Below are 56649 nucleotides of genomic sequence, written 5' to 3' on the forward strand. Positions count from 1 at the left end.
GGCGATCGCCCTGGACGCGCCGCTGGAGGCGGAGGAGCACTTCGCGGCAGGGCGCCGGCTGCGGCTCGTGCACCGGACCCGGCACAGCGCCCTGCGGGTGGCCGCCGCCGCCGACCACGCGGTCAGCGGGCCCGACCGGACCACCATGACCAGCGAGAGCAGCGACGACGTCGCCCGCCTCACGGTGACCTCCGTACTGGAGCCGGGCCAGACACTGCGCCTTGAGAAGATCGTCTCCTACGGCTGGTCGGGCAACCGTTCCCTGCCCGCTCTGAGCGACCAGGTCGACGCGGCGCTCGCCGCCGCCCGGCACGGCGGCTGGCAGCAGCTCGTCGACGAACAACGCGCCTTTCTCGACGACTTCTGGGTCCGCGCCGACGTCGAGGTGGGCGGCGACGAAGCGATCCAGCAGGCGGTCCGCTTCGCGCTCTTCCACGTCCTCCAGGCCGGTGCCCGCGCCGAACAGCGCGCCATCCCCGCCAAGGGCCTGACCGGCTCCGGATACGACGGCCATGCCTTCTGGGACACCGAGACCTTCGTCCTGCCGCTGCTCACCTACACCTCGCCCGGTGCCGTGGCCGAGGCGCTGCGCTGGCGCCAGAACACCCTGCCGGCCGCACGGGACCGGGCGGCCCAACTCGGCCTGCGGGGAGCCGCGTTCCCCTGGCGGACCATAGCCGGGTCGGAGGGCTCGGCGTACTGGCCGGCCGGCACCGCCGCGTTCCACGTGAACGCCGACATCGCCGACGCCGTCATCCGCTACACCGCCGCCACCGGCGACACGCGCTTCGAACGCGACACCGGCGTCGAACTGCTGACCGAGACGGCACGGCTGTGGCGCTCCCTGGGACACCACGACCACCAGGGAAGGTTCCACATCGACGGGGTGACGGGACCCGACGAGTACAGCGCCGTCGCCGACGACAACACCTACACCAACCTGATGGCCCGCGCGAACCTCCTGGCCGCCGCGGACGCCGTCGAGCGGCATCCCCGGCGGGCGGGAGAACTCGGCGTCGACGAGGAGGAGAGCGCGGCCTGGCGCGACGCCGCCGACGCCATGCACATCCCTTACAACCACGAACTCGGCGTCCACGAGCAGAACGCCGGGTTCACCCGCTATCAGCGCTGGGACTTCACCACCACCCGCGCCGACCAGTACCCGCTGATGCTGCACTTCCCCTACTTCGACATCTACCGCAAACAGGTCGTCAAGCAGGCCGACCTGGTGCTCGCCATGTACAAGTGCAGCCCCTTCTTCGACGACGAGCACAAGGCCCGCAACTTCGCCTACTACGAGCCCCTGACCGTCCGGGACTCCTCGCTGTCGGCCTGCTGCCAGGCCGTGATCGCCGCCGAGACCGGTCATCCGGGCCTCGCCTACGACTACCTGGTCGAGGCCGCGCTGATGGATCTGGAGGACCTGGAGCACAACACCCGCGACGGCCTGCACATCGCCTCGCTCGCCGGGACCTGGATGGCCCTGGTCGCGGGCTTCGGCGGGCTGCGGCACCACGGAGGGAACCTGGAGTTCGCGCCCCGGCTGCCGGAACGGTTCAGCCGGCTCGCCTTCTCCCTGGAGGTCCTCGGCCGTCGGCTGCGTGTGGAGATCGAGCAGGACGTCGCCACGTACACGCTCGCGAACGGCGGTCCTCTGGAGATCCGCCACTACCGCGAACCCTTCACCGTCGACGCCGACAAGCCGCACAGCCTGCCCATTCCGGCGCCGAGGCTGCGCCCCGCCCCGGACCAGCCGCCGCACCGGCGGCCGAACACTCAAGGGTGAGGCACTGCATCGGGGCTGTCGGTGCGTCAGTCGCGGGTGACGGCGGGCGCGATGTCCTCGTGCCGCTCCTCGGGAGCCCAGCCGGGAGCCCAGCCGGGAGACAAGGCGGAAGCGGAGTCCGGTGCGGCACCGGGATCGGCGGCCCGTGCGGGGGCCTTGGTCGCGGGCTTGCCGCAGAACGCGGACTCCAGGGTGCGGTACATGGTGTTGAGCACGGTGGTGTTGTTCGAGGTGTTGGCCAGCGCGGTGAGACTGCGCTTGCCGTCCTTCGTGGTGAAGGCGTACGTGTAGTAGCCCTGCACGGTGCCGGTGTGCCCGTACACGGAGATCCCGCACGACAGGTCGCGGCGGCGCAGGCCGAGGCCGTAGGACGTGTTGCTGTTGACCCGCGTCCACTTCGTCATCTGGGTGAGCTGCGCGGTGGACATGAGCTTGCCGCGCAGCAGGGCGGAGAAGAAGGCGTCCAGGTCGTGCGCGGTGGAGATGATGGCGCCCGCGCTCTGTGCCCAGGACGCGGTCTGCTTCGTGGAGTCCACCAGGGCCGCTCCCGCCGTGTCGGGCCTGAGATAGCCGTTGGCGTGGCGGCCCGGGATCGCGGTGCCTGGATGGACGTAGAAGGTGTTCGTGAGGCTCAGCGGGGTGAAGATGCGCTTCTGGTACTCGGTGCCGACGCCGTGCCCGGTCAGCTTCTCGATCAGCATGCCGGCCACGACGAAGTTGGTGTTCGAGTACGAATAGGCGGCCCCCGGCGCGTTGGTGCGCGGCTTCTTCAGCGACAGCTTCACCAGGTCGCGGTAGCTGAACACCTTGTTGCGGACGGCTTCGAAGCCTGGGACCGTCCGGGCGAACATGTCGTTGGTGTAGTCGTAGAGACCACTGCGATGGCTCAGTACGTGCCGCACGGTGATCCTGCCGTCGGGGAGCAGGCCCGGCAGGTAGCTGTTGACCGACTTGTCGAGCTTCAGCTTGCCCTCGTCGACCAGTTGGAGCAGCACCACGGCGGAGAAGGTCTTGGTGACGCTGCCGACGCGGAACCGGTCGTCAGTGCTGATGGTCCGTCCGGTGGCCCGGTCGTCGACCCCCTCGACCAACCGGTGCACCGTGCCGTTGTCGTCGATTCTCGCCATCGCGCCGGGTGCTCCCTGGCTGCGCGCCGTGCGCAGGATCGCGCGCAGGCCCGCGTCGTCGGGCGCGGCGGCGGCCGCCGCCACCCGTTCGGTGCCCGCTCGGTGCGTGTCCGCGTCCGTCGCCGCCTGCGCCGGGGCCGCCAGCAGGGACACCACGACCGCGCCGAGCGCCGTGCCCGTACCCACCGTTGCTGAGACCATCTGATTTCTCCCGAGTGCCGTCTGCCGGTTCGACGTGCCGGCTCGAACCACGCCGCGGATGCGGGCGTCGGCACCATCTGTACGCGCTGGAGGCGCGCGCGGGTTGCATTGCACGGGGATGCAGCGGAAACGGTGAAGCGGAATCGGTGAATTGGCGGAAAGGCGTCCTCCCGGGCGGCGCCCTGCCGGTACTTGGCCCGCGAGCGGTGAGTGACGGTGCGCAGGGGCCGGCAGCGGTCGCGGCGCTGACGAGGGGTCAGCCGCCGAAGAGCTGGGTCCAGTACGTGCCCGCCCGGCTGCCGCCGGCGAGGCCGATGCCTATGTGGGTGAAGTCGCGCTTGAGGATGTTGGCGCGATGGCCGGGACTGTCCATCCAGCCGCGGACCACCTCGGCGGGGGAGCGTTGCCCGCAGGCGATGTTCTCGCCGATGGAGCGGTGGGTGCAGCCCGCCGCCGCGGCCCGGTCCCAGGGCCGGCCGCCGCCGGGTGAGGTGTGCGCGTAGAAGTCGCGGGCCACCATGTCGGCGCTGTGGGCCTGGGCCGCGGTGGTGAGCCTCGGGTCGGCGGAGAGGGGCGGCAGACCGGCCGAGGTCCGCTCGGTGTTGGTGAGCGCGATGACCTCGCGCGCCGTCCGGTCCAGGCCCTCGGGACTGAACGGCCGCGCCCACACGGCCGTCCAGTACAGGTCGCCCGAGCGGGCGTCGGGAACGTACGCCAGTCCTGCCTGGTCGAACGCGGGATCGCACAGGGTGCGCCTGGACTCCTCGGAGGTGAGGCAGTACTCGACGAACTCGTGCGGGGTGCGCGGACCGGAGACCAGGTGCTCGCCGATCGTCAGGTACGGGTAACCGGCCGCGATGACGCGCTGGTAGACGGAGGTGCCGTCAGGGCTCTCCGAACTGAGCAGGCCGCGGGCCGCCATGACGCCGGCGTGGCTCCGTGCGGCGGCGGTCAGCCTGGCGTCGAGGCGCACTGGCGGGGAACCGGCGGCGGCGCGTGCGGAGTTCACCGGTCCCAGGAATCCGTCGGGGTCGGGGCCGCCGTCCGGCGTCCCCATGGGTCCGCCTCTCACCCGTCCGCCTCTCGCGGTCACGAGGTGTCCGGCGCCCGGCGCGGAGGTCTGCCCGGCCGCTGGTGCGGAGACCGGCCGGGCTCGGGGCGCGGAGGTCTGTCCGGCGCCGGGTGCGGTGATCCGCCCGGCCCCCGGCTCCGCGCCTCGCCCCGTCAGGGGCCGGCCACCCGGTGTCGCTCCCCGCGCCGCGCTCGCCGCCGCATTCGACGGCGTGGAGTCCTCGGTGACATCGACCCCGAAATCCCGTGCGACGCCCGCGAGTCCGTCCGCGTACCCCTGCCCGAGGGCACGGAGTTTCCAGGCCGTGCCGCGCCGGTACAGCTCGGCGAGGAGCAGCACCGTCTCGCGCTCCGGCCGGGGCGGGCTGAACCGGGCCAGGGCACGGCCGTCCGCTGCCGTGACCTGCAGCGTGGGGGACTGAAGCCGGCTCAGCGGAGTCGCGGGGTCGGCGGGGCTGACGACGACGGTGACGCGGGCCGCTCCGGGCCTCAGCCGCGCCGGATCGATGGTGAGCCGGTCGCCGTCGAGCCGGGCGCCGGGCGCGGCCGGCTGGTTGTAGAACACGAAGTCGCCGTCGCCGCGCACCCTGCCGCCGTCGTCGGTGATCAGCGCGGACACGTCGAAGGGGCCCGGCACCCTGAGGGTCAGGACCCCGTCCGGCAGGGGCGTGTTGCCCCCGGGAACCAGCTCGCTCATGCCGTCGCCCGTCGATGTGGTGATCCGTGCCCGCCGCGCCACGGGGCGCGGGCCGTCGACCGCTCAACGGGCCACGCGCGCCCTAGGGTTCCCGCGACCTGCGCGGGACCGGCCGCGGGCCGGGCACGGCGTCGAGGTCGCCGGGGGTGGCGGGCGGCCGGAGCGATGACAAGGGGGGTGCCGCGGCGCGCAGCGAGCGCAGCGCGAGCAGCATGACGCCGATGTCGTCGAGGTAGACCGGGTCGGGGAGCAGGTCGGTCGGCAGCACCAGATAGACGACGGCGCCCCAGAAGATCCAGCGGGGTCCGGTCGGCAGTCCGGCCCGCCGCAGGTCACGGCGGGTGCGTACGAGGCGGAACAGGAGGAACAGCGCCCCCGCGAGCGCGGCGGCCGCGAGGACCGCGGCGACGACGAGGACCAGGGTCCATGAGGTCGAATCCATGTGTCCGTCCAGAGATCTCGTCGGGGGTGTGCTTCCCTTCCGTGTGCCCGCTCGCGCCCAGGCTACCGCCCCGGGTACGGCCGTCCGTGCTCGCTTCCGGGACAGCGGGGGCGTACGGGCTAGTCTTCGCCGGGTGTGTCGCGGCGGCAGATGACGAAGTCGTCGAAGACGTGGCGGCCGGGTCTCGGGCCGATGGACTCGACGGCCCGGCGGATGTCCAGGAGCTGGTCCGTGGTCATCTGCAGCGGAGGCTCGTCGGGCTGATAGGTGGTGCGCACGGGGTAGTCCCGCCCCGGTTCCCGGGTCATCTCGATGTGGCAGCCGAGCACGTGGGTGACGGGGCGCCGCCCGCAGAAGTCGATCAGACGGTCGACGGTGCGTGTGAAGGCCGGCCAGTCCTCGACGTACAGGCGCCCCGGATAGACCGTGTCGCCCGTGAGCAGGAGTCCGGTCCAGGGGTCGAAGAACGTCACCGAGGCCTCGTGGTGCCCCGGCGTGGCGAGACACTCCAGCACCCGGCCGCCGAGATCGACGCGGGCGACGGCGTCGGGATCGTCCCGGAACCCGAAGAAGTCCCAGGCGCTGCCGAGCGCCGCGTCCACGACCTCGGTGCCGGGGCGGCCGGTGAACTGACCGTCCCCGGCGATGTGGTCGCCGTGCGGGTGGGTGTGCAGCACCAGCAGCCCGTAGTCGTCGTCGCGGGGATGCCCGGCCAGCCAGGACTTCATCACCCCGTCGACGACGCGACGCAGCGGGAAGTGGTCGGCCGAGGCCGTGGCGCCCGTGTCGATCAGCAAGGCCCGCGCCGTCCCGAAGAGCAGGAACATGAAGGGCGCTTCGTAGTCGATCGCCATGTTCTGGCGAAGGATCACCGTGTGCTCGTCGTAGGCGTGGACCTGGATGTCCGGATCCGTGTTGTGCTTGGCCGAGGGCGAGCCGTGGATCCACCGCACGTCGAGAGGTGCGGCAGAAGCGGAATCGTCACTTCCACGGGCGCCGTCGGTCTGCTGCCCAGCAGTGTCCACGTTGTCTCCTCGGGCTCGGTCCTGCCGGGCCGGCAGGGCCCGGGACCTCAGTTTCGCGGGTGGGCGTGGTCCACCAGTGCCTGGGACACCGTACGGATGCTCCGGGCGATGTGCTGGAGCTGCATGAGCTCGGCGGCGTACAGCTTGATGGTGTGCTCGATGACCCCCTCCGCCAGGCCGAGGCCGGGCAGCTCGGAGCGCGCGGTCTGCAGTGCCGTGCGGGCGACCCGTATCTCCTGCTGCACCTGGAGGTGCGCGTGGCGGGCGAGCAGCACGGGGTGCTTGTGCAGGACGGGGTAGCTCGCGTAGCGGCTCGGCACCAGCTCGCGCAGCCATTTCACCGCCGATCGCTCCCAGTCGAAGCTGCCGGGGGTCTTGACCTGGCACGGCCAGTCCGAGGTGATCGGTGAATACGTCAGGGCCATGTTCATCGCTTCCGGGTTACGTCGGCGGGGGACTCTGGGGCGGCCCCGGCATAGGGGATGACCGGGGCCGCCACCACGGGTCTCGCAGGCGAGACCCGCTCGAACACCCGGACCCCGATGCGGGTAGGAGCGGACGGCTCCGGGCGCTCATGGGTCGTGACCCGGAGGCCTCCGGGTCACGATCCGAAAGAAGTATTTATATATGCCGCCGGATGCGCAAGGGCATGAAAACATTCATGCGTGCTTTGATGTGAATGATCCCGTGATGCCGTGGTGACAGCCGGTACGGGAGAGGGGGCGGCGGGGGTGTCGCGAGGGGGCATGCGCGGTGAGGCGGCTCGTGCCGTGACGCGGCCCGCGCGGTGAGGCGGGTTCGTGCGGCAGGGCGGCCCGCGCGGTCGCGCGACCCGTCCCCGGCGTGGTGCCCGGGTCAGTCCCGCAGGAAGAACTGGTGCTGCTCGGCGACCGCCTCGTACTCCTCCAGGCGCGCCTGCGTGCGCTCCGGATCCGCGTCGGTCATGGCCTGGAGCAGCGCCGCCGAGAGCACCACGGGCGCCGCGTAGGAGTCGAAGACGAGGCGGGAGCCCGTGCCGGTGGCGAAGGTGACGTCGGCCTCGTCGGCCAGCGGGCCGAGCCCCAGGTCGGTGATCAGTGCCACCTGGAGGCCCGCGCTGTGCGCGACCCGAAGGGCGGTGAGCGTCTCCTGGGCGTGCCTGGGCATGCCGAAGGCCAGGACCCAGGTGCCGCCCGCCGCGCGTGACTGGAGCAGGGCGTCGTACGCGACCGAGCCGCCGCGCGTCACCACCCGCACGTCCGGGTGGATACGGCGGGCTGCGTACGCGAAGTACTCGGCCAGCGAGACGGAGATCCGCAGGCCGAGAACCGTCAGCGGCGCCGACTTCGACAGGGCCCGGCCGACGCGGATGATCTGGTCGGGATCGGCGAAGTCCCGCCGCAGGTTCTCCAGGTTCTCGATCTCGGCGTCCACCGCGGCCTGGAGTTCGTTGCTGGTGACCTCGGCCGGGGTCCCCGGAGTGCTGCCGAGGGTGCTGAGCGCGATGGCCTGGAGGTTCTCCCGCAGCGCGGGGTAACCGCTGAACCCCACCGCCGCCGCGAAGCGGGTCACGGAGGGCTGGCTCACGCCGACCCGCTCGGCGAGGTCGGTGATCGACAGGAACGCCGCCTCGGTGATGTGCTCGATCAGGTACTGGGCGATGCGCCGCTGGCCCGGCGAGAGCCGGGGGCCGTCGAACAGTTCCCTGAGCTGGGACGTGGGTGCGGCGCCCGCCTCGGGAGCCGTCTTTCCCGAGGTGATCGCGGATGCCTGGGCGCGTGCCTGCTGCGGCGATGGCACCTGTGCGCCTCCTTCATGTCCCACGAGAACTCAACATAGCTCACCGACCTTTCTGACCTGGGCCGGTATTGGCGCAAGCAATGTGTGCGTTCCTCGTTTCGCGCGGGATCGCGGGGTACCCGCAGGGGCATCACGACGTGCTCGTGCGCGGGCGCGCGTGCCTGTTTCGCCGACGCGAGGGAGAGGGTTTTCATGAGCGTGCAACAACTGCCCGCGTCAACGGTCCACGTGATGCTCGGCGACTGTTCCGCGGCCGATGCCAAGAGTGTGCTCGCCGTCCTGTCCGGCCACTTCACCGCGGACCGGGAGAGCGCGGACGAGCCCCACGAGTCCGCGAGCGGCCGACCGACGGTGTGGACCGCGCTGTTCGACACGGCCGGTGATCTCCGAGGCGGTGCCGGGCCTGTCGTGGAGCTTTCGGGGCAGCCGACAGTGGAGGCACAGGGTGGTCCCCTCGCGACGCTGCGTCTGCGGGAGGCACTCGGTGCCGCATTCACCGTGCACGAGCTGGGCACGGAGGCCGGTGACCAGGAGGTTCAGATGAAGCTGCGGCTGGATTCGAGTACGGCGCACGAGACGCGGTCCGTGTGAACGCCGGGACGGCCGCGCGCGGCGCGGAGACAGCCGGTCGCCGCGCGGCGACCGGCTCCGCGCGGGCAGGGGCGGCCCGCGCGGGACTGACGGCGCGAGGGGTGATCTACGCCCTGGTCGGCGTGCTGGCCCTGCGCATCGCCTTCGGCGAGGGCGGCGGGCGCCAGGCGGACCGGGGCGGCGCCCTGGAGGAGATCGCCTCGAAGCCGTTCGGGGCGGCCCTGCTGTGGGTCCTCGGCGCCGGGCTCGTCGGTATGGCGCTGTGGCGGCTGTCCGAGGCGGTGTTCGGTGCCGCCGGACAGGACGGCGGCGCGGCCGGCAAGCGCCTGATGTCGGCCGGGCGCTGCGTGTTCTACGGGTTCGTCGCCTACTCCGTGCTGGCCTTCGCCGCCGGTTCGCGCGGCAGCGGTGCGGGCGACCGGCAGTCCCGCGATGTCACGGCCAAGGCGCTCGGCATGCCGGGTGGCCAGTGGATCGTAGGCGTCGCCGGCGCGGGGCTGGTCGTCGCGGGCGTCTGGATCGCCGTCCGGGCCGTGCTGCGCAAGTACCACAAGCACCTGAAACTCGGCGAGATGTCGCGTCGGGTCCGCAGGGCGGTCGACACGGCGGGCGTGGGCGGCGGGGCCGCGCGTGGCGTGGTGTTCGCCGCGGCGGGGGCCTTCGCGATCCGGGCCGCCGTGGACTACCGGCCCGACCAGGCCAAGGGGATGGACGGCACGCTGCGGTCCTTCGCCGGAACCCCGGTCGGCCCGTGGCTGCTGGCCTGCGTCGCCGCCGGGCTGGTCCTGTTCGGGCTGTTCTCGTTCGCGATGGCGCGGTGGCGGAGGGTGTGACGCCCCGAGGGGCCCGGCCTTCTCGCGGCCCTGCTCGCGGGCACTGTCGCCCGGCATCGGGAAACGACGACTTGACGGCACCGGTCCGGCCCGGTCGTTCCGCGCCTGACCTACGACGCACGGGTGCCCCCGACGCACGCTCGCGACGGGGGCACCCATGCGTGCAGGGACCGGTCAGGGCTGCGCGCTGAGTGCGAAGCTCTGCGCGGCCGAACCGTCACAGCCGCGCTGGGTGAGCTGCACGCTGTTCACCGCGGAACCCGCGGCGCTCAGGCACTTGCCGCTGTGCCGGGCGATGAAGTGATAGCGCCCGGTACCCTCCTTGACCGGCTGCCACTGCTGGTTCTGGCCGCTCGACCAACTCCACAGCTGCAACGGCGCGTTGTCGGCCGTCGAGCGGTCGGTGACGTCGACGACCTGCTGCGGATCCGGACGGAGCGTGATCCGCGTGTAGCCGCTGTCCGTCGAGCGGAACTGGAACTGCTGCGCCTGCGTGCCGTTGCACGCGTACTGCTGGATCGCGGTCCCGTTCGCGGTGCCGGCCGAACGGGCGTCCACACAGGTGCCGTTGCCGGAGTTGGCCAGTGAATACCAGGTGGTCTCGGAGATCGGATCCGCCGGTGGCGGCGATGTGTCCGCCCCGCCGAGCCACTTGAGCCCGTCCAGCAGGAACCGGTTCTGCGTCGCGCTGGCGAACGTCGACGACAGCGTGGTGTTCGTCGCGTAGTCCATCGCGTTGTGGCCGAAGTTCGCGTACAGCATCCGGTACTTCGAGTTGGTCCACAGAATCGGGTAGTAGCCGCTGTACCAGGACTGGTTGGGGTCCGTGCCGAGCGGAAAACTGCTGGGGTCGATCGAGGCGAGAATCCTGATGTCCGGGTTCTGCCGCAGGTCGTTGGACCAGCTGTACCACTCGCTGACCGACGAGGTGAAGGTCGCCGGCAGGTTCACGGTGGCGGGATGCGTCCGGTCCTCCACCTTCAGGACGGCCGTGGTCGGCCCCCAGGTGTTGGACTTGAAGTCGCCGCTGCCGAGGAACTGGTTGTGATACCACGGCCAGCTCTGCGCGTCGGTGGTGAAGGCGGAGACATGGAAGCCCAGCCAGCCGCCGCCCCCGCGCATGTACTGCTCGAAACCGGCGCGTTGGGCCGCGGTCTGCGGCAGGTCGTCGAGGAACAGGACGACCTGGTACGCGTTCACGCCTCCGTTGCTGAGGAGGTCCCAGTTGTTGCTGGCCGTGTAGGTGAAGCCGTTCGCCGCGGCCTGCTTCGGGAACCAGTCGTTGGCCTCGTGGACGAAGCTGATGTGGGCGGCGTCCCAGGTGCCGTTGTAGAGGGCGAGCACCTTGAACGGGGCCGCCGTGGTCGCCGCGGTGGTGGCGTGCGCGGCGGGTGGAGCCGCGAGGCCGAGCAGTGTCGCCAGCAGGACGAGGACCCTCAGGACTCCGCGCGCCGGACCGGATTCGCTGATGCGCATCCGACTCTCCTTCCCGTACGTGTCAGGGATCAGGGGTAGCTGACGAGGTCGGCGACATTGGTCGAGGAGTTCGACGGACCGCCCCGGTCGTTGACGACGTGCCGGATGGTGCCCGTGCCGCCCAGCGAGACGGTCACCATGTCTTTGAAGCGCACGTTCGCGTTGTTGGGCGCCTCGATGGCGTGCTCGGCGGCGACCGCGGAGTTGACGTTGAAGTAGCAGTAGCTGCCGAAGCCGTACACCTGATGGCTCGTCACGGAGGCGGCGACCTTGTAGGCGGCGTAGCCCTGCGTCGAACCGTTCATCCACGCCGCCTGGTTGGGCGGGTCGTACGGCATCTCGTTCTGGTAGAAGTACGTGCGGCCGCCGTTGCCGTTCCAGATCGTCTGGTACTTCTGGTAGTGCTCGACGAACAGCCCGTACATGGTCACGTCGTCGCCGTTCACGACGAGCCCGGTGTCGGCCGTGTTGCTGGTCCAGCCGACCCCGCTGCCGTGGTCCGCGCGCCACAGCCACAGGTGGTCGCCGATGACGTCGTCGCTGTTGACGGTCAGGCTGGTGGTGGCCTTACCGACGCCCGCGCCGCCGATACGGAAGAACACGTCGTGCAGGGAGCTCGGGTCCGCGCTGTGGTCGGCGGAGGAGCCGCTCGGCCCCATCTCCAGCAGCTGCGCGGAGTTGGTGGTGCCCGCGTCGATCAGCAGCCCGGCGAGCTGGACGCCGTTCACGTCGGCGACCGTCATCGCGGTGACGCCGTTGTCGGGGACGAGCGTGGCGAGACCGAGGCCCAGCACCACGGTGTCGGCCCTGGTGACCTTGAGTGTCTGGTCGAGGTGGTAGACGCCGGGCGTCACCAGCAGGTTCTTGCCCTGGGCCAGCGCGTCGTTCAGCTGCGCGGCCGTCGCGCCCGGCTTCACGATGAAGAAGTCCGAGAGCGGCAGCGACGTACCCGCGGGAGTACCCGAACTCCAGCTGGTCCCGTTGGAGTTGGTGCGGACGGACGGAACGAACACCTTCCAGGCGCCCGCCGTGTCCACGTACAGGAAGGGCTTCTCACGGGAGACCGGCGTCTGGTCCACCGTCGTGTACGGCGGGCTCGGGAAACTGTTCGCCGGAGCGTTCCTCGCGCCGACGAACACCATGTTCCAGTTGGAGCCGGTCCAGTTCGACCACTCGGTGTTGCGCGACAGCCACTGCTGCTGCGAACCGGAGTTGACCTGGCCGTCGATCTTCGTGTCGGCCATGTAGCCGCCGCTGGACCAGCCGCCGTCGTCCAGCGCGAGGTTGCCGCGCAGATGCATCCGACGGTACGGCGCCGCCTGCGACACCGCCCAGCGGTCCGATCCGGACGTGGGGGTCACCGACAGGTTCTCCGCCGAACGCCAGAAGTTCTGGGTCGCGTTGCCCTGGAACCAGTCCGCCTCGGCGTGCACCGAGCCCTGTATGTTCACGTCGTCGGGGGACAGGCCGAGACCCGCGACCTGGGTGTAGAAGCCGACGTTCGCGTTGGCGCTGTAGGTGCCGGGCTTGAAGAGGAATGCCTTGCGGGCGGTGCCGAACTGGTTGGTCTCCTGCTGGGAGAACGCCGAGTCGAGGCTGCTCTGGATGGTCGCGGCCGGGGTCGACGGGTCGAAGACGGTCACGTTCGGGCCGAGGTCCGGTGTCCCCGGCGGCTGTTGGCCGTCCACCGCGTTGACATAGAAGGACTGGGCCGCCGTGCCGTTGCAGGTGTACTGCTGGAGCTGGACGCTGTCGGCGGTGGAGGCGCTCGGCACGTCGAGGCACTTGCCGCTGTTGCGGTTCACGAAGTGGTAGGCGCCGCCGGCCTCAGCCACGGCCTGCCACTGCTGGTTGGTGCCGCCGCCGTACGCCCACAGCTGCACCAGCGCGCTGTCCGCGGTCGAGACGTCGGTGATGTCCCAGGCCTTGGTGGCGTCGGCCCGGTTGTCGACCTGGGAGTACCCGCTCGACGTGGCGGCGAACTGCCACTGCTGGGCCTGGCTGCTGTTGCAGGCGTACTGCTGGACCGCCGTGCCGTTCGCCGTTGCGGCGGCGCGGGCGTCGACGCACTTGCCGTTGCCCGCGTTGACGACGGTGGCCCAGCCGGTCGGCACGGCGGCGGCCTGCGCGACCGTGTCGTTCTGGGCGGCGGCGTTCTGCGAGGCGACGGTCAGGCCCGACACCGTCGTCGCCACGAGCGCGGTCACCGTCAGCAGCCTGGCCGTTCGGTGGCGTCCGGACTCTCTTCCGGATCCGGGCAGGGGGAATCTGGACATGGGGGATCTGGACATGGGGGACACTCCTGAACTGGTGGGGGGTTCATGTCCGTGAACAGTGAATGCATTCATGGAGTCGTGGTGATCGGTGAACCTAAAGGTCTGCACCAAAGACGTCAAGATGTGAAACAAGGAACCCTTTGAAATCGGCCGCCATTGCCGGGAGTTGAACATCCAGACACCTGACCGACCGTCAACTCGACTTCATGATAAGGATGTTCATCGGTGCGTCGCGGTTGGGGTCCGTCGTCCGCGTGCGGCGTCGCCGACCGGCCGCGCGACCGGGACGGGATCGCGACGTCGTACGTCCCTCGTCCCGGTGGGGTGGTGGTTCACCTCTTGAATCCGGGTCGAAAGCGGGTTCCGGAACGGCGTGCCGGGTGTGGGGTTTCTTACAAGGTGGTGACGGGGCGGCCAAGCACACCCACCTCACCCGCATCTCAGGGCACTCTGGTTCCGGGTCGGTGGCTCCTGTTTTGGAGAGACGCGGGAATCCACCGGCCACCGCGCCGACCGGCACCGCCGGTTCGTGTCCTGCGGCAAGGGAAGCGGCTGCCGCGGAACAGCGCCCCGGAGCACTTCCGGGGCGCCGTGCGCGTTCTGAGGCTGGTGTTCTGTGGCTCCTGGCCTCTGACCTTCGGCCCCTGACCTTCGGCCCATGGTTTTTCTATGCCGCTAGTCGGTGGTCGTGCCCCGGAGTTCGGACTCGAACGCGGCAAGCGCGGTCTGCACCCGGTCCAAGGTCGTCTCGGTGTCGCTCGTGGCGTCGACGGTCAGCCCCGCTTCGACGTCGAGCAGCGGCTGGAGGGCGTCGTACTGGGATTCGAGCAGTTCCTCGGACATGAAGTGGCCCGTGCGGTGCGTGATGCGCCGACGAGCGACGTCCCGTTCCAGGTCCAGGTGTACGAACCACACGCCGGGCCCGGCCGCACGCAGCAGCTCCCGGTAGGTGAGCTTGAGGGCCGAGCAGGAGACGACCGCGCTCCGCCGGGACCGGGTCGCGTCACGGATCCAGTTCGCGAGCGTGTGCAGCCACGGTTCGCGGTCGGCGTCGTCCAGCGGGCGTCCGGCGCTCATCCTGGCGATGTTCCGCGGCGGGTGGAAGTCGTCGCCCTCCACGAAGGGCACGTTGAGACGCTGGGCGAGCTTCTTCCCGAACGTGCTCTTCCCGGACGCGGAGACGCCCATCACGACCACGATCGTCGGTGCGGCCCCGGGTGATGGCATGCGGCTCCTCCTGGATCGAACCGGCAGGACGTGGGTGCCCTCGCCGGAATCCTGGGGGGAGGGCCGGGACGCCGGGCCCGTGCGGCGACGTGGTCCGGCGGAATGCACCCGGATGGGCGCGCCGCGGACGGAGGCCGGTGCTGTTCCGCGCGGTGGACTCCGTGCCGAGCGGGCACTGTCGTCACGCGGTTCTCTCTCCCCCCGCGGGGTGACCGGACCGGGCGGTTGCTCCGCCGGAGGGACCCGACTACTTCCAACGGCCGAGCGGGACGGGTCCGCCCTCGCCGACTCCCGGCGGTAGTGATTGCCTCGGTGCGGGGCCGCCGGACCCGCGGTCGACGTGATCGCGGCGGGCGAGATCTCCCCGCGGCCCAAGGACACCGGCCTCGCACCGAGCGGGCACGCGCGAGTCGGGCCGGCGGAGCGACAGCGGGCCCGGGTCCCCGTACATGGCGCACCGACGAATGGGAGACGGCAGTGACCTCAGACGTGGACACCGGTGGGCAGCTCGCGGGGCTGCCGTTGCTGCGGGGCCAGAAGGCCCTGGTGACCGGGGCGAACTCGGGCATCGGACTGGCGACGGCGATCGCGCTGGGCCGGGCGGGTGCCGACGTCGTCGTCAACTACGTCGCCGGACAGGAGGCCGCCGAGGACGTGGTCCGGCAGATCCAGGCCTTCGGCGTACGGGCTTTCGCACACGAGGCGGACGTGTCCGACGAGGCTCAGGTCGTCGGGATGTTCGCGCGCATGCTGGAGGAGTTCGGCACGATCGACATCCTGGTGGCCAACGCCGGTCTGCAACGGGACGCGCCGGTGACGGAGATGACCCTCGCGCAGTGGCACAAGGTCATCGACGTGAACCTCACCGGCCAGTTCCTCTGCGCCCGGGAGGCGAGCAAGGAGTTCCTGCGGCGCGGAGTCGTGCCCGAGGTCTCCCGCTCGGCCGGAAAGATCGTCTGCATGAGTTCCGTGCACCAGATCATCCCGTGGTCCGGTCACCTGAACTACGCCGCGTCCAAGGGCGGTGTCCTGATGCTCATGCAGACGCTGGCCCAGGAGCTCGGCCCGCACGGGGTCCGGGTCAACGCGGTTGCGCCGGGCGCCATCAAGACCCCGATCAACCGCAGCGCCTGGGACACCCCCGAGGCCGAGCAGGATCTCCTGCGGCTGATCCCCTACCGGCGGGTGGGTGAGCCCGAGGACATCGCCGACGCGGTGACGGTCCTGGCCTCCGACCTCATGGACTACGTGGTCGGCACGACCCTGTTCGTCGACGGCGGGATGACCCTCTTCCCCGGCTTCGCCACCGGCGGCTGAGCGCCGGCCGGACACCGGCGGGGAGACAGCCGTGACGGAGAACCAGATTCTCGAAGGCCTCGGACTGATCGTCGTCCTGGCAGTCGGCTCCCAGCTGCTGGCGAGCCGGCTGCGGATCCCCGCCCTGCTCGTCCTGCTGCCGGTCGGTTTCACCGCGGGCGCGCTGACCGACATCGTCAACCCCGACGAACTGCTCGGGGACGCCTTCTCCCCGATGGTGTCGCTCGCCGTGGCGGTGATCCTCTACGAAGCCGGGCTCGGCCTGAACGTGAGCAGGCTGCACGGCCACATGCGGCGTGTCGTGGCGCGGCTCATCTGGATCGGTGTCCTGATCACCTGGGCGGCCACCGCCGTTCTCGCCGTACCACTGCTCGGCATGTCGAAGAGTTCGGCGGTCATGCTCGGCGTGATCCTCGTCGTCTCGGGGCCCACCGTGGTCGGACCGCTGCTCCACTTCGTGCGTCCGACCGAGCGGTTGCAGCGCATCCTGATCTGGGAGGGGTCGTTGATCGACCCGGTCGGAGGCATTCTCGGGGCACTCGTCTTCCACGCAGTCGTCGCGAGCGGCAGCAGTGACCTGCTCGGCAAAATCGGTCATTTCGCGGTGAGTTCGGCCGTCGGGCTGATCGGGGGCGCGGTCGGGGCCGCAGTGCTGTGGCTCCTTCTCAGCCGTCTGCACCTGGGCGAGGTACTGGGCACGACGGCACAGCTCGCCGCCGCGGTGGGCGTGGCGGCCCTCTGCGACGCCATCCGGGACGACACCGGACTCATCGCCGCCGTCGTCATGGGGATCGCCCTCGCCAATCTGCCGGGTGTGTCGCTCCCGGCGCGCCGCCCCTTTCTGGAGACCCTGGTATCGCTGATCATCGGGCTGCTGTTCATCTCCATCCCGGCCACGGTCACCCCGGCGTCCCTGCGGCACGTCATCCTGCCCACGCTCGGTCTCGTCGCCGCCCTGGTCCTGGTCGTCAGGCCACTGGTCGCGTTCCTGTCCACCGCAGGAACGGACCTGCTCCGCGGCGAGAGAGCGTTCATCGGATGGATGGCACCCCGCGGAATCGTCGCCGCGTCCACCGCCTCGACCTTCTCCGCCGCTCTGGTCTCCGATCACGTCGGCGGCGCCCAGAAGATCCTGCCCGCCACCTTCCTGGTGATCGTCACCACGGTGACGCTGTACGGCCTGAGCGCACACCCCGTCGCCCGGCGGCTGGGCGCGCTGCGCCCGGCGAGGGCCCGCCCGCTGCTCGTGGGCGGCGACCCCCGGGCGGTCGACCTGGGACGCGCACTTCGCTCCGCGGGCCTCGACGTGCTCATGTGGGCCGGACGGGAAGAGCAGCGTGACCGTATCCGGGCCGCCGGAGTGAGCCTGGCGCCGGGTGAGCTGCTCGCCGCGGCCACCGGCGAGGGAGCGGAACTCGAAGGGATCACCGGAGTTCTGCTGCTCACCGAGGAGGACGACTTCAACGCGCTGGCGTCGGAGACCCTGCGCGGCACGGTCGACGGGTTCGTCCACCGGCTGGGGCCGCCCGGTCTGAGTCACGGCGTCGTCGCCCCGTACACGAGCGGCGACACCCTGTTCGGGGCCGGGCTGAACAGACCGGAACTGGCCCGGCGCTACGAGGACGGCGCCCGGATCACCTTGCGCCCCGTCGAACGGGGCATCCCGGCCGGACACGCGCTGCTGTTCCTCGTACGGCCGGACGGGCGGCTGGACCCGGTCACCGAGACCAGCACCCCGCGGCCGGAGGCCCACGACACCGCGATCCTGCTCGGTCCGGTGCGGGTGCCCGGCGTGGTGCGGGCGGACTGACGACGGGACCGACAGCGCAGCCCGACGGTGCGGGCCGACGACGAGTCCGGGGGCGGGGACCGATCACCGGGACCGACGGCGGCCCGTGCCGGCCATCGGCCCGGTGGGGTCCGAACACCAACGGGCCAGCACGAATTGCGGCGTGGCCGCCGGTTGGATCTCATGGATCGCATGCAGCAACAAGCCTCTGAGCCAGACGACCTCGTGCCGCCGATGGAGCGTTCGCACTGGGTGGCCTTCGCCGGGATCCTGCTGATGGTCAGCGCCCTGTTCAACCTTCTCAACGGTTTCGTGGCGATCTTCAACCACGGCTACTACTCGACCGCGTACTCCCAGGGCAACCGACTGCTCATCCTCAACTACACGGCCTGGGGCTGGATCTTCGTCGTCCTCGGCATGGTGATGGCGCTGGCGAGTCTCGGTGTGTTCGTGGGCTCCAGGGGGGCGCGTCTGACGGGCATCTGCCTGGCCGCGTTCGCCCTGGTCGCGCAGATGATCTTCCTTCCGGTCTACCCCTTCTGGTCGGTGTTCACGATGCTCGTGTCCCTGCTGGTCATCTACGGCCTGCTGGTCGAGCCGAAGCATGTGCACGGGGTCCGGGTGTAGCCGGATCCGGACGAGCCGTGTCCTCCCCGGCGGCTTCGGCCGGACGCGGCCCGAGCGCCTCAGCCGCGCGGCCGGTCGAGTGCCTCGTCGAGTGTCGTGGCCGCCATGATCAGCGACAGATGGGTGAACGCCTGGGGGAAGTTGCCCAGTTGCTCGCCGGTCGGGCCCACCTCCTCCGCGAAGAGGCCGACGTGGTTGGAGTACGTATGCATCTTCTCGAACGTGTAGCGCGCCTCGGCCAGCCTGCCGGAGCGGGCCAGGGCGTCGACGTACAGGAAGGTGCACAGGCTGAAGGTGCCCTCCGAGCCGCGCAGGCCGTCCGGGGAGGCGGCGGGGTCGTAACGGTAGACGAGGCTGTCGGAGACCAGCGTCCGGCTCATCGCGTCGAGGGTCGACAGCCAGGTCGGGTCCTTCGCGCCCAGGAAGCCGACCCGGGGAGCGAGCAGCAGCGAGGCGTCCAGCACGTCGCCGTCGTAGTACTGGACGTACGCCCGTTCCTTGTCGCTCCAGGCGCGCTCCATCACCTGCTCCAGGACGGCGTCGCGCGCCCGGGTCCACAGCGCGGTGTTCGCCGGCCGGCTCCATTCGTGGGCCAGGCGCAGACCGCGGTTGAACGCGGCCCAGCACATCACGCGGCTGTACGTGAAGTCCTTGCGCCCGCCGCGGGTCTCCCAGATGCCCTCGTCGGGGCGGTCCCAGTTGTCGGCGAGCCAGTCCAGCGTGCGGGCGACGGCCTTCCAGCCGGCGTAGTCGGCCTGGATGCCGATCTCCCGGCCCTCCGACAGGCCGTAGAGGGCCTCGCCGTAGATGTCGAGCTGGAGCTGGTCCGCGGCGGCGTTGCCGACCCGTACGGGGGAGGAGCCGCGGTAGCCCTCGAAGTGGTCCAGGATCTCCTCGCCCAGCAGGGGCGTGCCGTCCACCCGGTACATGATCTGGAGCGCTTCGCCTTCCCGGTCCAGGCGCTCCATCAGCCGTTCGCGCAGCCAGTGGGTGAAGGCCGTCGCCTCTTCGGCGAACCCGAGGTCGAGCAGGGCGCGCAGCGACAGGGAACCGTCCCGCACCCAGGTGTAGCGGTAGTCCCAGTTGCGTTCGCCGCCGACCTGTTCCGGCAGGCCCATGGTGGCCGCCGCGACCGGGGCGCCGGTGGGCGCGTAGGTCAGGAGCTTGAGGGTGATGGCGGAGCGGTGCACCATGTCGGGCCAGCGGCCCCGGTACCGGGAGGTCCGCACCCAGCTCTGCCAGAACTCGATGGTCTCCGCCAGGTTCTCTTCGGTCCCCGGCACGGTGGGCGGCGGCGGTGCCGTGGCGTCCGGCGCGTCCACGGTGAACACGGCCGTGGCCGTCTCGCCGGCGCTCAGGGTGACGGAGCTGCGGACGTCCTGTCCGTCCCGCTCCAGAGGGAAGGTGCTCTGCAGGAACGCGGTGATTCCCGGCCCGCGGAAGACGGCGCCGTCGGGACCGAGGGCCAGGTCGTGACCGGCCCGCCCGTAGTCGAAGCGCGGTCGGCACTCCAGGGCGAACCGCATCGTTCCCCGCACCGTCCGTACGGCGCGGACGAGCCGGTGCCGGGCGGACGCGGTCCGGGTGCGGTCCGGTGGCATCCAGTCGAGGACCTCGCCCACCCCGTCCGGGGACATGAACCGGGTCACCAGCACCGCCGTGTCCGGGTAGTAGAGCTGCTTCCAGACGCCTTCCGGAAGGGAGGGCGCCAGCCGGAAGTAGCCACCGCCGTCGTGGTCGAGCAGCGCGGCGAAGATGCTGGGCGAGTCGAAGCGCGGTGCGGCGAACCAGTCCACGACGCCCTTGGCGGAGACCAGAGCGGAGGACTGGAGATCGCCCACCAGACCATGATCGGCGATCGGCGGATAGCGGTCCACGGCGATCCAATCTCGAGGATCCAGGCCTCTTCACTATCCGACATGGTGGACATGTGCGCTTGTTCGTCCCCGAGGAGGGGCTGATCACGCGCGCGACGGGTCGCCGGACGCGGCTGGATCGCCGGACGCGGGGCGGCCGGGATCACCTGAGTGGACCGCTCGACGTCGAGGAGGCGCGCGCCGGTGTGCCGACCAGGCGCGCCCGGGTCTGGGAGGTGACCGCATGGACATGATCCATGTGCGCATGGTGAGTCCCGCCGGGCTGACCGACGCCGCGGTCGCGTTCCTCGCGGCCGACCCCAGCGTTCTGAACCTCGTGGTGCAGCCCGGCATCGCGCGGAACCCGGACGGTGACGCCCTCGCCTGCGATGTGCTGACCGGAGGGGCGAACGGCGTGCTGCGCGCTCTGCGGGAGCTGCGCCTCGACCAGGTGGGCTCCATCGTCATCGAACCCGTCGACATGGCGTTCTCCGGACGCGCCGCGCAGGCCGGTGCCGATCGGCTGGGGGCGCTCTCCCGGGCGCCGGTGTGGGAAGAGGTGGAGGCCCGTATCCGTGCCCAGGGCACCTACGCGCCGAGCTTCTACCTCTACCTCGTGGTCGCCGGACTCATCGGCGCGGTCGGCATCGTCACCAACTCCCAGATCCTCATCGTCGCGGCCATGGTCGTCGGGCCCGAGTACGGCGCCATCGTCAGCGTCGCCCTGGGTATCGACCAGCACTCGCGGCCGCGCGTCCGCAAGGGGCTGACCGCCTTGACGGCCGGGTTCGCGCTGGCCATCGTGGCCACGTTCCTGTTCGGCCTGTTGATCCGCGCGTTCGGTCTGGAGTCCAGGGAGTTCGACCTGGGCGTGCGTCCCGTCTCCCATCTGATCGACACACCCGACTTCTTCTCGGTCGCGGTCGCCACGCTGGCCGGAATCGTGGGCATCGTCTCCTTGACCGAGGCCAGGACGAGCGCTCTGCTGGGTGTCTTCATCTCGGTCACCACCATCCCCGCGGCCGCCGACTTCAGCGTGTCCGCCGCTTTCGGAAGCTGGACCGAGGCGCGCGGAGCGTTCATCCAGCTCCTCATCAACGTCTTCGTGCTGATCGTGGTGGGCACACTCACGCTCCGGGGGCAGCGGGCCATCTGGCGCCGGGTCGGCCGGCGTGGCCTGCGAGCCGCCGACGGGTGACCGGCGCGCGGACGCGCGGGGCGGGGCGTCCTGTCCGGCAGGCGGGAAGTGTCAGACTGACGCCATGGACGAGCGCGTATTCGACAGGTCGGGTCAGCAGGCTTCGGTCATCGGTCTCGGCACCTGGCAACTGGGGGCCGACTGGGGCGACGTGAGTGAGAAGGACGCCCTGGCCGTGCTGGAGACGGCGGCGGAGGCGGGGGTGACCTTCTTCGACACCGCCGACGTGTACGGCGACGGGCGGAGCGAGGAGACCATCGCGGCCTTCCTGAGCGGCCGGCCGGACCTGCACGTCATGGTCGCCACCAAGATGGGCCGCCGCGTCGACCAGATCCCGGAGAACTACGTCCTCGACAACTTCCGCGCCTGGAACGACCGTTCCCGCCGCAACCTCGGAGTCGACCGCCTCGACCTGGTGCAGCTGCACTGCCCGCCGACCGCCGTGTACTCCAGCGACGCGGTGTTCGACGCCCTCGACACCCTGGTCGAGGAGGAGCGGATCGCGGCGTACGGCGTGAGCGTCGAGACGTGCGACGAGGCGCTCGCCGCCATCGCCCGCCCGAACGTCGCGAGCGTCCAGATCATCCTCAACCCCTTCCGCATGAAGCCCCTGCGGCGGGTCCTGCCCGCGGCCCGGGAGGCGGGCGTCGGCATCATCGCGCGGGTCCCGCTGGCCTCCGGGCTGCTCTCCGGCAAGTACACCAAGGACACCGTCTTCGCCGCCGACGACCACCGCACGTACAACCGCCACGGCGAGGCCTTCGACCAGGGCGAGACCTTCTCCGGAGTCGACTTCGTGACGGGCGTGGAGGCGGCGGCCGAGTTCTCCGCCCTCGCCCCCGAGGGGTACACCCCGGCCCAGTTGGCGCTGCGGTGGATCGCCGGGCGGCCCGGCGTCACGACGGTGATCCCGGGAGCCCGCTCGCCGGAACAGGCCCGCGCCAACGCGGAGGCCGCGAAGCTGCCCGAGCTGTCGCGCACGACGCTGGACGCCATCGACGAGCTGTACGAGCGGCGGATCAAGGAGCAGGTGGAGAGCCGCTGGTAGCGCCGCCGCGGGACCCGGCGGCGGGACGCGCCGGGCTCCGACGGTCCGCGCCGCCGTGACAAGCCGTCCCTTGGACGCCGTGCCGCCGGGACGGGGCAGCTCTCCCCGGCGGTCCGTGCCGCCGGGCATGCCGTCTCTTGCGGGCCGGCGCCGCCGCCGACGCGTCCTGCGGCACCGGCCTCCCGGTGCCGCAGGACGCGTCGGCTGTTCGGCGGACCGTATCGCCGGGACAGGCCGGCCCGGAAGCCCGGTGCCGCCGGGGCGGGTCAGTCCCCGGCGGCACCCGCCCCCGGCATTGCGCCGAGTTGCCGGTCGTGCACGCGGCTCAGCGCCAGGACGGAGACGGTCGCGCCGATCAGGGCGCAGAACATGTCCCACTGGGTGTCCCACACATCGCCCTGCGTCGCCAGGAAGGCGTCCGCGCCGTGGCCGCCGATCACGGCGGCCGCCCACTCGAACATCTCGAAGAGGGCACTGAAGGCGAGGCAGGCGCACACGGTCAGCGGCGCCAGCCACCTGCTGCCGCGCAGCGGTGACGTCCGGCTGAGCAGCTCCCGCACCAGGACGGCCGGTACGAAGCCCTGCATGAGGTGCCCGAACCGGTCGTACGGATTGCGGTCGAGCCCGAACGTGTCGCGCACCCAGTCGCCGAGCGGCACCTGCGCGTAGGTGTAGTGGCCGCCCACCGCGAGCACCAGCGCGTGCGCCGCGAGGAGGCAGTACAGCAGAGTGGTCATCGGGAACCGCCGCCGGCTGATCACCACCAGCGGCAGTCCGACGATCACCCATACGGTCTCCAGCAGCCAGGTCGTCCCGTCGTGCGGATGCCATGCGGAGACCGCCATACCGGCGATCACCACCGCGAGGAGCACGGCCGGGAGTGTCCGGTGCGGGGTGGGCTCCGGGGAGGCCGGGCGCGGGCCGGCCGTGGCGAGGACCGATCTGGGCATGGCGGGCTCCTTCGTTCCTTCGTCCGGGTCGCCCCATGGTGATGGAGCGCCGGGGAGGGTGGCATGAGTACGGGTACTCATGCCACCCTCCGCACATTTTGACGAACATGTTCGCAACGTACTTGTTCGCAACGAACGTGTTCGTTATCTTGAAGGGGTGACAGGACAACCCGCCCCCCGCCCCAGCCGCCGCGAACGCCCGGCGAAGCCGGCCCTGACCAGGGACGGCATCATCCGGACCGCCGTCGCGCTGATGCGTGCCGAAGGCCTGACGCGCGTCACCATGCGCCGCCTGGCGCAGGAGCTCGACACCGGACCGGCCTCGCTCTACGTCTACGTGCGCAACACCGCCGAACTGCACGCGGCGGTGCTCGACGACCTGCTCGGCGGCGTCGACCTGGGCCCGGCCCGCGCCGACGGCGACTGGCGCGACCGGCTCGTGAAGGTCCTCACCTCGTACACGGCCGTCCTGTTCGAGCACCCCGGGCTCGCCCGCTCGGCCCTGGTGGCCCGCCCGTCCGGCGAGCGCTACCTGGACCTGGCCGAGGCGCTGCTGTCCTTGCTCGACGAGGGCGGTGTCCCCGGTGGGCAGGCGGCATGGGCGATAGACCTGCTGCTTCAGTTCGCCACCGCCACCGCGGCGGAGCACGCCGCGGGGGAGAAGGGTCCGGCCGACACCGAGGGTGAGTGGGCGGCCCTCGCCGCGGCGGTGCGCGGTGCCTCTCACGAGCGCCACCCGCACATCGCCGCGTTGGGCGCGGACCTGCTCTCCGGGCCTGGCGTGGCACGTCTGAACTGGGGCTTCCACGTCCTCATCAACGGCGTCCTGCTCACACCCCGGCCGGACACACCCGAGGCTCCGGCCGGGGCCACCCCACCCGACACGCCGTGAGCCTCCCCGGCGCGCTGCCGTCAGCACCACGCACCGTCACCGAGAGGCGACGGTCAGCCCCGTACCTCCCGTGCATCCCGTACAAGGAGAACCAGTCATGACGAGTACCCACCACCCCATCGCCGTGATCGGCGCCGGTCTCGGCGGCCTCACGCTCGCCCGCGTCCTGCACCTGAACGGCATAGAAGCCGCCGTCTACGACCTGGACGCCTCGCCCACCGCCCGCCCGCAGGGCGGCATGCTCGACATGCACGAGGAGTCCGGCCAGGCCGCGCTGCGCGCCGCGGGGCTGTACGACGAGTTCCGCGCGGCCATCCACGCCGGTGGCGAGGCCATGCGCGTCCTCGACAAGCACGCCACCGTCCGGATGGAGGACGCGGGCGAGAACGAATCACGCCCGGAGGTCTCCAGGGCCGCCCTGCGCGACATCCTGCTCGGCTCGCTGCCCGAGGGCGCTGTCCGCTGGGGCGCCAAGGTCACCGGCACACGAACGGCCGAGGACGGCCGTCACGAGGTGACCCTCGCCGACGGGCGCGCCTTCACCGCCGACCTGTTGATCGGCGCGGACGGCGCCTGGTCGAAGGTGCGGCCGCTGGTCACGGACGCCACCCCTGTCTACGCCGGTATCTCCTTCGTCGAGATGCACCTGTTCGACGCCGACACCCGTCACCCGAAGGGCGCGGCCGTCGTGGGAGGCGGCATCCTGTTCGCGCTCGCCGAGGAGAAGGGCCTGCTCGGCCACCGTGACCCGGACGGGTCCCTGCACGTCTACGCCGCCCTGCGCACGCCCGCCGACTGGGCGGTCTCCGGCGCCGTCGACTTCACCGACACCGCGGCGGCCAAGCGGAGCCTGCTGGAGCACTTCGACGGCTGGGACGAGAGCCTGCGCTCACTGATCACGGAGGCGGACGGCGAACTCGTCGCCCGGCCGATCCACGCCCTGCCGCCCGGCCTGCGCTGGGAGCGCGTCCCCGGCGTCACCCTGCTCGGTGACGCCGCGCACGTGATGTCCCCCTTCGCCGGAGAGGGTGCCAACCTCGCGATGCTCGACGGAGCCGAACTCGCCGCCGCCCTGGTCGCCCAACCCGGCGACACCGAGAAGGCCCTCACGGTCTACGAGGAGGCGCTCTTCCCGCGCTCCGAGAACGCGGCCACCGAGTCCGCCGCGAACCTCTCGATCTGCTTCAGCCCGGACGCCCCGCAGACCCTGGTCGACCTGATGAACCAGTACCGAGGTGATGCCAACTGACGTACAGAGCAGTATTTATGACGATCGGTCAGTGAATTCGGGTTCTCGTCGGCGAAAACCGCGACCCCCTTCACCACCGGGTGGGCCCACCCTTCACCACGCCGTCACCCTCCGGACGCGCAGGTCACTTCCGGCACTCCCGGGCGCCCTCTATCCTCGCGCCCGGGCCGGGTCCTGGGCAGTCGCCGGGCATCCCCGGTCCGACCCGTCCTCGCACCCTGCCCGTCGGAAGGTGACACCTCCCATGCGCCCCTCATGGCCGCGCACAGCAAGACGGTTCGGCAGCAGGTCCGCCGCCGTGCTCGTGACCACCGCCCTCGCCCTGGCGACCCCGCTCCCCGCCGACGCGGGCGTCCCCGCCGTGGAGCGGCCGGTGTCCGTGGTGGACCCGCTGATCGGATCGGCGAACAACGGCACCACCTACCCGGGAGCCACGCTCCCGCAGGGGATGATCGGCTGGTCCCCGACCAGCACGACCGGCGACCAGACCGGCACCGGGGCCGCCAACGGCTACCAGTACGCCGTCACCCGCATCCGCGGTCTGAGCCTCACCCATGTCAACGGCGCCGGATGCAACCCCGGTGCCGCGGGCGACATCCCGATCATGCCGTACGTCGGTGACGTCACGTCCTCGCCCTCGGCCGACACCAAGGACGCGGTGTACGCGGCCGACTTCTCGCACACCGCCGAGAAGGCCGTACCCGGGCGCTACTCGCTCGGCCTCGCCTCGGGCGCGTCGGCCGACCTCGCGGTGAGCAGGCGGGCGGGCGTCGCCGACTTCACCTTCCCCGCCGACCGCCCCGCCAACCTGCTCTTCCGGGTCTCCAACTCCCTCAACGGCAGCGAGGACGCGCAGGTCGACATCGACACCGCGCACCGCAGGGTGACCGGCTCGGTGCTGACCGGCGCGTTCTGCGGGCGCCGCGCGAACGGCGGCACGAACAACCGCAAGAGCTATTACCGGCTGTACTTCAGCGCGTCGTTCGACCGGGATTTCTCCTCCGTGGGCACCTGGAAGGACGGCACCCTGTCCGCAGGGTCCACCACCGCCTCGGGCGGGGAGGGCTACGCCACCGGCGCGGCCCGCGCGGGCCGCGGCTCCGGCGGGTACGTCGGCTTCGACACGAGTGCTGACAACGATGTCCACATGCGGATCGGCATCTCGTACGTCAGTCTCGGCGGCGCCGAGGCCAACCTGCGCCGGGAGATCGCCCCGGACGCGAGCGTCGCGGACGTGGCCGACAAGGGCGCCCGTATCTGGAACCGCGAGCTGAGCACCGTCCGGGTCGACGGCGGCACCACCGACCGGCGCACCACGTTCTACACCGCGCTCTACCACGCGCTCATGCAGCCGAACCTGATCAGCGACGCCGACGGCCGCTACTACGGCATGGACGGCGCCGTGCACCGTCTCGCCCGCGGCCAGCGCGCGCAGTACAGCAACTTCTCGGGCTGGGACCAGTACCGCGCCCAGATACAGCTCCTCGCCCTGCTGAGGCCACGGGTCGCGGGCGACTTCGCCCAGTCCCTCTACAACTTCGCGCAGCAGAACGACGGGGTCTGGGACCGCTGGGTGCACATCAGCGGCGCCACCCACGTCATGACGGGCGACCCCTCGGCGGCGACCGTGGCCACCCTCTACGCGATGGGCGTGCGCAACTTCGACTACGAGGGAGCGTTCGACTCGCTCGTACGGCAGGCCACCGTGCCGCGCCCCGAAGGACTGCTGGACGCCGGCTGCCCCGGCCAGTGCGTGGGCCAACGGCCCAACCTGGCACAGTATCTGACGTCGCACTACGCGGCGCAGGACGTGTGCCACTGCTGGGGCGGCGCCGCCGAGACACTGGAGGACGCGGTCGCCGACTCGGCGCTCGCCAAGTGGGCGCGGCTGCTCGGCCGCGACCAGGAAGCGGCCGTCTTCGCCGAGCGAGGCGCCTACTGGCGCAATGTCTTCGACCCCGCCGCCACGGCCGGCGCCGGCTACATCCGGGCCCGCAAGCTCGACGGGTCCTGGGTGACGCCGTTCAGCCCCGGCAGCGACCTCGGCTTCGCGCAGGGCACCAGCGCCACGTACACCTGGATGGTCCCGCAGGACGTCCAGGGTCTGGCCGCCGCCATGGGCGGCCGGGACACGGCCGCGGCCCGGCTGGACGGCTTCTTCCACAAGGCCGACGGCTCCTGGTCCGTGCGGGGCGGGGACGCCCTGCGCTACGACCCCACCAATGAGCCCGGGATCCACGCGCCCTGGCTCTACAACGGGCTCGGACAGCCCTGGAAGACCCAGGCGACCGTCCGGCAGATCCTCGACACCGTCTACGGCACCGGCCCCTCGGGCCTGCCGGGCAACGACGACCTCGGGACCATGTCCGCCTGGTACGTCTTCTCCGCGCTCGGCCTGTACCCGCAGACCCCGGGCAGCGCGACGATGCTCCTGGGCGCCCCGGTCTTCCCGCGTGCGGTGGTGCTGCGGCCGGGCGGCAAGAGCATCGTCGTCAGCGCGCCCGACGCGGATGCCACGCACCTCTACATCGACGCCGTACGGGTCGACGGGCGCCCCGCACAACGTTCCTGGACCGGCGCCGGTCTCACGACCGGGGGCGGCACGGTGAGATTCCGGCTCGGTGAGCAGCCGGACACCGAGTGGGCCACCGCCCCCGAGGACCTGCCGCAGTGACCGCGCGGCCGCGCGGGAACACCCGTTCCCGCGCGGCCCAGCGGCCCGCTCACCCCCGGCCGGCCGCCCCGCGCAGCGCCGCGATGGCGGTGCCGATCGCCTGCTGGAGCTCCTCCAGACGCTGCACCATGTCGTCCTCGTAGATGTCGTCGGCGTCGTCGAACGTCAGCTCATCGAAAACCCTGGTGGCCTTCTGCAGGCTGCTGTAGAACTTCGTCCGGCGTTCCTGGACGCGCAGTTCGGGGTCGGCCTCCACCGTCTCGACGACGAGGCTCTTCATCGTGTCGTACGCCTCCGTGGCCCACTCGCCCGCGTCCTCGCCCTCGTCGAGCTCGTCGAGGAGGGACAGATGCCGCTCGGCCTCGGAGCGCAGCTCGGCCGGTGCGTCCAGGGTCTGCCCGGCCGGTGTCCTGATCTGGCCCTTCTCCGCGATCTGGCGCACATAGCCGATACGGTCGGCCGCCCGGTTCTCGGTGGCGACCGCCTTCTTGAGTTCGTCCGTGCGGGAGATGTCGCGGGCCAACTCGGTCTGGAGTGCCGGGTCCTCCTTCACCCGGTCGAGCAGCGCGGCCCGCGCCGCCTTCGCCGTGGAGGGGTCGGCGAGGATCGCGGCCCGCAGCGCGGTCGGGTTCTCGGCCACCTCCAGGGCCTTGGTGGGACGGATGCCCTCGGCCTCCGCGGCCTCGGCGATGGCCGTGCCGCGCTCGGAGGCGGCGCTCGAACGGGAGGCGTAGTACGTGGACCAGGCCTCCGCGTCCGGCAGTTCGGCGTCCGCGCCGGGCAGCAGGGTCTCGAAGTGGGGGACCAGGCCGTCGTCGGCGGCCCGGTCCCAGGCCTTGTAGTAGCGCATGACGCGCTCGGGCGAGCAGCCGGCCAGCTCCGCGAACTCCTTCGCGGACACCTTCCGCGTCTCGTCGGCGGACTGCCCGCCGGGACGGACACTGCGCGCCACCTTCAGCGCGAAGGCCCAGCCGCCGTTTCGCGCGTAGGCGCCGAAGTCATGGGCGTCGCGCTCGACGGGGTTCGGCGCGTCGGCGCGCGCGGCGGATTCTTCGGACGAGGTGATCGCTGCGGTCAACGGGAACTCTCCTGGGATGGCGGGGCGTTGATGTCACGGAGGATGAAGCATTGGCCTAAGCTTTGCGTGGAATCAAGCACCCCCGCATGGACCGGAACCAAGCGGACACCCCAGTACATCCGAAATGTGTAAGCCAGAAACGACGCGATGTGATGACCTTCACCCCGATGTGGCAGAAAGTGATGAATTCCTTACGGCCGCGTCACGTACGGCTGGGTATCGACCATCGCGCGACCGCGGGAGGATTTTCGTGCGACCGTTCACTCTCAACTACGCCCAGCCCTCAGGGCAGTCGGCCGCAGTACCCCCGTACCACTTCGACGTGTCCCTGCAACTGAACGTGCTGCCCGACGGCCGCCCGGCCGTCAGCGATCGCGCGCTGCTGATGGCGACCGGCACCACGACGTCGACGGCCGGTTCCCAGACGCACTTCGACGACTGACGGATGCCGCGCGCATGACGGTTCTCATACTCACGGCCGAACAGGACGTCACCGCCGACATGGTGGTGGCGAAACTGCATGAGCGGGGCGTGCCCATGGTGCGCCTCGATCCCGCCGACCTGCCCGGCAAGGCGGTGCTGTCCGCCGACTACGCCCACGGTGACTTCGACGGCTATCTGTCGGTCAACGGCCATGTGCTCAGCATGGGAGGCCTGCGCTCCGTGTGGGTGCGCAGGCCGGGCGAGCCGGCGGCCCATGCCGCCGAACCCTCCGCCTGGCTCACCGCCGAGACCAGGCAGGCCCTGTTCGGCATGCTCTACTCGGCCTCGACCCGCTGGATGAACCACCCGCGCCGGGCCGAACAGGCCCGGCACAAGCCCTGGCAGCTACGGGTGGCCCACAGCAGCGGATTCGCGGTGCCGCCCACCGTGATCACGACGGCTCCCCGGGTGGCCCAGCAGTTCGTCCAGGAGTACGGGGACGTGGTGGTGAAATCCGCATCGGGGCCGCCGCCCGGCGAACCTCCGGCGGCCCTGCCCACCACACTGGTCGGACCCGACACGGACTTCTCCGGCGTGGCGGCCGGCCCCGCGTTGCTCCAGCGGTACATTCCCAAACGCGCCGACATCCGGCTCACCGGCATCGGCACCCGGCTGTTCGCCGCCCGCAAGACCGCCGAGCCAGGCCAGATCGACGGCCGGTTCGGTGAGACGGGGAACGGTTGGGAGCCCACACCGGTGCCCCACCGCATCGCCCGTGCGGTCCACGACTACCTCGCCTTCACCGGACTCGCCTACGCGGCCTTCGACTTCGCCGAGGACGCGGAGGGCATCTGGTGGTTCCTGGAGTGCAATCAGGGAGGCCAGTTCGGCTTCGTCGAACTGGAGACCGGGCAGCCCATCGCCGATGAGGTCGCCGTGTGGCTGGCGCAGCGAAGGTCCGGTCCGCGAATCCCGGAAGGGCATTGACATGAGCCTTCGATGACGGTCGATCACTTCGCGTTCGGCCGGAAGGAGTTGAGGAAGGCGTTCAGCGCCTGCCGGTTGGCGGTGGTGTCCCAGTCGTCCGCCGGGGTCGTCCAGCGCAGCGAGAAGCCCCGGTGGCCGCCGAGGAGGAAGCCGCGGCCCAGGGTGCGCACCCGTACTCCCCGGGACACGGAGTACCACTCCATGTCGGCGCCCTTCATGCCGCGATACGTCACCGGCTGGATGTCGCCCACCCGTTCGTAGCCGGTGGACACGGCACGCAGGGACGGTTCCAGGGCGCTCCAGACGGCGACGGGGTCCGGACCCAACTGGGTGCTGTAGGTGACGGCCAGGGTGCGCGGGTCACCGCTCGCGCCGAAGGTCACCCGGTAGGCGAGATCGTCGGAGGACTGCGTCTCCACGGGTTTCCAGCCCAGCGGGAGGGCGACGGAGAAGCCCTGGGCCGCCCGGTAGACGGAGAAGCCCGCCGGCAGTGTCGAGCCGGCGGTGGGAGAGGGCGAGGGCGAGGGCTCGGAGGACGCCGTCGGTGTCCGGCCGGGCCGCGAGCCGGCCGCGGTGGGGGCCGTGGACGGTGTGCGTGAGGCCGTCCGTGACGGTGCGGAGCCGGACGCGGACGCGTTGTCCCCGCCCCGCGGCCCGCCCATCGAGGCGAACACCGCGACGGCGACGACCGTGACGGCGAGCACCCCGCCCAGCAGAACCGGCCGGCCTACGGGCAGGCCTCCCCGGGTCCGTGCCGGGCGCTCCTCGTCCGGGCCCCCGTCGCGGAGGTTCCCGGTGGGATCGAGGAGGTCGGGCAGCGGCTCCGGTGGCGTGGACTCTTCGAGGTTCTGCCGGAGGATGCGCGTCAGCGCCTCGCGCACGACCGGTTCGGGCACTCTCTCCACGGGGTCCCAGCGCAGCAGCCCCAAAACGGCGGGCGCGAGCGGGCCCGCGCTCCGCGGCGCCCTGACCGGCAGCCGGTCCACCGCCCGCAGTGTGGCCTCCGTCTGCCCCCGGTCCCGCACGGCGGGCCGGCCCTCCACGAGCGCGTACATGATCGCGCCCAGTGCCCAGAGGTCCGCCGCGGGTGCGCCGCCCTCACCGCGGGCCTGTTCGGGGGAGGCGTACGAGGGAGCGGTGACGCGCGTAGCGTCGGTGGCCGCCGTCAGTCCGATCCCGGTCACCGTGACCGTGTCCTGCTCGTCGGCCCACACCTGGCTCGGGCCGAGTTCGCCGTGGAGAATGCCCTCGTGGTGGGCGGCGGTGAGGACATCGAGGACGCCGAGCCCGATCCGGGCCGCCCGCACCGGGGCGACGGGACCGCGCAGGAGGAGTTCGGTCAGCGGTTCGCCCGGGGGCCGCTCGGTCACGGTCCACACGGAGCCGGGCTCCTCGACTACGTCGAGGACCGCGGCCACCAGGCCGGGACAGGCCGGACCGAGGATCTCGGCCGCGCGCAGGATCCGGTCGGCGGCGGGCTCCCGCGACTCCTCGCCCCGGTGCTCGGCGACCCGTGACCGGGTCAGGACGACGGGCCGTCCGAAAGCCGTGTCATCGCCGTGCCAGATCTCCCGGCCCTCTTCGCGCAGGGCGACGTCGAGCAGCCGGTATCGCCCGGCGATCAACTCGCCGGCGGAGTCTTGCGCCTTGGCCATCGTCATCCCTCGTCGCGTACCGAGCACTCACCTTTCCCAGAAGTACGCGGGAGGTGACGAAGAGTGTTCAACGGAAGACGGATGGAGATATCTGTTTTTTCCCGGCCGCGCCGCCGTCGTGCGCCCGTACGAACGGTTCGGCCCCGTGTTCCCCGTCGATTCACCGCGCGGCCGCTTTGCCGAGGCAGCGGGCCGCAGCCCGCCGTTTTCGGTAACTCGCCCTAGGAGGAAGGGAGTTGACGCCGGGTCGAGAACACGGGCGTGCTGTCGCCGCCGGGACGTGGACAGGAGGGAGCCGCCCGGGAAAAGATGCCAGATGCACACAGTGCCCTCTGCTCACCGTGTCCAGTCGCCGCTCACCACCCGAGCCATCCGGAGGCCGCCCCCATGAGTGCCCGACCGCTGCCCGTCAGCCCGCCCGCCGAGCAGGGAGTCGACGCCTCGGGCATCACCGCGTTCCTCGACGCCGTCGAGGCCGATCCGGACGTCGAACCGCACAGCCTGATGATCCTGCGCCACGGGCACCTCGTGGCCGCCGGCTGGTGGGCGCCGTACACGCCCGAGCGCCTGCAACTGCTCTACTCGCTCAGCAAGAGCTTCACCTCCACGGCGGCAGGATTCGCCGTGGCGGAGGGTCTGTTGGAGCTGGACCGCCCGGTGATCTCGTACTTCCCCGAGTTCGAGGCCGACATCACCGATCCGCGCAGCCGCGCGATGCTGGTCCGGCATGTCGCGGCCATGGCCAGCGGCCACCTCGCCGAGACCTACGCCGACGCGCTCCGGCTCGACCGGAAGGAGACGGTACGCGGCTTTCTGCTGATTCCGCCGGACCGGGACCCCGGGACCGTGTTCGCGTACAACCAGTCCGCCACCTACACGCTCGCCACGATCGTCCAGCGGGTGACCGGTCTGTCGCTGACCGAGTATCTGCGGCCACGCCTGTTCGACCCCCTGGGTATCGGGGAGACCGCCTGGACGCGGAACCGGGCGGACCGGGAGATCGGTTTCAGCGGGCTGCACGCCGCGACCGACGCGATCGCCCGGCTCGGCCAGCTCTATCTGCGCGAAGGCGTCTGGGAGGGACAACGGCTGCTTCCGGCCTCGTGGATCGCGGAGGCGACCCGCGTGCACATCGCGAACGGGGACGGCACCCCCGAGGGAGCCGGTTCGGACTGGCAGCAGGGCTACGGATTCCAGTTCTGGCGGGGGCGGCACGGATACCGCGGCGACGGGGCGTTCGGACAGTTCTGCGTCGTGCTGCCCGAGCACGACGCGGTGATCGCGACGACCGCGGCCACCGACCGGATGCAGGAGCTGCTGGACCTGATGTGGCGGCACCTGCTGCCGGCGTTCGGTACGGCACCGCTGCCGGCCGGGGGCGAGGCCGACGACGCCCTGCGCCGACGGCTCGCCCGGCTCGCCCTGCCCCCGGTCGAGGCCGCGCCCGAGCCCCCGGAGCCCGTGGACGCCTGGTCGGACGCGGAATTCGTGCCCGCCCAAGGCGTCTGCGCGGAGCAGCCGACACTGACGGGCGTGGTCGTCACCCAGGGTGACCAGGGCCCGCGCGTCGCCCTGGTCGAGGGCGACCGGCGACTCGAGCTGCGGCTCGGCGGAACCGGCTGGACCGTCGATCCCGGCCCGACGCCCACGGCGGTCAGCGGGGGCTGGACCGACCCGGTCACCCTGCGCGTCGACGTGTTCTTCCTGGAGACCCCGCACCGGCTGACCGTGACCTGCTCCCTGCCCGGCCGCACCTTCACGGCCCGTTGGCACACGACCCCGCTCCACGCCCGCTCCCTGGAGTCCCTTCACGCACCGTCACGGCAGTCGTCAACGGGCCAACGGGAAACACCACACCGCGCCACCCCTTCCGCCACGTAGAGATATCTACCAACATGCGTATGCCGAGGTCCTGGCGGGCGACCGCGGGCCTTTGGCCGGTGCCTCCCTCCGCGCCTGCCGAGCGGAGGAGACTATCTCCGGGGTGATCCATGACGAACGTGATGTGGATGCAGAGTGTCGAGTGGCTGGCGGCGGCCGCCACGAACCCGAGAGCGTGCAAACGCGAGTGGGACCAGGGCAGCGGTGGAGTGCTCCTGGAAGCCGGACGCTACTGGGACGTGCTGAGCGTGCCCGAGCAACTCGGTCTGCTCGCCCTCGACATCCTGTGGTCCGACCCGATCCAGGTGCCGGGACCGACCCTGGTCGACTGCGCGGCCCGCCGCGTGGGCTTCTTCCTGCCGCCCGACCCCGCGAGCCGATGGGAGGGATCGGGGCTCCGCCACCTCGGCAAGGGCTCGTGGATCGCCGTACCGCCGCCGTACCGCTCCGCGGGACCGCTTGAGTGGATCATCCCGCCGGACGGGACGGGCGCCCTGCACCCCGCCCTCTCCCTGGAACTGGCGCTGCGCCAGGCCAACGGCACCCTCGCCGTTCTCGCGCCGTCGGCCGAGGACTAGCCAGCTAGTCGGGCAGGCCGCGCGGTACGGGAAACGCGGGAACGGATCCCTCGGCGTCCTTCTCCGGAACCGCCGCGGCGAAGCTCGCCCACAGCACCTCGCGGGGTTCCGGGACCAGCCGGCCCTCGGCCCGCCACTCCGACACGAGCTGGGCGTAGATCGGCGGATGGCCGCACTGTTGACCGGGACGGCCGGAGGGTTCGGTGCGGGGGCGGCCGGTGCCGGTTCCCATGACCGTGCCGGCGCTCGCACGGGTACCGGCACCCGCACGGGTACCGGCACCCGCACGAACGGGAAGGTGTCGCGACGCTTCGTGAGTGCTGTCCATGCCGGAGCAACGTGTGCGTACGCACCGGTGGTACGTGCCGCGCCGACCGCCCACCGGGTCGGGTGAGCACACCCCCCGTTCGGAGCAACGCGACGATCCTTTCCCGAAGGGCCGTGGCCTTACCCGTTATCCGGTTCCGTAGAAGTGCGCCTGGCCTCCACGCCACTTCACCCACGCAGGATCGTCCAGCAGATCCTCCGCGTCCGGCAGACCGGCCCGGCCGAGGAATTCCAGCAGATCCTCGTCCGAGAACGCCACGCCGAGGTTCTCACCCCGCGCGGTAACCTCGCGGCCACTGGTATCCAGGGCCGGATGCACAACCAAAGGAGCCCGTCCGGACATGTCTCCAGGATCGTCCCTCGCGCCGCGCCGCGCATCCCGACGGGCGGAACGCGGGCGGATGCGAAGCCGTCGTATGGCGTGAAGTGGTTGTATTCAGTGAAGTGGTTGTCTTCAGTACGAAGTGCGTTGCTACTTCTCCGGGTGAGGAGCCTTCGATGGGCGCGTTGGACCTGACAGCGATCGAGGCGGAGCGTCAGCGGATCCGGGACGCCCATCTGATGCCGGAGAGGCCGGCGAGCACCGCCCGCGGCGTGCACCATGTCGCGCTGCTCTCCTCGGACGTGGAGCGGACCGTACGGTTCTACCAGGGCGTCCTGGGCTTCCCCCTCACCGAGATGATCGAGAACCGGGACTACCAGGGCTCGACCCACTTCTTCTTCGACCTCGGCAACGGCAATCTGCTCGCCTTCTTCGACTTCCCGGGCCTCGACCTCGGTCCGTACGCGGAGGTCCTCGGCGGACTGCACCACCTCGCCATCTCGGTCGACCCCGTCACCTGGCGCGGCCTGCGCGAGCGACTCGACGCCGCCGAGGTCGCGTACACGCAGGAGAGCGGCGCCTCGCTCTACTTCCGCGACCCCGACGGTGCCCGGGTCGAACTGCTCGCCGACCCGCTCGGCGAGATGTACGGCAGCAAGGTGCTCTGAGCCCTGCGTCGGGGCGGTGGCCTCACCGGCGGTGGCCTCACCATGCCGGGCCGGGGCCTCAGCGCAGCGTCTCGGCCCAGTTCGCCGGAACGCGCCCCGCGGGGCCGGGTGTGGGCTGGTCGAGCGGATGGCTCGCCGGGGGAGCGAGCTCGGGACCGGACTCGTACAGCTCCGAGGTGTCGTAGTCCCAGAACCAGCTCTCGCCCGGTTCGAAACTCTGGATGATCGGGTGCCCCGTGCTCCGCGCGTGGGCGGTGGCGTGCTTGGCCGGGGAGTCGTCGCAGCAGCCGACGTGCCCGCACTGGGCGCAGCGCCGCAGATGGAACCACCACCCGCCGGCCGCGTCGCACTCCGTGCAGCCGGTGCCGCTCGGCGGGACGGAGGGGTCGATTCCGTTCGGCGTGGTCATGACGACTCCTCTGAGGTTTCCGCGACGGTCAGGGGCAGGCGCACCTGGAAGCGGGTGTCGCCGGGCACGGACTGCACCATCAGACTTCCGTGATGCTTGTTGACGACGATCCGCCAGGAGATGTCCAGGCCGAGCCCGGTGCCCTCGCCCACCGGCTTCGTGGTGAAGAACGGGTCGAAGATGCGGTCACGGATCTCGGCGGGCACCCCGGAACCGGTGTCGTGGAACTCGACGAGCACCTGGTCGCCGTCGAGCGCGGTGCGCACGGTCAGCTTCCCCTCGCCGTCCATCGCCGAGACGGCGTTGTCGATGAGGTTCGTCCACACCTGGTTCAACTCGCCCGGATAGGCCGGGATCCGCGGCACCGACCGGTCGTACTCCTTGGCGACCTTGATGCCGGAGCCCATCTTGCCGGCGAGCATCATCAGGGTGCTGTCGAGCAGTTCGTGCACGTCGGCGACCTGGTAGGGCGCCCGGTCCATCTGTGAGTACTGCTTCGCCGCGTCCACCAGGTGCGAGATCCGGGTGGTGGAGTCCTCGATCTCGTTCATGAGCAGCTCGGTCTCGACCGTGTAGTTCAGCCACCGGACCGCGCCTTCGAGGGTCGGTCCGTCCACGGCCGCCGCGACCTGGTCCAGCCAGTCGGTGTCGAGCCCCGCCTGCACGAACGTGGGCGCCAGCTGCCAGCCGCCCGCGATGTCGTGGTCGTCGAGCCAGTCGGCGAGCGCGTCCTCCCGGTCGGAGGCCTCCAGCGGGCTCAGCGGGGTGGCCTTGGCGACCTGCTCGGCGGTCCGCTCCTGGATCTCGACCAAGGTCTCCAGAGTGTCGCGCGCGTACGGTCCCGACGCGATCACCCCCAGTTTCTGCCGCATGTGGGCCACCCGGTCGCGCAGCGCGGAGGTGGCCCGCACGGCCGCCGCGGCCGGGTTGTTGAGCTCGTGCGTGAGCCCGGCGGACAGCGAGCCGAGTGCCAGGAGCCGTTCGCGCTGCCCGATGGTCCGCTGGGTGTTCTGGCTGCCGAAGAACATGCCCTCCAGCAGATGGACGGCCATCGGGAACCAGTCCCGCAGGATCGCGGAGAACGTCGCCGCGGGCAGGACGAAGAACCGGGAGGGCTCGGTGACCCGCATGGAACCCTTGTACCGGGCGTCGTCCGGGCCGCTGAGATACGCCTGCATCGCGCCCGCGTACACCCCTCGCTTCGAGGTGCGGCTGATCTCCACGTCGTCCGCGCCGACCCGGCGCGACATCACCACCGTGCCCTCGAGGAGTACGTAGAAGCAGGTGGCCGGCTCACCCTCGGTGTAGACGGGCCCGGGGTCGAACTGCTCCGTGCGGCCCTCCCGGCACAGCCGGTCCAGCTGGTCGTCGTCGAGCTTCTCGAACAGGAAGAGCGTGCTGAGTTCCGCCGCGTCGCACGGCACCGGCCGCCCGCTCACGACTGCTCCAGATAACGGTGGACGAGCATGACGGCCATGGCTCCCTCTCCGACCGCGGACGCGACCCTCTTCGCCGACTCGGCGCGCGCGTCCCCGGCAACGAACACGCCGGGCACATTGGTTTCCAGGTGGTACGGAGGCCGGTCCAGCTCCCAGCCGCGCGGCGGCTGCCCGTCGGCTGTCATGTCCGGGCCCGCCACGATGAATCCGCGGCCGTCCCGGAGCACCGTGCCCTCCAGCCAGTCGGTGAGCGGGGCCGCGCCGATGAACAGGAACATCCACTGCGCGTCGACGAGTTCGGTGTGGCCGCTCTCCACATCGCGCAGGGTCAGCTGCTCCAGATGGCCGTCGCCGTGCGCGGACTCGACGACCGTGCCGGTGCGCACCGAGATGTTGGACGCCTCGCCGATCTGCTCGATCAGGTAGTGCGACATCGAGGCGGACAGCGAGGAGCCGCGCACCAGGATGGTGACGGACTTGGCGCCCCGGGCCAGATACATCGCCGCCTGGCCGGCCGAGTTCGCGCCGCCCACGATGTACACGTCGTGGCCCTGGCAGGCGGCCGCCTCGGTGAGCGCCGAGCCGTAGAAGACGCCGCAGCCCGTCAGCTCGGCCAGGCCGGGCGCCTGGAGCTGCCGGTACGACACACCGGTCGCGAGGATCACCGCGTGCGCGGAGATCGCGGAGCCGTCGGAGAAGCGGATGGTGCGCGAGGCCCCGGTGACCTCCAGCCCGGTCACCTCACGCGCGGTGAGTATCTCGGCGCCGAACTTGGCCGCCTGCCGCCGCGCCCGGTCGGTGAGCTGGCCCCCGGAGACACCGTCGGGGAAGCCGAGGTAGTTCTCGATCCGAGAGCTCTGGCCCGCCTGTCCGCCGGTCGCGGACCGTTCGACGAGCACGGTACGCAGGCCTTCGGACGCGCCGTACACGGCGGCCCCGAGTCCGGCCGGCCCGCCGCCGATCACGACGAGGTCGTAGAACTCCGAGGTGGGCGTCGTGGCGAGACCGACGTGCGCCGCGATCTCGTGGTCCTCGGGCTCGACGAGCGGCGTACCGTCCGGGGTGACCACGAGCGGCAGCCGCTGTCCGTCCTGCCCGGCGGCGGCCAGCAGACGCTGCCCTTCCTGGGTGTCCGAGGAGTACCACCGGTAGGGCACCTGGTTGCGCGCCAGGAACTCCCGGACACCCGACGAACGCGCCGACCAGCGGTGGCCGACCACCTTGCAGGCGCCCACCGGCCGGTAGTCGCTGGCCCGCCAGGCGTCGAGGAGGTCGTCGACGACCGGATAGAGCTTCTCCTCCGGCGGATCCCAGGGCTTGAGCAGGTAGTGGTCGAGGTCGATCACGTTGATCGCGTCGATCGCCGCGTTGGTGTCCGCGTACGCGGTCAGCAGCACGCGGCGGGCGCCCGGATACACATCGAGCGCCTGCTCCAGGAACTCGATGCCGTTCATCTGCGGCATCCGGTAGTCGGCGAGGATCACGGCCACCTGGTCACCGCGCAGCTTCAGCTCCCGCAGGGCCTCCAGCGCGGCGTCCCCGGACTCGGCGCGCACGATCCGGTGCCCCTCGCCGTAGCGGCGCCTGAGGTCCCGGGCGACGGCGCGCGACACCCCTGGGTCGTCGTCGACGGTCAGAATGACGGTCCGCGCCGGACTGGCGGCCTGGGTCATACCTCTCCCACCCCGAGCTGGTCAGTTGCGTTCCGGCCGAGCGGACACCGCGGGCGCCGCAGGGCGGGTACAGAGCCAATCGTATGTACGATCGGTCACCTTTGCTCGGGAACGGGGTACCCGCGGGGCGGCTCCGGCGCGTCAGCCGGGACCGGCAGGGGGTCGCGCACCTCGGGCAGGATGTTCGTGACGTAGTCCTCGACGGCCGCGTCCATGCCGATGTCGTGCTGGGCGCGCTCGGACAGGAACCAGCGGTGTTCGAGCAGCTCGTGGTAGATCTCGGCCGGGTCCATGGAGCCGCGCAGGTCCTGTGGCACCGCCCGGACCGTCGGCCGGAACACGTCGCGCACCCAGCGGTGGGCGAGCACTTCCGGCCGGGCGGCATGCGGGTGCCCGCCGCCCGGACCGGGCCGGGAGCCAGGGGCGGGCCCGCTCGGCGCGTAGTCGTCCTGGGTGGCCATCCAGCTCTCCAGGTCGTTCAGGAGCCGGCGGGCCTGGTTCTCCTCGGTGTCGAGGCCGGTCAGCCGCAGCAGCTGGCGCTGATGATGCCCCGCGTCGACGACCTTGGGCACGAAGGTGACGGTGTCGCCGTTGGAGGAACTCGCGATCTGCATCTCGGCGACGTCGAAGCCGAGGTCGTTGAGGCGGCGTATGCGGCGGTCGATGTAGTGGTACTTGCCCGCCGGGTAGACGGAGGTGCGGGTCAGCTCCTCCCACAGGCCCCGGTAGCGCGCGCAGATCTCCTGTCCGAACTCGATCGGGTCCACCGAGGGGTGCAGGGCGCCCGCCGCCTCCAGGTCCAGCAGCTCGCCGCTGATGTTCACCCGGGCGAGATCGAGGTCGTACTCCCGCTGACCGGTGCTGAGCCCCGGGTGCAGCTCGCCGGTCTCGGCGTCCACCAGGTACGCGGCGTACGCTCCCGCGTCGCGGCGGAACAGCGTGTTGGACAGCGAGCAGTCGCCCCAGGCGAAGCCGGCCAGGTGCAGCCGCACCAGCAGGACGGCCAGCGCGTCCATCAGCCGGTGCATGGTGGCAGGACGCATGGTCGTCTCGAACATCGACCGGTACGGCAGCGAGCCGCCCAGATGCCGGGTGATCAGTACGGACTCCAGCGGCTCTCCCGCAGGGTCGGTGCGGCCGGTGACCACGGCGAGCGGGTCGACCGCGGGGATCCCGAGCCGGTCCAGGCCGAGCAGCAGCCCGTACTCGCGCACCGCGGGCCGCTCGGCGAGTTCCTTGACGGCCACCACCTCGTCACCGGCGTGCGCGTAGCGCACCACGTGCCGGGAGATGCCGCGCGGGAGCGGCACCAGGAGGTGCTCGGGCCACTCCTCCAGGGGCTGCTGCCACGGCAGTTCGAGCAGGAGCGCGGGGTGCTCCGGGTTGGTCGCGCTGATCTGAAAAGCCATGGCCGGGCTGCCCTCACCTCACGGTCGAACGCTGTTCCGGCCCCAGCATCTACGAATGATCGGGGAGGCGGAAGACGCGCCGGGCGTTGCCCGACAGGAACAGCTCGGTGGTCTCCTCGTCCAGGTCCAGTTCACCGAGGTGTTCCAGTGCCCGACTCGGCTCGATCATCGGGTAGTTGGAGCCGAAGAGGACCTTGCGCCGTCCCCGGCCGCGCAGATAGCCGACCAGCTCCGGCGGGTAGCGGCGGGTGGTGTAGGCGCTGGTGTCGATGTACACGTTCGCGTGCTTGTCGGCGACCGCGATCATCTCCGTGGTCCACGGGTAGCCGATGTGCCCGCAGACGATGGTCAGTTCGGGGAAGTCGAGCGCGACCTGGTCGATGTACGGGATGGGCCGGCCGGTCTCGGAGGGGCGGAGCGGGCCGGTGTGCCCGACCTGGGTGCAGAAGGGGACGCCGAGTTCGGCGCAGGCTGTGTACAGGGGGTAGTAGAGCCGGTCGGTGGGCGGCAGTTGCCACAGCCACGGAATGATCCGCAGGGCCACGAAGCCCAACTCCTCGACGGCCCGCCGCAGTTCCCGCACCGCCGCGACGGGGCGTGTGAGATCGGCGCCCGCGACCCCGCGCAGCCGGCCGTCCGACCGCGCCACGAATCCGGCGACCTCGTCGTTGGTGATCAGGGCGCCCTGAGGCCCGTACCAGGCGGCGGACAGACCGGTGTCGACGTCGGCTGCCGCCAGCGCGGCCACCGTGACCTCGACCGGCAGCTCCTCGTCCAGCACCTTCATGCCGGTCCAGCGGCGCAGGGACTCGAACATCTCGTGGTTGGAGTGACGGAGTGTGGGGTGCTGCATCCACGCGTCGACGACCGGCATGGTCCCGTGCCCTCCCTGAACCGATGGATCGGTGAATCGGTGGCTGAGCGCTTGCTTACCGCGACTCTAGGACGCCCCGCGCTCCGTGGCTACCTGCCCAGGGTGCCGACGCTCCGGGTCCACTCGTCCACCGCGTCCACGAGCGTGGTCAGGGCCGCGGCGAGACGCGTGAACCCCGGACTCACCGGGCCTCCCGGCTCCTTCATGTACGTGTCCCGCCGGATCTCCACCATCAGCGCCGCGACCTGCGGTTCCCGCTCGTAGTGCCGCAAGGGGACGTACGCGCCCGAGAACGGGCTGTCGATCCCCACACCGCCGAGTCCGGCGAACGCCTTCTCCGCGAGCGAGACCAGTTCCGGCGGTGTGTGGAAGGAGTCCGTTCCCAGGCAGACCGGCGGACGCGGTCCGTCCCCGTGCAGTTCGTAGGGCAGCCGGGCCGTCGGGTACGAGTGGACGTCGATGATCACGGCCCGCCCGGTGGCGGTCAGCCGGTCGGCGACCGCGTCGGTCATCGCCCGCGCGTAGGAGTGGAAGTAGCGGTCGACCAGCGGCCGCGGATCGACGTCCGCGGGCCGCAGCGGCGCCCGGTGCGTCGTCCGTGTGTAGACCGCGCCCATTCCGACCGCGAGCATCTCCTCCCGCCCGTCCGGGAAGCGCTCGGGATCGACGACCAGCCGGGAGAGCCGGTTGACGAACCGCCACGGTGTCAGCCCGGCCGCCTCGGCCGCGGCCGCCGCCAGTTCGGCGGTGTGCGCGTCGGTGATGTGGTCCAACTCGCTCTCCAGCGCCGCGTCGCCGAGGAGGATGCCGTCACGGACCGGCGCGGGAATCTCCCGGGAGGAGTGCGGCACGTGCAGGATCACGGGTGAGTGGACGGCGCCGGGCAGGACCGCGAAGGAGTCCTGGGCGTCCGGGGAATCAAGGATGTCGTTCATAAGGGATCACTGTCGCAGCCGGGTCCGACAGTGGGCAGGACCGGAACCCCCGACCCCGGCCGCGTCCCTCAGCTGCTCCCTCCGCGCCGTGCGTAGTGCTCGATGAGTGCCGCGCGGGTCGTTTCGAGACGGTGGGCCAGGATGGCGCCGATCGTCCGGGTCAGCGACAGCTCCAGCGTCGGATCCTGGTCGCACAGCGTCCGTACCTCGGCGGCGTCGAACTCGTAGGCGCGCACCGGGCTGAACGCCTCGGCTCCGAAGTCCCAGGTGTGCGGGCGGAACAGCCACGACCAGCCGAGCAGGTCACCGGGCCCGAGCTGCGCGACGGTGATCCGTCTCTCGGCGATGACCCGCTGGTACAGGGAGACCGTTCCGGAGCGGACCACCCAGAAGCGGTCGGCGGTGCCTCCCTCCTCGAAGATCGGCCCGTCCGCGGGAAAGGAGACCTCGCGGGCCACGCTCATCAGCCGTTCGCGGTGTTCGGGGGAGAGAGCGTGCAGGAGCCGGAGAGCAGTGGGCATCGCGGACCTCCATCGGGTCGCCTCGCGACCACGTGGGTCGGCGGCGCCTGTCGTACCGGTGGTATCCCGTCATCCTCTATTGGAGCCCGAACGGAGTAATCCGTCGCGTCGTGGGCCCGGCGACTTCGCCGCCGGGCGGTCGCGGGCGCTTCGTCCGCCGTGTCATCGGGCGGCCCGGGAGGTCACCGAGAAGCGAGCCCCGTCGGGGTCGGTGAGGACGGCTTCCATCGAGCCGACGCCCTGCTGGTGGGCGGTGCCGCCGTGGACGCGGGCCGCGCGGACGCAGGCCTCCACGTCGTCGACGGCGAAGTGGATCTGCCAGTGCGGCCGGAGGCCGGGGTCCGGGGCCGCCCCCACCGCGCCGGAGTAGATCCGGGCCACCACGTCACCGAAACTGCGCAGGACGACCTCGTTCTCCTCGTAGTCGACCTCGCAGCAGCCGGGGACCGCGGACGCCCAGCCCAGCACCTCCCCGTAGAAGATGGCGGCGTCGAAGGCGTCCCGGGTGTGCAGTCGGATGAAGGAGGGAGCCGCGTTGCGCCAGCGTTCCCAGCCGGAGACCAGCTCGCCCTCCCAGATGCCGAAGACCGCGCCGTCCCGGTCGGCCAGCAGCGCCACCCGGCCCGGTGGCAGCGAGATCGGCCCGACAGCGGTCGTACCGCCGCGCTCCTGGCTTCGGGAGACCGTCTCGTCCGCGGAGGCCGCCGCGAAGAACGGGGTCCAGGAGACCGGTGTCCTCGCCACGAAACCGACCTCGGCGATTCCGGCGACCGGAATCCCGGCGACACGGGCGATCCGGTACTGGTCGCCCATTCTGGTGCCCGCGGCCCATTTCCAGCCGAGGACCGCACTGTAGAAGGCCTGGGCGGCCCGCAGATCGCGGGTGGTCAGGCTGACCCAGCACGGTGCGCCGAACACCGACTGGCTGGTGACGACACCGGTGTGGAGTGTTCCGTCGCTCTTCATCGCCGTCCGTCCTGGACCGATTGGCCGGCAGCGGTCGCGCGGGGTGCGGGGCCTCGTCGGGTCCCCGGACGTGAGTTCAGCCGTGAGGGGCCTTCCGTGCCGGAAGACCCCCGACGGCATCAGTAGCACCTGCGGATCCGCTGTCCCATCAGCAACAGCATCCCCCGCCCGGGCACCGCTCGCACCATACGAGCGTCAGGCGCGCGGACGCTCCAGGGTGAGCAGCAGCCCCTCCACGGCGCCGGGACCTATGCGGCCCTTGACGTCCGCGGCCGTGATCGCCTTGAGCGCCCAGCCGTCCTCGGCATGCTTGTTCAGGACCTTTTCCAGCTTGTCGCTGTCCAGCGCGTCGCCGATCAGCGACTCTCGGAACGTGACGACCTTGTATTCGAAGGTGTACGGGGTGCTCATGGTTGCGGAGCTCTCCTGCGTGTTGGATGGCATGGCCGAGGCCCACCCAATCACTCTTCGCGGGCGTGGCACAGGGGCGAACCGGACCGTACGCCCAGCTTTGTTGAAACTTCATGATGTGCCTGGGCCGCGGCGGGGGACCGGGCGGCCGCTCCGGCTCCCTCCCGGCCTGCCGAGGCCCGGCCGGCCGGCCCGGCTCGCGGAGGGCCGCCCCACCTTCCTGCGGCATGTCCACGCCGGGCCCGGCGTGTAGGGCGTCGTAGCGTGGATTCCACACGACAGGATCTTGTGACGGCGGATTCAGGGGGCGTGATGTGCTGGAGTGCGACGGCGGATCTGGTGGCCGGTGCCGGTGTCGCCGCTGTCGGGGTGGCCTGTGTCGTGCGGGCGCGGCGGAGGCGGGATCTCCCGCTGGCCGCGCTGCCGTTGCTGCTCGGCGCCCACCAGATCGTCGAATCCCGGGTCTGGGACGCAGGTGGCGGTACCGGTCCCGCCACCGTGGCCTGGGCAGTGATCGCCCTCCCGCTGCTGGCCGTGTGGGTGCCGGCGGGCGTGCTGTGCTCGGTGCCGAGACGTGCCCGGCCCAGGCTGCTGTTCCCGCTCGCCGCCGGTATCGCCACCGCGGCGGCGCTCGCGCACGCCATGGCCGTCCATCCGGTTCGGGCCGAGACCCGCGGCCACACCATGGGCTATGTCGTCGACCTGCCCCAGCACGAACTGGTCATCGTGGGCTACCTCTTCGCCACCGTCGGCGCGTTGCTCGTGTCCGGAGACCGGGGGCTGCTGCTGCTCGGGGTCCTGGTCGCGGCGGGCGCGACGATCTGCTGGTCGCTGTGGGAGCTGGAGTTCGTCTCGACGTGGTGCGCGTTCGCGGCGGTCGTCTCGGTGTCCCTGCTGGGCCGGGTGAACTCGAGGGAGGCCGTCGCCCCGCACGAGCGGGTCGGCCACGCGTGATGTGACGGATCACGACGGCACGGTCCGCACCCCGCGGCTGCCCCGCGCACAGGAGTCCGTCCGGTACGCCACCGGGTCCCGCTGAGCGAGGAGCCCCGTATTCCCGGTGACCGTGGCGGTGCCGGTACCAGGACCGGTGGTCCTGCTCACCGGAGGGGTCTGGTCGGCGCGGCCGGCCCGGCGCAAGGTGGGCACATGAACGCCACAGAGCAGCCGGAGCCCAGGAGCCGTGTCACGCCGCTGAGGTCACTCCTGGGAGGCTCCTACGTGCCGCGCCGTGCCGTGGGCCGCCCGTGTCCCGATCACCGGAACACGTTGTCCGAGTCGTCCAGGATCGACGGCTCACCGATCGCCGCCTCCCGCGGAACCCGGGACGAGGTCTGATACATCGCCTCGATCTCGGCGGCGTACCGCTCGGCGATGGCGTCCCGGCGCAGTTTCAGCGAGGGCGTCAGCAGCCCGTTGGACAGGTCGAAGGGCTCCGGCAGGACACGGAAGACCCGGATGGACTCGGAGCGGGACACGGTGGTGTTGGCCGCCGCGACCGCGCGCCTGACCTCCTCGCGCAGCTCGTTCTCCTCGCGCGCGTCCCGGGCGGGTGTCTCGCCCTTGGCCCGGGAGGCGCGCCAGTGCGTGACGAACTCGGGGTCCAGGGTGATGAGGGCGCCCACGCAGGGCCGGTTGTCGCCCACGACGGCCGCCTGGTGGATGAGCGGGTGGACCCGCAGCCGTTCCTCGAGAGCGGCGGGGGCCACGCTCATCCCCCCGCTGGTGATGATGATGTCCTTCTTGCGGCCGGTGATCGTCAGATATCCCTCGGCATCGACCTGACCGAGGTCCCCGGTCGCCAGCCAGCCGTTGCGGAACGAGGACCGGGTCGCCGCGGCGTCGTTGATGTAGCCCTGGAAGACGGAGGGCCCCCACACGTGGATCTCCCCGTCGTCGGACACCTGGACCTCCGTGCCCGGCAGAGGGCGTCCGACGGTGCCTGACTTCGCCCGCCCGACCGGCTGGGCGGTGATTCCTCCGCTGGTCTCGGTGAGCCCGTATCCGTCGTGGATGGAGATGCCGATTCCCGCGAAGAACAGGGCGAGTTCACGGTTGAGCGGGGAGCCGCCCGAGACCGCGCCGCCCACCCTCCCGCCCAGCGCGCCGCGCAGCCTCCTGTACACCGTCTTCTCGTAGAGGGAGTGCTGAAGCCGCAGATCGAAGCCCGGGCCCGCACCCGTGCCCAGCCGTTGCTGTTCCTCGGCCAGGGCGAAGTCCCGCGCCGTGCGCATGGCGCGCTCGAACAGCGCGCTGCGGCCCGCTCGTTGGGACGCCTTCACGAAGTTCTTGTAGATCCTCTCGAACACGGACGGGACGGCGTACAAATAGGTCGGCCGGAACGTGAGCATCGCCTCGGAAAGCGTCTCCTCGCTCAGGTCCGGCTCGTGCCCCATCAGGATGCCGCCGCGCAGACAGACCCCCTGGATCATCAGGCCGTAGACATGGGAGAAGGGCAGGAAGGCCAGGACGGCCGGCTGCACACCCGGCGGCGCCACCGTGTGTCCCCAGCCTTCGAGCAGCGTGTCGCAGGGGCTCGCCAGACCGCGGTGCGTCAGGGCGCAGCCCCTGGGCTGTCCGGTCGTGCCGGAGGTGTACGCGACGACCGCGGTGGAGTCGGCCAGCACTATCCGGCGCAGCGAGTCGACCGCGGTCGCCGGTATCGCACGGCCGCGCTCCACCAGTTGCGCGATCGCCCCGTTGTCCAACTGCCAGACATGGCGCAGGAACGGGAGCGCGGCGCAGGCCGAGCCGACCGTCATGACGCCCTGCTCGTCCTCGACCACCACGCCCACACAGTGGGCGTCCTTCAGGATCCACGCGACCTGTTCGTGCGACGACGTCGGGTAGACCGGCACGATCTCCACGCCGACCGACCACAGGGCGTAGCTGAACACCGTCCACTCGTAGCGGGTGCGCGCCATGATGGCCACGCGGTCGCCCGGCCGGATGCCGGACCGGACGAGCCCCCGTGCCACGTCGACCACTTCGCCCCACAGCTCGGCCGCCGTCACCTGCGTCCAGGCGCCCGAGCGACCCTCGGCGCGGCGCGCGAGCTGCGGCAGATCAGGGGTGCTGAGCGCCGTTTCGCGGAGGCTGTCGGCGAGTCCCCCCTGAGTGAGTGCCGTTGGCGGTGGAGGAAGGTGGGACTGGTGCATTCGCCGCTCCGGAATTCTCCTCGACGTGGCCTCACCCCCGGAGGCGTCGATGCCGAGGATTCCCGAATGTAGCCCACACCGGCGACGCCCGCGCCCCATTCCGGCATGCGTTCGCCCGACGCTGAGTTTCCGTTTCCCGGGCCCTCCTCTTCGGCCGACAGGAATACCAACAGCTGGTCGTGCGGCGGCCGTTGACAGCCGATGGCCTTCCCCGGGACGCCGCGGCACGAACGGGACGGGACGGACGGTCCCCACTCGGGCAGGGCGCGGGACGGGTGGCGGTCGCCCGGACGGCGACGGCCCGGTTCGGTGACCCCGACGAGTGGGGACCGCCCGTACGGAGGGCTGTGGCACGGGCATCGGGGTGCCGGGGCGATGACAGTGGCCGTACCGCGAGCCGGCGCTTCATCCGTCACTCCGGCGACTGATCACCCGTTCACCCTTCCGGGAAGCGGTCCCGGGCTGACAGACTCCGCAGGTGCGCGACTTCGACATGCTCGTCATAGGATCCGGCCCGGGTGGACAGAAGGCCGCCATCGCGGCCGCCAAGCTCGGCCGTCGGGTCGCCGTCATCGACCGCCCCGACATGGTCGGCGGGGTCTCCATCCACACGGGAACCATCCCCTCCAAGACGCTGCGCGAGGCGGTCCTGTATCTCAGTGGCCTCAGCCAGCGGGATCTGTACGGCCAGAGCTACCGGCTGAAGGAGGACATCACCGTCGCCGATCTGACCGCTCGCACCGAGCACGTGGTCGATCGCGAGGTCGACGTCATCCGCAGCCAGCTCTCGCGCAACCATGTGTCCCTGTTCGCCGGCATCGGCCGCTTCGTGGACGACCACACGGTCGCCGTGGTCGAGGCGAACGGCAACGAGAAGCGGCTGAGCGCCGACCACATCGTCATCGCCACGGGAACGCGTCCGGCGCGGCCCGAGACCGTCGCGTTCGACGGGCAGACGATCATGGACTCGGACAACGTCCTGAACCTGGAGCAGGTCCCGCGCTCCATGGTCATCGTCGGCGCCGGTGTGATCGGCATGGAGTACGCCTCCATGTTCGCCGCCCTCGGCTCCAAGGTCACGGTGGTCGAGAAGCGTTCCGGGATGCTCGACTTCTGTGATGTCGAGGTCATCGAGTCGCTGAAGTACCACCTGCGGGAGCTCGCCGTCACCTTCCGGTTCGGCGAGACCGTCGCCGCCGTCGAGCGCCACGCCCGGGGCACGCTCACGGTCCTGGAGAGCGGCAAGAAGATCCCCGCCGACGCGGTCATGTACTCGGCGGGCCGACAGGGTCTCACCGATGAACTAGACCTGGACAAGGCGGGGTTGTCCGCCGACCCGCGCGGCAGGATCACCGTCGACGAGCACTACCGCACCGAGGTGCCGCACATCTACGCCGTCGGGGACGTCATCGGCTTCCCGGCGCTCGCGGCCACCTCGATGGAACAGGGCCGTACGGCGGCGTACCACGCCTGCGGCGAGCCGGTGAACCGGATGCTCGACCAGCAGCCGATCGGCATCTACACCATCCCGGAGATCAGCTTCATCGGCCGGACCGAGGACCAGCTCACCGAGGAGTGCGTGCCGTTCGAGGTGGGCATCTCCCGCTACCGGGAACTGGCCCGGGGGCAGATCATCGGCGACTCGCACGGCATGCTGAAGCTGCTGGTCTCGCCGGACGACCGTAGGCTCCTCGGCGTCCACTGCTTCGGTACGGGCGCGACCGAGCTCATCCACATCGGCCAGGCCGTCATGGGCTGCGGCGGAACGGTGGACTATCTGGTCGACGCCGTCTTCAACTACCCGACGCTCGCCGAGTCCTACAAGGTCGCCGCGTTGGACGCGACCAACAAGATCCGGCAGATCGACCGCCTCAGGGACTGATCGTCGCGAGACGCTCCCGGGTGGGCGGGACCGACGTGTCGGGCGTCGACCCGGCCCACCCGGCGCCGCCTTCCCGCCCCGCGACGCCTTCCCGCCGTCGACCCGTCCCCGCCGGTGGCGATCGCGCCTCCCGGCGGGCCCTCGGGCCCCGTTCAGACGGCCGGTCGCCACCCCAGCGCCGGGCCCAGCTTCGTGGCGATGTCGGTGAGGATCTGGACGTAGTCCTCATGGCCGAAGGTGAACGGAAGAGCGAACGCCACCTCGTCGATCTCCCTGAACGCGGCCTGGGCGTAAAGCTGTTCGGCGATGCGGTCGGAGCTGCCGACGAGGTCCGGCGCGAACATCAGGCGCGCCGGCCCCTGCGGCGCCGTCGTCCGCGCCAGCCGCCCACGGGCGTAATCCTCGTACCTCGCGCGCTGCTCGGGTGAGGCACTGTCGGTGGGGATCACGACGAGCCCCTGCGAGACTCGGGCGCGGTCCCCCTCCGGATGGTGGGCGCGGAAGGCCCGTACGTGCGAGAGCTGGATCTCGGCGAAGTCCTCGGACTCCTCCGCCTTCACGACGCTGCTGGTCAGGAAGTTCATGCCGTGTTCGCCCGCCCACCGCGCCGACCGCAGGCTGCCGCCGCCGTACCACATGCGGCGGCCCAGGCCGGGGGAGTGCGGCTGTACGCGGTCCGAGAAGACCTCGAAGCCCTCCGTCCCGCTGAAGTCGGAGGCCGGCTCGCCGCGCACGAAGTCGAGCAGCCGTTCCACCCGCCCGTACCCGAAGTCCTCGCTCTCACCGGTGTCGGGATAGAGGGCGTGCTTCACCTGCTCGTAGTGCAGGGGCGGTCCGACGCTGACACCCGGGTTGAGCCTGCCTTCCGCCAGCACGTCGACCGTCGCCAGGTCCTCGGCGAGGCGCAGTGGGTTCTCCCAGCCCACGGGTATGACGGCCGTCCCGAGCTCGATGCGGCGGGTGCGCTGCGAGGCGGCCGCCAGGACGGCCACGGGCGAGGAGATGCCGTACTGGAGATGGCGGTGGCGCAGCCAGGCACTGTCGAAGCCCAGCCGCTCGCCCAGTTCGATGATGCCGAGTGTGGACTCGTGGCCGCGCCCGGGGTCGCGCTCGTCGAAAAGGCCGATGGTCAGGAAGCCCAGCTTTCGCAAGGGGCGTGAAGGCAGTGGCACAGGCTCCTCCGTCGTTCGCGGCACGCCGCGTCGAACACCGGCGCTGCCGCAGATTGTCGCAGGCGGTCATCGTCGGCCGCCCCGCAGGACCTGGCAGGTCAGGGGGCCGCGGCGCGGGGTGTCCGCGAACCGTGCCGCGCGGGACTTCGCGAAGACGCTGCGCGACACGATCCGGGCATGGCACCGTGGGTTCAGGGTCCGGCCCGTCACTCCCCCCGTGGTGACGGGTCGGACCTCTTCGCGCCGACGCCGTTCCGGGGCCGGCCGGGGTGACCGTTTCCGGCCCGTGGGCCGCCGTGGCCCGCGGTCCTCGCTGACCCGGGAGCCCGTTCTCCCTGCGGTAAGAGGCACCGGTCGAGCCCCGCGGAGAGCCGCCGGTGCCGCACTCGCGCCGGCAGGACGTACGAGCCCGGCAGGAAAGCCGCCGGTCCCGGATCTATCGTGAAGAACGGCCGGTCCGCGCCGGAGCCGGAGCTCTCGATGGCGATCGACTCGACGGCGGCCCTGTGCCGTCCCGATGAGGAGGAAGCGGATGAACGGCACGATGCACGCGGTGCGCGGTCATCGGCGGGGCGGCCCGGAGGAACTGGTCTACGAGGTCGCGCCGAGGCCGGTCCCCGGTCCCGGTGACGTGCTGGTCGAGGTCCGGGCGGCGTCCGTCACCTCGGGGGAGCTGGGCTGGGACGCGACCTGGACCGACAGTTTCGAAGGCAGCGGCAGCCCGCGCCTGCCGATCGTGCCGTCCAAGGAGGTCTCCGGTGTCGTGGCCGAGCTCGGGCACGGTGTCGCGGACTTCAGGCCCGGTGAGGCGGTCTACGGCCTGATTCCCTTCACCCGGGACGGGGCCGCGGCCGAGTACGTGACCGTTCCCGCGGCGGATCTCGCCGCGAAGCCGGGGTCGCTCGACCACGAGCGGACGGCCGCGCTGCCGCTCGCGGGTCTGACGGCATGGCAGGGGCTTGTCGCCCATGCCGGTGTCGCGCCGGGACAGCGGGTGCTCGTGCACGGCGGGGCGGGCGGCGTGGGCTCGTTCGCGGTGCAGGTCGCGGCCGCGCTGGGGGCCGCGGTGACGGCCACCGCGGCGGCCCGGGACGCCGACTTCGTGCGTGGCCTGGGCGCGGACACCGTGATCGACTACGCCGGGCAGCGCTTCGAGGCCGAGGTCCTGGACGCGGACGTCGTGTTCGACACGGTCGGCGGGGACACCCTGGACCGTTCCTGGCAGGTGCTGCGGCCGGGCGGGGTCCTGGTCAGCGTCGTCGCGCCGCCGGCGCCTCCGGACGGGGTGGACGCCCGCGGGGTTTTCTTCGTGGTCGAGCCGGACCGCGCCGGTCTGGAGGAGCTGACGGCGCTCGTCGAGTCGGGCCGGCTGGTCCCGCAGGTCGACCGGATCGTTCCGCTGGAGAGCGCGCCCGGGGCCTACTCGGCCCTCGAACGGGAGCACCGGCGCGGCAAGATCGTACTGCGGGTCTCCTAGGACCCCTTGTGCGGTGGGGGCCGTCACACGTGACAGCGAGGGTGAACAAGCGCTTAGATAGTGAGCCCGACCTCGTCCGCGCGTGCTGGAGGCCCGATGCTGTTCACATCCGTCGACGAGGTCTCGGCACGGCTCGCCGAGGTGGGCTATCTGGCCTCGCCCGCCGTCGCCACGACGGTCTTCCTGGCCGACCGCCTCGGTAAACCGCTCCTGGTGGAGGGCCCCGCCGGTGTGGGCAAGACCGAACTCGCCAAGGCCGTCGCGCAGGTCGCCGGGGCCCGGCTGATCCGCCTCCAGTGCTACGAAGGCGTCGACGAGTCACGGGCGTTGTACGAGTGGAACCACGCCAAGCAGTTGCTGCGCATCACCGCCGGCCGCGACGAGACGTGGGACGAGACGCGCACGGACATCTTCAGCGAGGAGTTCCTGCTGGCGCGCCCCCTGCTGACCGCCATCCGCGGCGACGACCCGAAGGTCCTGCTGATCGACGAGACCGACAAGGCCGACGTCGAGGTGGAGGGCCTGCTGCTCGAAGTGCTCAGCGACTTCCAGGTCACCGTCCCCGAGCTGGGCACGATCGCGGCGACGAGCCGCCCCTTCGTGGTGCTCACCTCGAACGCCAGCCGTGAACTGTCCGAGGCGCTGCGCCGCCGCTGCCTCTTCCTCCACATCGGCTTCCCCGACGAGGAGTTGGAGCGCCGGATCGTACGGCTGAAGGTGCCCGGACTCGACGAGGCGCTCACCGAGTCCGTGGTGCGGGTCGTCGGGGCGCTGCGGGAGATGGACCTGCGCAAGGTCCCCTCCGTCGCCGAGACCATCGACTGGGCCCGCACGCTGCTGGCCCTGGGCGCCGACACCCTCGACGAGGAGGTCGTACGCGACAGCCTGGGCGTGATCCTCAAGCATCAGGACGACGTACTGAAGGCGGCCGCCAAACTCGACCTGGGCGCCGTGTGAACCCCGCCGTGCCGACGCCCGGTGCCGCGGACCGGCTGACGGGCCTGGTCGGCGCGCTGCGCTCGCACGGAGTCCGGATCGGCACGGGCGAGACCGTGGACGCGGCGCGAGCGGTGGCGGCGCTGGGCTTCGCGGACCGTGACCGGCTGAGAGAAGGGCTGGCCGCGACCCTGCTCCACAACCCGGGCCAGCGGCGGGTGTTCGACCCCGTCTTCGACGTGTACTTCCCGAGAGGCGTCGGGGCACCGGACGGCGCCGGACCCGCGGACCGGGACGACCTGCGGGACCGCCTCGCGGCCGCGCTGGCCGCCGACGACCAAGCCCTCATGGGCCGGTTGGCCATCGAGGCCGTCGACGGGTTCGGCGGCTACGGGGGCACGACGGCCACGGACGGCTGGTCCTCGTACCAGACACTCGACCGGCTGCGGCCGGGGACCCTGATGGCCCGCGCGCGGGACACGGTCCGTGCGCGGGGCGGCGGGGAGGGGTTCACCGACCGGCTGCTCGAGGACGAGATCCGGCGGCGCATCGAGGTGTTCCGCGGGCAGGTCGCCACGGAGGCGCGGCGTCGGATCGCCGAGCGGCGCGACCGTGACGAGATCGCCCGGCGCGCGGTGGCCCCGACCGCCGACCGCGTCGACTTCCTGTTCGCCGGCCGGGACCGGCTCGCCGAACTGCGCAAGGTGGTCCAGCCGCTCGCCCGCAAACTGGCGACCCGGCTCGCCGCGCGCCGCCGCAGGGCCAGTCGCGGCACCATCGATCTGCGGCGGACCCTGCGCGGATCGCTGTCCACGGGCGGGGTGCCGATGCGCCCGGTGCTGCGCAGGCGTCGTCCCGTGCGGCCCGAACTGGTGCTGCTGTGCGATGTGTCGGGGTCGGTGTCGGGCTTCTCGGACTTCACCATGCTGCTGGTGCAGGCGTTGCACGACCAGTTCAGCAAGGTGCGGGTGTTCGCCTTCGTCAACCGGGTCGACGAGGTGACCGGGCTGATCGGGCCCGGCGCGGCCGACCCCGAGGGGCTGAGCGCCAGGATCCGCTCCGAGGCGACGATCACGGGCTGGCACGGCAGCAGTGACTACGGCGTCGCGTTCGGCGAGTTCGCCGAGCGGTACACCGGGGCGGTCGGCTCCCGGACGACCGTCTTCGTGCTCGGTGACGCCCGTACGAACATGAGCGACCCGAATCTGCCCGCCGTCCGGCAGCTCACCCGGCAGGCCCGCCGTGCCTACTGGCTGAACCCCGAGGCCCGCTCGCAGTGGGGCACGGGCGACTCGGCGGCCCTCGCCTACGCCGAACTCGTGGAGATGCACGAGTGCCGCAACGCCCAGCAGCTCAGCGCGCTGATCGGCCGCCTCCTGCCCGTCTGAACAACCGTTGGTCCTGCGGGTGTCGGGCTCTCACGGTGAGAGGAGCCTGCGCAGCCAGGTGAGGCGGGTGGCACGGGCGGTGCGTGCGAGCGCGGTGTGCGGGGCGAAGGAGTCGAAGCCGTGGAAACCGCCGGGCCACACATGCAGTTCGGCGACTCCGCCGGCCCGCCAGATCCGCGACGCGTAGTCGACTACCTCGTCCCGGAAGGTCTCCGCGGATCCGACGTCGAGGAACGCGGGAGGCAGTCCTGACAGGTCCGAGGCCCGCGCCGGAGCGGCGTAGGCGGGCACGTCCGGGCCACCGCGGGCATCGCCCAACACGGCGGTCCAGGCGGTCGAGTTGGCCGTACGGTCCCAGGCGCCGACGCCCGCCATCTGGTGCGCTGACGGAGTGTCGTTGCGGTCGTCGAGCATCGGATACATCAGCACCTGCCCGAGCGGCCGAGGCCCCTCGCGGTCCCGGGCCAGCAGGGCGAGCGCCGCGGTCAGGCCGCCGCCCGCGCTGGCGCCCGCGACGACGATCCGCTCCGGGTCGCCGCCGAGTTCCCCGGCGTGCCGCGCCGTCCACAGCAGACCGGCGTAGACGTCCTCCACCCCGGCCGGGTAAGGGTGTTCGGGCGCCAGCCGGTACTCCACGGACACCACGATCGCGTCGAGTTCCTTCGCCCATTCCAGGACGACCTCCACCCCGGCCCGGTTGGTCCCGAGGACCATGCCGCCGCCGTGGGAGTGGTAGACCACCGGGCGCGGACCGTCCTTCGGGGGCGCGAGGGGCCTGATGACGAACAGGGAGATGTCGGGAGCGCCAGCCGGCCCCGGAACCGTCAGGTCCGAGGTCGCGAACGCGCCGCCGTCGGTGAGGTCGTACGCGGGTACCGCGAGTTCCGGTTCGGCGCGCAGGGCGGCGATGTCCGCGAGGCTGGGCCCGGAGGGCGTGGACCCGCCGACCGCCGCGAGGGCGATGCCGAGCTCCGGGTCGAACGGGGGCGGTACCAGCAGCATGATTTCTCCTCGCGCCTGGCCCGGCGGCTCACCCGGCCATGATCGGGCGGGTGCTCCCGGACCGGGAGCCGCCGTACGGCGGAACCTGCCCGCGACCAGGCGGACCATGCGCGCGACCAGGCGGACCATGCGCGCCGCGGTGACGCCCGAAGGCGCCACCGCGGCGAACAGGGGACGGGTCAGCCGTCGATGCGGTGCGTCGTCCAGAACGACGTCAGGTCCGTGGTCGTGGCGGCCTGGGCGGCCGCCTTGAACTCGGCCGTGGTCGAGACGCCGTACCAGTGCGAGGTGGCGTAGTCCTTGAGGAGCTTGGCCATGACGGTGTCGCCGAGCACGCGCCGCAGGTCGTGCAGGGCGCACTTGCCGTAGCCGTAGACGACGGTGGAGTAGCGGGACGAGTGCGCGTCCCAGTAGGCCATCGAGTTGGTGATCTTCTCGGTGGTCGAGGCCCAGGAGGTGCTGTTCCAGCAGTTGGTGCCGGTGAGGCCCTGCGCCAGGTCGGTGGCGTAGTCGGTGAACGACTCGTCGAGCCACGGGCTGTTGTACTCGTCGTCACCGACGATCCCGTAGAACCACTGGTGACCGATCTCGTGGGTGAGCGCCGTGGTGCTGACCAGGTCGAGGACGAACCCGGGGTACTCCATGCCGCCGAACCAGTAGTTGTTGTCGATCACCGCGTCCAGCTCGCCGTACGGGTAGGCGCCGAAGCGCGCCGCGTGGGCGTCCACGGCGGACTTGGCGGTGGTCAGCATGGACTGGGCGTTGGCGGAGCTGATGCCGGTGACGGAGTAGATGTTGATCGCGGTGCCGGCGGAGGAGGTGCCGGAGATCTTGGTGAAAGGACCGGCGGCCCAGGCGAAGTCACGGACCTTGGACGCGGTGGCCGTGGTGATCGTGCGGCCGCTGGAGCCGGCGGTGTCCACCGAGGTGCCGGTGGCCGGGACCAG

General features: G+C 71.2%; 49 protein-coding genes (2 of these 49 running past the window's edge). 21 read left to right on the forward strand and 28 right to left on the reverse strand.

Translation table 11 applies throughout. The features are described from left to right. Positions 1–1786, forward strand: the 3' portion of a protein-coding gene (locus ACFYW8_RS00990; RefSeq protein WP_389065387.1) for a glycoside hydrolase family 65 protein. 560 nt of this gene lie to the left of the window's left edge; only the last 1786 of its 2346 coding nucleotides appear in the window; its start codon lies off the left edge, out of view; the stop codon is at positions 1784–1786. A 26-nt stretch (positions 1787–1812) separates the two neighbouring features. Here ACFYW8_RS00990 and ACFYW8_RS00995 read toward each other — a convergent pair whose 3' ends face one another. The 6 genes from ACFYW8_RS00995 to ACFYW8_RS01020 form a co-directional block, all read right to left on the reverse strand. Beyond that, the gene (locus ACFYW8_RS00995) at positions 1813–3114 is read right to left on the reverse strand and encodes a serine hydrolase domain-containing protein (protein ID WP_389065392.1); all 1302 of its coding nucleotides are present in this window, start codon (positions 3112–3114) and stop codon (positions 1813–1815) included. Positions 3115–3370: 256 nt separating this feature from the next. Beyond that, complete coding sequence (locus ACFYW8_RS01000) at positions 3371–4882, reverse strand: CAP domain-containing protein (protein ID WP_389065397.1); 1512 nt, start codon at positions 4880–4882, stop codon at positions 3371–3373. An 82-nt stretch (positions 4883–4964) separates the two neighbouring features. Beyond that, on the reverse strand, positions 4965–5324 hold the full coding sequence (locus ACFYW8_RS01005) for a YkvA family protein (RefSeq protein ID WP_365872178.1): 360 nt from the start codon (positions 5322–5324) through the stop codon (positions 4965–4967). Positions 5325–5443: 119 nt separating this feature from the next. After that, positions 5444–6349 carry an MBL fold metallo-hydrolase gene (locus ACFYW8_RS01010; protein ID WP_389065405.1) on the reverse strand — a complete coding sequence of 302 codons (906 nt, stop codon included), beginning with the start codon at positions 6347–6349 and terminating at the stop codon, positions 5444–5446. 47 nt (positions 6350–6396) lie between these two features. Then, complete coding sequence (locus tag ACFYW8_RS01015) at positions 6397–6780, reverse strand: hypothetical protein (protein WP_365872182.1); 384 nt, start codon at positions 6778–6780, stop codon at positions 6397–6399. Between the two features lie 424 nt (positions 6781–7204). Then, positions 7205–8128, reverse strand: a complete 924-nt coding sequence (locus ACFYW8_RS01020; protein WP_365872184.1) for a MurR/RpiR family transcriptional regulator — start codon at positions 8126–8128, stop codon at positions 7205–7207. Positions 8129–8320: 192 nt separating this feature from the next. Here ACFYW8_RS01020 and ACFYW8_RS01025 point away from each other — a divergent pair, with 192 nt between their 5' ends. Further along, positions 8321–8719: a hypothetical protein gene (locus ACFYW8_RS01025; protein ID WP_365872186.1), complete on the forward strand. Its 399-nt coding sequence runs from the start codon at positions 8321–8323 to the stop codon at positions 8717–8719. Continuing rightward, complete coding sequence (locus ACFYW8_RS01030) at positions 8716–9552, forward strand: DUF1206 domain-containing protein (RefSeq protein ID WP_365872188.1); 837 nt, start codon at positions 8716–8718, stop codon at positions 9550–9552. The genes ACFYW8_RS01025 and ACFYW8_RS01030 overlap by 4 nt, the downstream gene beginning before the upstream one ends. Before the next feature lie 174 nt (positions 9553–9726). Here the strand turns inward: ACFYW8_RS01030 and ACFYW8_RS01035 are convergent, their stop codons facing one another. The 3 genes from ACFYW8_RS01035 to ACFYW8_RS01045 form a co-directional block, all read right to left on the reverse strand. Then, positions 9727–11028, reverse strand: a complete 1302-nt coding sequence (locus ACFYW8_RS01035) for a ThuA domain-containing protein (RefSeq protein WP_389065420.1) — start codon at positions 11026–11028, stop codon at positions 9727–9729. Between the two features lie 29 nt (positions 11029–11057). Next, on the reverse strand, positions 11058–13319 hold the full coding sequence (locus ACFYW8_RS01040) for an RICIN domain-containing protein (RefSeq protein ID WP_389065424.1): 2262 nt from the start codon (positions 13317–13319) through the stop codon (positions 11058–11060). 660 nt (positions 13320–13979) lie between these two features. Then, positions 13980–14531, reverse strand: a complete 552-nt coding sequence (locus ACFYW8_RS01045) for a gluconokinase (RefSeq protein ID WP_389065428.1) — start codon at positions 14529–14531, stop codon at positions 13980–13982. A gap of 522 nt (positions 14532–15053) precedes the next feature. On the opposite strand from ACFYW8_RS01045, the gene ACFYW8_RS01050 reads away from it, so the two are divergent. The 3 genes from ACFYW8_RS01050 to ACFYW8_RS01060 all read left to right on the forward strand — a co-directional run bounded on the left by ACFYW8_RS01050 (position 15054) and on the right by ACFYW8_RS01060 (position 18264). Then, positions 15054–15848 carry an SDR family oxidoreductase gene (locus ACFYW8_RS01050; protein WP_389066567.1) on the forward strand — a complete coding sequence of 265 codons (795 nt, stop codon included), beginning with the start codon at positions 15054–15056 and terminating at the stop codon, positions 15846–15848. Between the two features lie 31 nt (positions 15849–15879). Then, positions 15880–17658: a cation:proton antiporter gene (locus ACFYW8_RS01055; RefSeq protein ID WP_389065432.1), complete on the forward strand. Its 1779-nt coding sequence runs from the start codon at positions 15880–15882 to the stop codon at positions 17656–17658. Positions 17659–17829: 171 nt separating this feature from the next. Beyond that, complete coding sequence (locus ACFYW8_RS01060; RefSeq protein ID WP_365872198.1) at positions 17830–18264, forward strand: hypothetical protein; 435 nt, start codon at positions 17830–17832, stop codon at positions 18262–18264. Positions 18265–18323: 59 nt separating this feature from the next. Here ACFYW8_RS01060 and ACFYW8_RS01065 read toward each other — a convergent pair whose 3' ends face one another. Then, positions 18324–20147 carry a glycoside hydrolase family 15 protein gene (locus ACFYW8_RS01065; protein ID WP_389066571.1) on the reverse strand — a complete coding sequence of 608 codons (1824 nt, stop codon included), beginning with the start codon at positions 20145–20147 and terminating at the stop codon, positions 18324–18326. 217 nt (positions 20148–20364) lie between these two features. Between ACFYW8_RS01065 and ACFYW8_RS01070 the strand changes: the two genes are divergently transcribed. After that, on the forward strand, positions 20365–21318 hold the full coding sequence (locus tag ACFYW8_RS01070; protein WP_389065438.1) for a DUF389 domain-containing protein: 954 nt from the start codon (positions 20365–20367) through the stop codon (positions 21316–21318). Positions 21319–21382: 64 nt separating this feature from the next. Beyond that, positions 21383–22366 (forward strand): aldo/keto reductase, encoded by a 984-nt coding sequence (locus ACFYW8_RS01075; protein ID WP_389065443.1) that lies wholly within the window; start codon positions 21383–21385, stop codon positions 22364–22366. Positions 22367–22632: 266 nt separating this feature from the next. Here ACFYW8_RS01075 and ACFYW8_RS01080 read toward each other — a convergent pair whose 3' ends face one another. Then, positions 22633–23211 (reverse strand): DUF2238 domain-containing protein, encoded by a 579-nt coding sequence (locus ACFYW8_RS01080; protein ID WP_365873803.1) that lies wholly within the window; start codon positions 23209–23211, stop codon positions 22633–22635. Positions 23212–23473: 262 nt separating this feature from the next. Here ACFYW8_RS01080 and ACFYW8_RS01085 point away from each other — a divergent pair, with 262 nt between their 5' ends. The 3 genes from ACFYW8_RS01085 (at position 23474) to ACFYW8_RS01095 (ending at position 28131) form a co-directional block, all read left to right on the forward strand. Next, on the forward strand, positions 23474–24208 hold the full coding sequence (locus ACFYW8_RS01085; RefSeq protein WP_389065448.1) for a TetR/AcrR family transcriptional regulator: 735 nt from the start codon (positions 23474–23476) through the stop codon (positions 24206–24208). A gap of 97 nt (positions 24209–24305) precedes the next feature. Then, positions 24306–25457: an FAD-dependent oxidoreductase gene (locus ACFYW8_RS01090; RefSeq protein ID WP_389065453.1), complete on the forward strand. Its 1152-nt coding sequence runs from the start codon at positions 24306–24308 to the stop codon at positions 25455–25457. 244 nt (positions 25458–25701) lie between these two features. Next, positions 25702–28131, forward strand: a complete 2430-nt coding sequence (locus tag ACFYW8_RS01095; protein ID WP_389065458.1) for a GH92 family glycosyl hydrolase — start codon at positions 25702–25704, stop codon at positions 28129–28131. A 49-nt stretch (positions 28132–28180) separates the two neighbouring features. Here ACFYW8_RS01095 and ACFYW8_RS01100 read toward each other — a convergent pair whose 3' ends face one another. Beyond that, complete coding sequence (locus ACFYW8_RS01100; RefSeq protein ID WP_389065463.1) at positions 28181–29209, reverse strand: hypothetical protein; 1029 nt, start codon at positions 29207–29209, stop codon at positions 28181–28183. Positions 29210–29459: 250 nt separating this feature from the next. Here ACFYW8_RS01100 and tgmA point away from each other — a divergent pair, with 250 nt between their 5' ends. Both tgmA and tgmB read left to right on the forward strand, forming a co-directional pair. Continuing rightward, on the forward strand, positions 29460–29651 hold the full coding sequence (gene tgmA / locus ACFYW8_RS01105) for a putative ATP-grasp-modified RiPP (RefSeq protein ID WP_261706291.1): 192 nt from the start codon (positions 29460–29462) through the stop codon (positions 29649–29651). A 14-nt stretch (positions 29652–29665) separates the two neighbouring features. Beyond that, positions 29666–30619: an ATP-grasp ribosomal peptide maturase gene (gene tgmB / locus ACFYW8_RS01110; protein ID WP_389065468.1), complete on the forward strand. Its 954-nt coding sequence runs from the start codon at positions 29666–29668 to the stop codon at positions 30617–30619. Between the two features lie 23 nt (positions 30620–30642). Here tgmB and ACFYW8_RS01115 read toward each other — a convergent pair whose 3' ends face one another. After that, positions 30643–32274 (reverse strand): serine/threonine protein kinase, encoded by a 1632-nt coding sequence (locus ACFYW8_RS01115; RefSeq protein WP_389065472.1) that lies wholly within the window; start codon positions 32272–32274, stop codon positions 30643–30645. A gap of 387 nt (positions 32275–32661) precedes the next feature. Here ACFYW8_RS01115 and ACFYW8_RS01120 point away from each other — a divergent pair, with 387 nt between their 5' ends. Both ACFYW8_RS01120 and ACFYW8_RS01125 read left to right on the forward strand, forming a co-directional pair. After that, on the forward strand, positions 32662–34155 hold the full coding sequence (locus ACFYW8_RS01120) for a serine hydrolase domain-containing protein (protein WP_389065477.1): 1494 nt from the start codon (positions 32662–32664) through the stop codon (positions 34153–34155). A 110-nt stretch (positions 34156–34265) separates the two neighbouring features. Then, positions 34266–34733, forward strand: coding sequence for a hypothetical protein (locus tag ACFYW8_RS01125; RefSeq protein ID WP_389065481.1), 468 nt, complete (start codon positions 34266–34268; stop codon positions 34731–34733). A gap of 4 nt (positions 34734–34737) precedes the next feature. Here ACFYW8_RS01125 and ACFYW8_RS01130 read toward each other — a convergent pair whose 3' ends face one another. Next, positions 34738–34965: a hypothetical protein gene (locus tag ACFYW8_RS01130; protein WP_365873498.1), complete on the reverse strand. Its 228-nt coding sequence runs from the start codon at positions 34963–34965 to the stop codon at positions 34738–34740. A gap of 222 nt (positions 34966–35187) precedes the next feature. Then, the gene (locus tag ACFYW8_RS01135) at positions 35188–35319 is read right to left on the reverse strand and encodes a hypothetical protein (protein WP_389065487.1); all 132 of its coding nucleotides are present in this window, start codon (positions 35317–35319) and stop codon (positions 35188–35190) included. A 239-nt stretch (positions 35320–35558) separates the two neighbouring features. Here ACFYW8_RS01135 and ACFYW8_RS01140 point away from each other — a divergent pair, with 239 nt between their 5' ends. Further along, entirely contained in the window at positions 35559–36050 is a 492-nt protein-coding gene (locus ACFYW8_RS01140) for a VOC family protein (RefSeq protein WP_365873500.1), read from the forward strand. 58 nt (positions 36051–36108) lie between these two features. Here ACFYW8_RS01140 and ACFYW8_RS01145 read toward each other — a convergent pair whose 3' ends face one another. The 9 genes from ACFYW8_RS01145 to ACFYW8_RS01185 all read right to left on the reverse strand — a co-directional run bounded on the left by ACFYW8_RS01145 (position 36109) and on the right by ACFYW8_RS01185 (position 44687). Beyond that, on the reverse strand, positions 36109–36459 hold the full coding sequence (locus ACFYW8_RS01145) for a UBP-type zinc finger domain-containing protein (protein WP_365873502.1): 351 nt from the start codon (positions 36457–36459) through the stop codon (positions 36109–36111). Then, entirely contained in the window at positions 36456–37898 is a 1443-nt protein-coding gene (locus ACFYW8_RS01150; protein WP_389065497.1) for an ATP-binding protein, read from the reverse strand. The genes ACFYW8_RS01145 and ACFYW8_RS01150 overlap by 4 nt, the downstream gene beginning before the upstream one ends. Then, positions 37895–39571, reverse strand: a complete 1677-nt coding sequence (locus ACFYW8_RS01155; protein ID WP_389065501.1) for an FAD-dependent oxidoreductase — start codon at positions 39569–39571, stop codon at positions 37895–37897. The genes ACFYW8_RS01150 and ACFYW8_RS01155 overlap by 4 nt, the downstream gene beginning before the upstream one ends. 95 nt (positions 39572–39666) lie before the next feature. Then, the gene (locus ACFYW8_RS01160; RefSeq protein ID WP_389065504.1) at positions 39667–40980 is read right to left on the reverse strand and encodes a DUF4032 domain-containing protein; all 1314 of its coding nucleotides are present in this window, start codon (positions 40978–40980) and stop codon (positions 39667–39669) included. Between the two features lie 49 nt (positions 40981–41029). After that, complete coding sequence (locus tag ACFYW8_RS01165; RefSeq protein WP_365873510.1) at positions 41030–41854, reverse strand: amidohydrolase family protein; 825 nt, start codon at positions 41852–41854, stop codon at positions 41030–41032. Positions 41855–41943: 89 nt separating this feature from the next. Further along, positions 41944–42789: an N-formylglutamate amidohydrolase gene (locus ACFYW8_RS01170; RefSeq protein WP_389065510.1), complete on the reverse strand. Its 846-nt coding sequence runs from the start codon at positions 42787–42789 to the stop codon at positions 41944–41946. Between the two features lie 68 nt (positions 42790–42857). Beyond that, positions 42858–43310 carry a cyclic nucleotide-binding domain-containing protein gene (locus ACFYW8_RS01175; RefSeq protein WP_365873514.1) on the reverse strand — a complete coding sequence of 151 codons (453 nt, stop codon included), beginning with the start codon at positions 43308–43310 and terminating at the stop codon, positions 42858–42860. A 162-nt stretch (positions 43311–43472) separates the two neighbouring features. Next, positions 43473–44276, reverse strand: a complete 804-nt coding sequence (locus ACFYW8_RS01180; protein WP_389065517.1) for a VOC family protein — start codon at positions 44274–44276, stop codon at positions 43473–43475. Positions 44277–44471: 195 nt separating this feature from the next. Next, positions 44472–44687, reverse strand: coding sequence for a DUF4177 domain-containing protein (locus ACFYW8_RS01185; protein WP_151467464.1), 216 nt, complete (start codon positions 44685–44687; stop codon positions 44472–44474). Between the two features lie 312 nt (positions 44688–44999). Here ACFYW8_RS01185 and ACFYW8_RS01190 point away from each other — a divergent pair, with 312 nt between their 5' ends. After that, complete coding sequence (locus ACFYW8_RS01190; RefSeq protein WP_389065520.1) at positions 45000–45641, forward strand: DUF6629 family protein; 642 nt, start codon at positions 45000–45002, stop codon at positions 45639–45641. 302 nt (positions 45642–45943) lie between these two features. On the opposite strand, the gene ACFYW8_RS01195 is transcribed toward ACFYW8_RS01190, so the two are convergent. Continuing rightward, positions 45944–47845, reverse strand: a complete 1902-nt coding sequence (locus ACFYW8_RS01195; RefSeq protein ID WP_389065524.1) for an AMP-dependent synthetase/ligase — start codon at positions 47843–47845, stop codon at positions 45944–45946. A 478-nt stretch (positions 47846–48323) separates the two neighbouring features. Here ACFYW8_RS01195 and sthA point away from each other — a divergent pair, with 478 nt between their 5' ends. Then, complete coding sequence (gene sthA / locus ACFYW8_RS01200) at positions 48324–49727, forward strand: Si-specific NAD(P)(+) transhydrogenase (protein ID WP_389065528.1); 1404 nt, start codon at positions 48324–48326, stop codon at positions 49725–49727. 152 nt (positions 49728–49879) lie between these two features. Here the strand turns inward: sthA and ACFYW8_RS01205 are convergent, their stop codons facing one another. Next, positions 49880–50899: an LLM class flavin-dependent oxidoreductase gene (locus tag ACFYW8_RS01205; RefSeq protein ID WP_389065532.1), complete on the reverse strand. Its 1020-nt coding sequence runs from the start codon at positions 50897–50899 to the stop codon at positions 49880–49882. A 532-nt stretch (positions 50900–51431) separates the two neighbouring features. Between ACFYW8_RS01205 and ACFYW8_RS01210 the strand changes: the two genes are divergently transcribed. The 3 genes from ACFYW8_RS01210 (at position 51432) to ACFYW8_RS01220 (ending at position 54700) form a co-directional block, all read left to right on the forward strand. Next, a complete protein-coding gene (locus ACFYW8_RS01210) occupies positions 51432–52376 on the forward strand; it encodes an NADP-dependent oxidoreductase (RefSeq protein ID WP_365873527.1) in 945 nt (314 codons plus the stop codon). 96 nt (positions 52377–52472) lie between these two features. Next, entirely contained in the window at positions 52473–53333 is an 861-nt protein-coding gene (locus ACFYW8_RS01215) for a MoxR family ATPase (RefSeq protein ID WP_365873529.1), read from the forward strand. Positions 53334–53341: 8 nt separating this feature from the next. Next, a complete protein-coding gene (locus ACFYW8_RS01220; protein ID WP_389065541.1) occupies positions 53342–54700 on the forward strand; it encodes a VWA domain-containing protein in 1359 nt (452 codons plus the stop codon). Between the two features lie 30 nt (positions 54701–54730). On the opposite strand, the gene ACFYW8_RS01225 is transcribed toward ACFYW8_RS01220, so the two are convergent. Next, positions 54731–55702 (reverse strand): alpha/beta hydrolase, encoded by a 972-nt coding sequence (locus ACFYW8_RS01225; protein WP_389065546.1) that lies wholly within the window; start codon positions 55700–55702, stop codon positions 54731–54733. Positions 55703–55881: 179 nt separating this feature from the next. Next, positions 55882–56649, reverse strand: partial view of a M1 family aminopeptidase gene (locus tag ACFYW8_RS01230; protein ID WP_389065551.1) — the end only. The gene runs 1095 nt beyond the window's last position; the window shows 768 of its 1863 coding nt (coding positions 1096–1863); its start codon lies beyond the right edge, outside the window; it ends in the stop codon at positions 55882–55884.

The organism is Streptomyces sp. NPDC002742 (assembly GCF_042888885.1).
GTDB lineage: Bacteria > Actinomycetota > Actinomycetes > Streptomycetales > Streptomycetaceae > Streptomyces.

Bases quoted from the DNA above. Each gene is read 5' to 3' on its own strand.
- tgmB (WP_389065468.1), top strand. From the start codon at position 29,666: ATGACGGTTCTCATACTCACGGCCGAACAGGACGTCACCGCCGACATG.
- ACFYW8_RS01160 (WP_389065504.1), bottom strand. From the start codon at position 40,980: ATGGCTTTTCAGATCAGCGCGACCAACCCGGAGCACCCCGCGCTCCTG.
- ACFYW8_RS01195 (WP_389065524.1), bottom strand. From the start codon at position 47,845: ATGCACCAGTCCCACCTTCCTCCACCGCCAACGGCACTCACTCAGGGG.
- ACFYW8_RS01140 (WP_365873500.1), top strand. From the start codon at position 35,559: ATGGGCGCGTTGGACCTGACAGCGATCGAGGCGGAGCGTCAGCGGATC.
- ACFYW8_RS01155 (WP_389065501.1), bottom strand. From the start codon at position 39,571: ATGACCCAGGCCGCCAGTCCGGCGCGGACCGTCATTCTGACCGTCGAC.
- ACFYW8_RS01175 (WP_365873514.1), bottom strand. From the start codon at position 43,310: ATGCCCACTGCTCTCCGGCTCCTGCACGCTCTCTCCCCCGAACACCGC.
- ACFYW8_RS01225 (WP_389065546.1), bottom strand. From the start codon at position 55,702: ATGCTGCTGGTACCGCCCCCGTTCGACCCGGAGCTCGGCATCGCCCTC.
- ACFYW8_RS01075 (WP_389065443.1), top strand. From the start codon at position 21,383: ATGGACGAGCGCGTATTCGACAGGTCGGGTCAGCAGGCTTCGGTCATC.
- ACFYW8_RS00995 (WP_389065392.1), bottom strand. From the start codon at position 3,114: ATGGTCTCAGCAACGGTGGGTACGGGCACGGCGCTCGGCGCGGTCGTG.
- ACFYW8_RS01025 (WP_365872186.1), top strand. From the start codon at position 8,321: ATGAGCGTGCAACAACTGCCCGCGTCAACGGTCCACGTGATGCTCGGC.
- ACFYW8_RS01005 (WP_365872178.1), bottom strand. From the start codon at position 5,324: ATGGATTCGACCTCATGGACCCTGGTCCTCGTCGTCGCCGCGGTCCTC.
- ACFYW8_RS01145 (WP_365873502.1), bottom strand. From the start codon at position 36,459: ATGACCACGCCGAACGGAATCGACCCCTCCGTCCCGCCGAGCGGCACC.
- ACFYW8_RS01045 (WP_389065428.1), bottom strand. From the start codon at position 14,531: ATGCCATCACCCGGGGCCGCACCGACGATCGTGGTCGTGATGGGCGTC.
- ACFYW8_RS01015 (WP_365872182.1), bottom strand. From the start codon at position 6,780: ATGAACATGGCCCTGACGTATTCACCGATCACCTCGGACTGGCCGTGC.
- ACFYW8_RS01080 (WP_365873803.1), bottom strand. From the start codon at position 23,211: ATGGCGGTCTCCGCATGGCATCCGCACGACGGGACGACCTGGCTGCTG.
- ACFYW8_RS01130 (WP_365873498.1), bottom strand. From the start codon at position 34,965: ATGGGAACCGGCACCGGCCGCCCCCGCACCGAACCCTCCGGCCGTCCC.
- ACFYW8_RS01035 (WP_389065420.1), bottom strand. From the start codon at position 11,028: ATGCGCATCAGCGAATCCGGTCCGGCGCGCGGAGTCCTGAGGGTCCTC.
- ACFYW8_RS01180 (WP_389065517.1), bottom strand. From the start codon at position 44,276: ATGAAGAGCGACGGAACACTCCACACCGGTGTCGTCACCAGCCAGTCG.
- ACFYW8_RS01190 (WP_389065520.1), top strand. From the start codon at position 45,000: ATGTGCTGGAGTGCGACGGCGGATCTGGTGGCCGGTGCCGGTGTCGCC.
- ACFYW8_RS01125 (WP_389065481.1), top strand. From the start codon at position 34,266: ATGACGAACGTGATGTGGATGCAGAGTGTCGAGTGGCTGGCGGCGGCC.
- ACFYW8_RS01120 (WP_389065477.1), top strand. From the start codon at position 32,662: ATGAGTGCCCGACCGCTGCCCGTCAGCCCGCCCGCCGAGCAGGGAGTC.
- ACFYW8_RS01165 (WP_365873510.1), bottom strand. From the start codon at position 41,854: ATGCCGGTCGTCGACGCGTGGATGCAGCACCCCACACTCCGTCACTCC.
- ACFYW8_RS01060 (WP_365872198.1), top strand. From the start codon at position 17,830: ATGCAGCAACAAGCCTCTGAGCCAGACGACCTCGTGCCGCCGATGGAG.
- ACFYW8_RS01185 (WP_151467464.1), bottom strand. From the start codon at position 44,687: ATGAGCACCCCGTACACCTTCGAATACAAGGTCGTCACGTTCCGAGAG.
- ACFYW8_RS01095 (WP_389065458.1), top strand. From the start codon at position 25,702: ATGCGCCCCTCATGGCCGCGCACAGCAAGACGGTTCGGCAGCAGGTCC.
- ACFYW8_RS01000 (WP_389065397.1), bottom strand. From the start codon at position 4,882: ATGAGCGAGCTGGTTCCCGGGGGCAACACGCCCCTGCCGGACGGGGTC.
- ACFYW8_RS01170 (WP_389065510.1), bottom strand. From the start codon at position 42,789: ATGAACGACATCCTTGATTCCCCGGACGCCCAGGACTCCTTCGCGGTC.
- ACFYW8_RS01215 (WP_365873529.1), top strand. From the start codon at position 52,473: ATGCTGTTCACATCCGTCGACGAGGTCTCGGCACGGCTCGCCGAGGTG.
- ACFYW8_RS01210 (WP_365873527.1), top strand. From the start codon at position 51,432: ATGAACGGCACGATGCACGCGGTGCGCGGTCATCGGCGGGGCGGCCCG.
- ACFYW8_RS01070 (WP_389065438.1), top strand. From the start codon at position 20,365: ATGGACATGATCCATGTGCGCATGGTGAGTCCCGCCGGGCTGACCGAC.
- ACFYW8_RS01040 (WP_389065424.1), bottom strand. From the start codon at position 13,319: ATGTCCAGATCCCCCATGTCCAGATTCCCCCTGCCCGGATCCGGAAGA.
- ACFYW8_RS01115 (WP_389065472.1), bottom strand. From the start codon at position 32,274: ATGGCCAAGGCGCAAGACTCCGCCGGCGAGTTGATCGCCGGGCGATAC.
- ACFYW8_RS01090 (WP_389065453.1), top strand. From the start codon at position 24,306: ATGACGAGTACCCACCACCCCATCGCCGTGATCGGCGCCGGTCTCGGC.